We start from the raw sequence: 55,988 nt of genomic DNA, 5'->3' as shown, positions 1-55,988 counted from the left end.
GATCGCGTCCGAGGTTGTCGGCGCGCTGCAGTCCATCGCCAGCCGCAGCAGCCACCCGCTCGATTCGCTGGTGGTGTCGGTGACGCAGATCCACGGTGGCGACGCCTACAACGTGATCCCGCCGTCGGTGAAGCTGTGCGGCACCGTGCGCACCTACCGCGACGAGGTGACCGACTTGGCCGAGGCCCGGATGAAGCAGGTGGTCGACGGCGTGGCGGCGGCCCATGGCGGACGCGGCGAGGTCGACTTCCGGCGCGGCTATCCGGCCACCGTCAACCACGAGGCCGAGACCGAGATTGCGGCCAAGGTCGCTGTCGAGTTGGTCGGCGCCGACAAGGTCGACCGCAACCCGACGCCGAGCATGGGGGGCGAGGACTTCGCCTACATGCTGAACGCCAAGCCGGGCAGCTACATCTGGCTCGGTGCCGGCGAAGCGTCTGCCGGCGCGATGCTCCACAACCCGGGCTACGACTTCAACGACGAGGTCCTGCCGCTCGGCGCCAGCTACTGGTCGAAGCTGGTCGAGGCTGAACTGCCGCGCGCCGAGGGGTAAGGATATCGGGATCCGGTGACGCGCCGGCGAGCGGCGGTCAATGGCACGACACGTTGTACAGCCAGCTGTCGGCGCTGCGGTAGGCGAACACTTCGATGACCTGCTCCGTCGTGGTGTAGCAACTGAAGACGGGGATCGTGACGAAGCTGGTGAGTACGAACGACACGGTGTAGTTGCCGTAGGTGGTTCCCGACATGCACAGCCTGCGGGCTTCGTTGCGCGACAGCCGGAACGTCGCGCGTTCGCGCGACTTCATCACCACCCGGCCGGTGATGGTGAACGGCGCGCGGTTGCGCACCACCACGCAGACGTCGCCGGTGAATTCCGGCCCGGACGGCGGCTTGACTTCGCGCCGGTTGGTCGGCCCTTCCACTTGGGTCACCTGCTCCTCGCAGGCGGTGAGCAGCCCGAGTGCCAGGGCGGCGAGAGCGATCAGGCGGCGGGCATTCATCATGGCCGGACTTTGGCCGGTTCGGCCCGTTGCCGCAATCGTGGAACGCCGTTGGGCATCAGCCCCCGCTCGATCGCCGGCGCGAGCGCGGATCCAGGGCGTCGCGGAGGGCGTCGCCCAGCAGGTTGACGCTGACCACGGTGACGAAGATCAGCATGCCGGGCCAGATCGCCAGGCGGGGCGATTCCCAGATCAGCTCCTGCGCGCCGGTCAGCATGTTGCCCCAGGACGGTGTCGGCGGCCTGATGCCAAGGCCGAGAAAGCTCAGCACGCTCTCGAACAGCACCACATTGCCGACCGCCAGGGTTGTCGCCACCAGGATCGGCGCGGCGGCGTTGGGCAGTACGTGACGGGCAGCGATCCGCATCGGCGAATAGCCGAGCGCCTGGGCCGCCTGCACGAACTCGCGCCGGCGCAGGCTGAGGGTGGCGGCGCGCACCAGCCGAGCGGTGGTCGGCCAGCCGACCAGGGTCACCAGGACCACCAGCCGCCCCAGCAGCACTGTCGGTGAGTTTGCGGCATCGGCCGACAGCCCGAGCTTGGTCAGGTCGACCGCCGCCAGCACGATCAGCAGCGGCAGCAGCGGCAGGGCGATGACCCCGTCGGCGAGGCGCATCAGCAACGCGTCGATCCGGCCACCGAGATAGCCGGCCGCGAGGCCGATGGCGGTGCCGACCGCCGAGGCCGCGACCGCGGCGACCACGCCTACGGTCAGCGACACCCGTCCGCCGTACAGCAGGCGCAGCAGCAGATCGCGGCCCAACTCGTCGGTGCCGAGCGGATGTTCGGGCGACGGTGGCTGCAACCGGCCGAACAGGTCGACTGCCTCGGCGTCCAGTCCCATGAGGGCTTCGACCAGCGGCGCCCCGACGGCGGCGACGGCGAGTACGGCCAAAGCCGCAGCTGCGAACGTCGCACTCGGGCCCAGACGCCGGATCACACCGCATTCTCCGCCCGGTACACGATGCGCGGGTCGAGCCGTGCGTAGGCGAGGTCCGCGGCAAGGCTGCCGAGCAGGGTGGCGCCGGCGGCGACCAGCAGGCCAACCAGGGCGAGATTGTAGTCGTTGCCCATGACGGCGTCGTAGATCGTCTTGCCCATGCCGGGCTGCGCGAACATGGTCTCGGTCACCAGCGCGCCGGAGACCAGACTGCCCAGGTCGAGGCCGAGCAGGGTGACGACCGGCAGCAGGGCGTTGCGCAGGGCGTGGCGGGTGGTGACGGCGCGTTCGCTGAGGCCCTTGGCCCGGGCGGTGCGGACATAATCCTCGCCGAGTGCCTCGATCAGGGCGGCGCGCAGGTGGCGGGTGTAGGCGGCAATGCTGGCGGCGGCCAGCGTGACGACCGGCAGGACGAGATGCTGGACCCGGTCGAGGAATCCGCCGCCGCCGGTGCTGGCGGTTCCGCCGGCCGGCAGCCAGCCGAGGACCACGGCGAACAGCAGGATCAGCAGTAGCGCCAGCCAGAACGGCGGTACCGAGATGCCGGCGAAGCACAGCATGTTGACGCCGCGGTCGACGGCGCCGCCGGGATTGCGGGCGGCGACCAGGGCAGCCGGCAACGCAACGGCCAAGGCCAGCGCGAGCGCGAGGCCGATCAGCAGCAGCGTGCGCGGCATCCGCTCCGCCACGATGTCGAGCACCGGGCGGGTATACAGGCGCGAGTAGCCAAGATCGCCGGTGAGCGCCGAGGACAGCCAGGCGAGATAGCGCTCCCAGATCGGCCGGTCGAGCCCCTGCAGCGCTTTCAGGCGGGCGATGTCCTCGGAGGTGATGCGCGGATCGGCGCCGACCATCAGGTCGATCGGATCCCCCGGCATCAGCCCCAGCAGGACATAGGCCGCAGCCGACAGCAGGAGCAGGACGACCAATGCCTGGACCAGCCGGCCGGTGACGTAGGTCAGCATGCGGCGGTCGCGTCCGTCGCCTGGCGGATCCCCGCCGAAGCGCGGCGCCGGACCCGGATCGATCGGGTGACGAACAGCATCCCGATCACTCCGCCACCTTCCAGTCCTCGATCCAGTTGGTGGTGCTGTACTTGTGGCCGGTCGGGCGGACGCCGGTCAGCCATTTCGGCAGGACGTAGCTTTCGGCCCTGAAGTACAGCGGGATCGCCGGCAGTTCGGTGGCATAGATCCGCTGAATGCCGGTCCACAGCGCCTTGCGCTTGCCGCGATCGAGCTCGATCTGGGCGGCTTCGATCAGCCGGTCCATCTCGGCGTTGCGGAAGCCGGTATTGTTCTGGCCGGCCCAGTTGTTGGCGTCGGTCGGGATCGACTCCGAATGCAGGGTGGTGCGTGGCACAACTTCCGGGGCCGACAGCCAGGCGAACAGGGCCAGGCCGGTGAACTTGCGCTTGGAGACCGTCTCACCGAAGAAAACCCGCGCCGGCTCGTTGCGGATTCGGGTCTCGATGCCGACGCGCTTCCAGTAGTCGGCCAGAACCTGCTGGACCAGTTCGCGGGTGCGGTTGCCGGCGGTGGTCATCAAGTCGACGGTCAGGGATTCGCCCTGGGCGTTGACGCGCACGCCCTTGGCGCCGACCTTCCAGCCGGCGTCGTCCAGCAGGGTCTTGGCCCGCTCCGGCTCGTAGCCGTAGGTCGGCACTCCGTCGGTGGTGTTGACCCAGTCGAGCGGGTGGACGCTGGTGTTGGCCACCGGCTGCTTGCCGGCGAACAGCCGGTCGCTGATCGCCTGTCGGTCGATCGCCAGGATCAGCGCCTGCCGGACCCGCCGGTCGGCCAGGATCGGATTGTCGAGCATGACATCCATGTGTTCGTAGATCAGCCCGGGCTGGTACAGCACCATGAAGCGGTCGGCGTTGCGCTTCTCGAAGGCGATGGCCTGGTCGATGTCGAGTCCGAGTTCCCCGGCGATCATGTCGATCGATCCGGACAGCAGGTTCGCCTCCAGCGCCGAGGTGTTCTCGATCGCCCGGATCTCGATCCGCTCGAACGCCGGCCGGCCGCCCTTCCAGTGCGGGTTGCGGGCCAGCACCAGCTTCGAGCCGGTTTCGATCGCCGCGACCCGGTACGGCCCGTTCCACAGGCCTGGGTTGGTCGGATCGGTCTGATACAGGGTGCGGTGCCGGTACTCGCGCGGCACCTCGAAGCTCGGCTGTTCCAGGTGGGCGGGCAGAACCTGGAAGTCGCCCATCGACGGATAGCGGTAGTCGAGCTTGCGCTCGACCACGGTAAAGCGCTTCGGCCCGTGAACCTCGATGTCGAGTACGTCCTTGTACGCCCGGAAATTGGCAACCCCGGTGTCCGGATGGCGGCCGACCTTCCAGGCGAACACCACATCGTCGGTCGTCACCGGGGTGCCGTCGGCCCAGAACGCGTCGTCGCGCAGGGTGTACGACTTGCGCACGCCGTCGACCGGATCGCCGGCCTCGGTTGTCGACGGGAACCGCTCGGCGTCGCCGTCCTCCAGACTCGGCAGCTTTACGCAGAGCTGGCAGATCGTCGTCCAGTCGTGCCCCTCGATGGTGATCTGACGCTGGGCGGCTCCGTGCACGTAGGTTTTGGCCAGCATCGAATCGATCATCGGGTTGAGGGTCCCCGGATACTGGGTGATCCCGATGGTCAGGCTGTCGCGCGCCGCCAGCGCTGATGGCACCGGCGAGCCGCCGCACAGTGCAGCGATCAGCGACAAGGCGAACAGAACGCGGCGTCGGATCATCGGCGGGACCTCCTGGCTGTCAGGATACGGTCCGCCGGGCGTCCGTCAAAGCCGATGAGAGGTCAGCCTGCGTCAATCCGGCGGATGAACGATTCCAGCAATGTGCGGTACAGCCCGTCCTTCAGCACCTTGTCTTCGACCCCGGAGTCGATGTTCGGGTTGTCGTTGACCTCGACCACGAAGACGCCGCGATCGTTCTGCTTCAGGTCGACGCCGTACAGACCGAGGCCCATCAGTCGGGCGGCGGCGGTGGCGACGTCGAGCACCTGCTTCGGGGTATCCTCGACCGCCAGTGTGCGGAACCCGCCATGCTTGGCGTTGCCCGACGCGCCGTGGTTGTAGATCTGCCAGTGCTTGGGAGCCATCGTGTACTGCGAGACGAACAGCGGCTTGCCGTCCAGCACCCCGACCCGCCAGTCGAACTCCGTCGGCATGAATTCCTGGGCCAGGATCAGGTCGCTGTCGCTGAACAGCTCCTTGGACATCCGCTTCAGGGTGTCCAGGTTGTCGGCCTTCATCACACCCCGCGAGAACGAACCGTCGGGGATCTTCAGCACGATCGGGAACGACAACTCATCGGTGGCGCGTTTCAGGCTGCGGGAATCCAGCACCAGGGTCTTTGGCGCCGGGATCTTGCGGGCGATCAGCGTCTCGGCCAGGAACACCTTGTTGGTGCAGCGCAGGATCGACGTCGGGTCGTCCAGCACTGGCATGCCCTCGTCCTCGGCCTTGCGGGCGAACCGGTAGGTGGGATTGTCCAGGGCGGTGGTCATCCGGATGAACAGCGCGTCGAACTCGGCGAGCCGCGAGTAGTCCTTCGGCTGGATCAATTCCACCGACACACCCATCTGGGCGCCGACCCGTTCCAGAGTGGCGAGCGCCTTGGGGTCCGAGGGGGGCAGCGCCTCCTTGGGATCATGCAGAACGGCGAGCGTGTAGCGAACCCGCTTTGGCCCCTTCGGTGCCCGCCAGGTGCGGCGGGTATAGGCCTCCAGGGCGGCGGCGAACACCGGCTGTTCCGCGGCATGCAACTCATCGATCGTGCGGGGGCGGATGGCCTTCACGTAGAAGCCCCATTCCGGATCGCGGCGGATCTGGATGCGCAGGATCGGAGCGCGGAACCGGTCGAAGGCCTCACGGGCCACCCGCTCGTAGCGCGGGTCGGCGGTGCGTCCGAAATAGGCATCGATGGAGAACGAGGCTTCCGGAACTTCCTTGATCCGCGCCAGCGAGCGCAACAGCACCCGCTCGACCGCCCGCATCCCGGTCCAGGAGCGGCCACGCTCCTTCAGCGACAGGATTGCAGCCGCCGACGGAATGACGCGGTGACCGCGGGCTTCGGCAAGCAGGGACGCATAGTATCCCTGACCGAGATAGACCAGGTCGCGCGACAGGTTGACGATGCGCGGTGTCGCGTCGCCAAAGGTGTTCGGGTTGGTCAGGTAGTCGCGGGTACGCATGACCTGCAGTCCCTCGGGCGGGATCGGCAGATCCTCTGGTCGGTCCACCAGAACGACCAGCGTGCTCATTCGGCGGCCTCCCGCAGGCGTACGAACACCGCGGCCTGAAGGCGCGACCGGCCGAAGCGGGTCATGCTGTCGAAAGCGGAGCGGGGGATCGGAACGTGGACACAGTCCATGTCGGTCTTCATCAGATCGTCGTCCATATCGGGGTCGTGAACCAGGAGAAAGCGATCGTCGACCCCCGTGACGACGATCCAGTGCGGAACCTTCTCGGCATTGAACCGGTACGAACTGACCAGGAGGATCGGAATCCAGCCGGTGTTCAGTGCGGTGCCGAGGTTGGTGGGCGTGATCGGGCCGATCTCGACGTTCAGGTTGGCTGCCTTGAAGTCTTCTTCCATCGAGGTGTGGGCGCGTTCCATGATGCGCTTCTTCTCGGCGCTGCGCACGGTGTCGAGGAACAGCGGGCCGCTTTCGGTCACCACGACGCGCACCTGGAAGCCGCGGCGATGGGCGGCGAGGGCCAGCCCGTAGGGACCACAGCCGCCATGTCCCGAGGTCATGAAGATGGTGGTGGCCTCGCGCCAGATCCGGATCTCGTCATTGGGATCCATATGCCGCGATGGGTCGAGGGCCGCCATGGCCATCATCACGCTGGCGGGGCCGCAGGTAAAATCCGTAGTCTGATGATAGTACGGCACCTGCGGTACGGTTGGCGACGGGCTGAACCGGATCCGTTTCTCGTAACGCCAGCCATCGGCATCGTCGTCATAATATTGCGGCAGCGACATCAGGCGCCGGTATTTGCGGCTGTCGTACAGCGCGATCGCAACGGCGTTGTCGGCGCGTACTTCCAGGCGCAGGGCCACGCAGTCGTGTCGGCGCGTCTCCTCCTCGGCATACTCAAGCAACTGCACGCCGATACCCCGGCCGCGCGCCTCCGGGTGAACCGCAAGGGAGTACAGCCGGGCCAGTGCGGTGCCGAGGTGGAACAGTACGAGACCGTATCCCAGAAGCGGACCATCGGTCGCGGCCTCGGGGTCCTCCACCACGAACAGCGAGGCCTTTGCCTTGGTCAGCATGTGATGAAAGCTGCGGCGCGACAGGCGGTCGGAGCTGAAGCACGTTTCCTCGAGCTCCAGCAGGGCCGGAATATCGGTCACCTGGCCTGGCCGGACGACGGCGCCGGGCAATGCATGCCTCTGGCGCGTTGCGGCTTCCTGATCCAGAAGTGTATGAGGCAGCATCGTCAGGACGCCTTTCGCGTCGGGTGCGCGGACAGGGCGATCCGCGCGCCTCTAGATCGATGATCCTGGTTTCGTGTCAACCGCGTCAAGCGCATGCCAGATCGTCGATCGCCGCAACGATGTGACGGACCGAATGATCGGCGTCGATTTCACCGCGCGGCGCGATGTCCCAGATCCACGTTTCGCCGGTCTCGGGAAGCTCTGCGCCGTGCAGCGGATCGAGCCGGCTCATAACGATTCCGGTGGGCCCCAGGATCTCGATCGCGCGATCGAAGACCAGCGCCGTCGGGCACGGCAGCCGCCGCAGCCAGGCCAGGTGGGCCTCCACAAGGGCACGGCCAACCGCATCGGTTCGGGAATCGTCCATTCGTCGGGTTGCCACGACCGACAGCTGGGAGAGCAGGTTGACCGAAGCCACGAACCGTACTGTGGCATCATCCATGAGGAAGCGGGGTGCGGCGATGTCGGTCAGATCGTGCAGCGACTCGGTGACGTCGTGACGGACGCATGTCACGTTGCCCAGGGCGTGGGCGGCGCGATGTGTGGCCCGGGCAAAGGCAATGTCGACCAGGCGAACCGCTTCGAATCGTTCGGACAGGGCGGCCAAGGGCACGTCATTCAGGTGCCCGGCGCCGAGGATTACGGCGGCGCCGTTGGTGTCGGTGCGATCTGCCGCCCGAAGCACGGCCGCCTTGCTGTGATCCTCATGGGCTGCCCAGGCAGCAAGGTGGCGTCGTCGGCGCGCGGCGATTGCCACGAACTCTGACAGGTGCCCGGAACGTCGGGCGAACGGCAGGCTCGGTGTCGCGAGCCATTCGACGGCCTCTCGCAGCATGGCGGGAGTTTAGCGTGACGCGGTCGCCCGCGCCGGGGAAATCGGGCCGGCCCGACGCTGGGTCACCAATCGTCGGCGGAGTCGTAGAACAGGGGCCGGTTGGCGATATAGCCCCTGCGCACGCTGGCGATGGTTTCGGGATCGAGCTCGTGCTTCCAGCGATCCGCCATCGCCCGGGAGTCCCGGGCGGTGTCGGAGCCGCCCGGCTTGTAGCCGGCCGCCGATCGGCTCGTTCGTTCGATCTCCTCCTTCAGCGCCTCGGTCAGCGGCAGCTCGCAGAAGCTGAGCAACCGGGCAAAGGTTCCGACCGGGTCCAGGCACAAGTCCTCGTATCGAACGGTCGTGTGGTCCGGCCATGCGGCGAGCGCTGCCATTGCACGATGCTGGACGAGTGCCTGAAGCGCGCCGCTCTGCTCCCAGACGTCGCCGTCGTGCGGAAGATGGAACGCCGGTTCCAGTTCGGCGAGAGTCCCGGGAGAAAAGCGCTTACGGAACTGATCAGTGCCCGCCCACCCCAGCGCATGGTAGCTCCGGGCAACAGCTGCGGGGTGGCGCAACAGGTAGATGACACGCGGCTGGAACTCGGCAATGAGGGTGTCCAGGGCCAGCGGGTTGACCTCCTTGACGACCACCCGCTTGGCGTGCCGGTCGACCGATCGCCATTGCTCGGGAAACAGCACAACCGATTCGGCAAACCTGGGTACGCCCCGCAAGGCGTGACCGGCGGCACGCAGATAGTCGCGCGGCCGTCGGCAAACCTCGTACTCGAACTCCGAGACGCCCTTGCCGCCAAGCAGGCGCAGGTAGGACTGGGTCACCGGTTCATGGAGGTAAAGAGACTGCTCCGACGATCCGAGAATCCGTCCCGCCCAGCTCGAACCGCCGCGCGGCATCGACACCAGCAGGATCGGCGGGTGCTTTGGTGGGGCCAGCGCGGCCATCATCTCGCCGAGCGGCCGAAGCTGCGCCCAGGCCAAGCCGGGATGGGCCGAGTATCGCCGAAGTTGCCCGAGCGGCCGGCGGATCGCCTCCGGGATCATCTGCTTCGCCAAGGCACCACTCATGCCGGTCCCCGGAAACCTGTCCTTGCGTTCACGGCAGTACCTCCATGTCTGAGCGTGCCGGAAGTGGCACCGGCCACCGGAAGCGGGCCCGGTGAAAACGTCGTGAGGTTGCGCCGGTTCCGTCCGGCCGATCGCCAGGCGCCGACTGTCGGTTGACTCCGTCACGCCGATTCCGCACGCTCCGGCCCGTACGTGATGCTGGGGTGCCCGTCGCGGTACGGCGGGCTGAGATCACACCCATTGAACCTGAACCGGGTTGCGCCGGCGGAGGGAGTCGTCACGGTCTTGACCGATCCCCATCGCAAGGCCGCGCCGCCCTCGTCCTCCCGCCGCCGGGAGACCCGAGGAGCAAGACGGATGCGCCGCCTGTTACCAATCCTGATGTTGACTGCCGCCCTTCCTATGCTGGCCAGCGCTGCCGAACCGGTGGCGGTGTCGGTGCTGGTACCAATCACCGGGTTCCTGGCGCTTGAAGGTACGGCTCAGCGCAACGGCGCCGTGCTGGCGCTCGACAATCCGCCGGCGGGCGTGACCGTCGCCTATCAGGTCGCGGACACGGCCACCTCGCCGGAGGTAGCGGTCACCGCCCTGCAGCGCGCGCTCGACCGGGAGAAGCCGGTGGCGATCGCTGCGCCGATCTTCGGGACCCAGATGCTGGCAATGGCGCCGATCGCCGACCGGGCCGGGGTCCCGCTGATCACGGTTTCGGGTACTGCGAAGCTGACCGAGTTGGGCCACGACGTGGTGTTCCGGTTCTTCCCGACCGATGCGGTCGTGAAGGTTGCGCAGGCCCGCTACGCCGTGCAGGAACTGAAGCTCACCAAGCCGGCGATCCTGTACCAGACCACCTCGTACGGCCAGAGCGGGCACCAGCATCTGGTTCGCGCGCTGGGCGAACTCGGGGTGAAGCCGGTCCTGGAGGAGGCGATCGATCCGGGGATCAAGGATCTGGTACCAGCGCTGGAACGGGCGCGGTCGGCGGGCGCGGATTCCCTGCTTCTGCAACTCCATTCCGGGCCGACCGCCCTGACGGTGCGCCAGGCGCATGGCATCGGGCTCGGCCTGCCGATCGTCGCCGGTTCGGCAATGCATCAGCCGACCACGGCAGCGCTGGTCGAACCGGCGCAGCTCAAGGGTGTGTGCGCCGAGACGGCCTCGTCGCCGATGTCGGACCCAAGGCCCGAAGTTGCGGCGTTCGCGGACGCCTATCGCACGCGGTTCAAAGCGGAGCCGGATGCCTTCGCACTTGGCCAGTACGACGGGATGCGCATGGTGCTGGCGGCGGTTGCCGATGGCGCCCGCACGCCGGAGGCGGTCAAGGCTTGGCTGGCAAATCATCGGCATGACGGACTCGCCATGAGCTATGTTTCGGACGGCACCGGAAACATGGCGCATGACGCGGTCATCGTGTGCTACGACGGCAGCGGGCGGGGGCCGGCAATCATGAAGCGCTACGACGCCGTGGACGGAGTGAAGTGATCGAGGCGGCTGCGCAGCTCGCGGTGAACGCTGTTGCGCTCGGCGCTGTATATGCGCTGGTTGCTCTCGGATTCGTTCTGGTGATTGGCGCGGTCGGCGCCGTCAACTTCGCCCATGGTGAACTCGTGATGCTCGGCGGCATGGTGGCCGTCGGGGTCGCGGCTCTGTTGCCCGCCGACCTGCCGGTACCGGGGCTGGTGGCGCTGCCGGCAGTTCTGGCAATCATGGCGGTCGCAGGGCTGTTCGTTGCCGGCGTTGCATACGCTCCGCTGCGCCGCGCTCCGCCGACCTCGGTGTTCATCGCGACCATCGCGCTGGGCCTGATCATCCAGCATGGCGTGAACGCCGGCATCGGCCCGGAACCGCTTCTCGGTCCGCCGGTGGTCGATACCGGCATCTGGCAGATCGCCGGCATCGGGTTGGCGCGCCAGCAACTGGCTACCATCGCCACCGCGTTGGGGCTGATCGTCGGCGTCCACGTCCTGCTCCAGCGCACCCGCTTCGGCCGCCGGCTGCGCGCGGCAGCCCAGGATGCCGAGATGGCGCGCGCGATCGGCATCCGGGTGAACGTCACCGTCGCGGTCAGCTTCGCGTTGGCAGCCGCCCTGGCGGGAGCCGCCGGTCTGCTCTTGTCGAACCAGTATCTGGTCACGCCGACCGACGGCGCCATGCTGATGCTGAAGGCCTATATCGCGACGGTGATCGGCGGTTGGGGCCGAATCTGGGGGGCCGCTCTCGGCGCGTTCGCGATCGCGGTGTTCGAGACACTGGTCGCTGCCTGGACATCGTACCTGGTTGCCGAGGCGCTGCTGTACGTCGGCGTTCTTGCGGTCCTGGCGTTCCGGCCGAAAGGGTTGTTCGGCGAGGTCGAGGGGCGGCGGGCGTGACACGGTTCGATCGTCGCGACGGGATCTATCTGGCGGCTGCCGTGCTGGGGCTTGGCGGTGTCGTGGTTGCCGGCGATGCGTATGCGCTGCGTATCGCTTCGCTGGTCGGGATCTACGCAATAGCGGCGATCGGCTATCAGCTGGTGTTCGGGCGGCTTGGCCTGTTGTCCCTGGCGCAGGGGGCGTTCTTCGGGCTGGGGGCGTACGCGTCCGCTCTCCTGACGGTCTCGACCGGCTTGCCGGTTCCGCTCGGGCTGGCTGCTGCCGTTGTCGTGCCCGCATTGGCCGCGGCGGTGATAGCACTGCCGATCGCCCGCCTGGAATCGCACTATGTGGCACTCGCCACCCTGGGGCTCGCCCAGTTGGCGTTGCTGGCTGCAACCAACCTTGAGTTCACCGGCGGTGCCAACGGGCTCTACGGCGTTCCGCCGATCGTGACCGACCCGGTGGCATTCGGCCCGATCAGCGTCGGACCAATCGCGATCGGGGCCATGGTGGTTTCCACCGGCTGGGTGACGCTGATCTCGGTCTGGTTCGGCGTTCTGGTGGCGCTGTTGGTCGCCCATGCGGTGACCCGAGGAGGCAGGTCGGCCGTACTCGCAACGCTGGACAGCGCACCAAATGCAGCAGCCGCGCTGGGGTTGAGCGCCACTCGGGCGCGTCTGGCTCTGTTTGCCGTTGCCGGCGGTCTCGGCGGGCTGGCCGGCGGATTGCAGGCGCATGGCCTCGGGGTCGTCTCACCGGCGGTCGTTGGTTTCGAGATCATGGTCACCATACTGGCCATCGCCGTGATCGGCGGGCGCGGCAGCCCGGCCGGCGCCGTCCTCGGTGCCGCCCTGCTGATTCCGCTGCCGGAAGTGTTCCGGTTCCTGGAGGGCTCGTACCTCATCGCCTATGGCGTGGTGCTGCTGGCGGCGATCATCCTGATGCCGCGCGGACTCGACGGGTGGCTGCGCGACCGGTTTCCGCGTCGAGCGCCGATGGTGCCAACCCCGCGGCAATCGACGATGAAACGCCCAGGCAAACCGCTGGTGGTCCAGGGTCTGGTCAAGCGTTTCGGCGGATTGACGGCAGTTGACGGCGTGGCGTTCTCGGTGCCCGCCGGCACCGTGGTCGGGCTGATCGGGTCGAACGGATCCGGCAAGACCACGACACTCAACCTGATCAGCGGGCTGGAACGGCCGGATGCTGGCCAGATCCGGCTGGGAGGTGTGCCGCTTGTCGAGCGCCCGGCGCATCACCGTCGCGAACTGGGCCTGGCGCGCAGCTTCCAGCATCCGGAGTTCCCCACCGGGTTGTTCGTTATCGAGGCGGCGGAGGTCGCCGCCGGGGATCGGGCGATTGCGATGGCGGCACTCGGTCGGGTCGGGTTGGCTGATCGGGCGACCGCACTTGTCTCGGCGCTGGGCGCTGCCGACCTGCGTCGGCTCGACCTGGCGCGCGCCTTGGCGGCCGAACCGGGCGCGCTGATCCTGGATGAGCCGGCGGCCGGGCTGACGGCGGAGGAACGCATCGCGCTCTCGACTCTGCTGCGCGAGCTTGCGTCGGCCGGCCTGGCGGTGCTGGTGGTCGATCACGGCATGGATTTCCTGCTGCCGCTGGCTGACCGGATCGTCTGCCTGGAGGCCGGCAAGGTGATTGCCGCGGGACCGCCGGAAGTGGTGCGGCAGAATCCGGCGGTGATCGCGGCATACCTGGGATCCGGAGCGGCGGAATGACTGATGACGGGGTCCGCGCCGGATTGACGGTCGAAGGGGTTGATGTCCGCCAGGCCGGCGCAACGGTTCTCGGCCCGGTGTCGGTCAAGGTCGAGCCCGGCTCGGTGGTCGCGTTGCTGGGTGCCAATGGGGCCGGCAAGTCGACTTTGCTGCGGGCGATTGCCGGTGCCACGCCGGTGTCCAGCGGCCGGATCTATATCGGGGAGACGGAAATCTCCGACGTCGGGTCGGAACGCCGTGCGGCATTGGGCGTTGGCTGGTGTCCGGAGGGTCGCCGCCTGTTCCCGGGCCTGACCGTCGACGAGACGCTCGATATCGCGGTGCCGGGCGGACGGCGCGAGCGCGCGGAGCGGATCGCTGCTATCCTGGAGCTGTTTCCGGCGCTTGCCGACAAACGGCAGGAGACGGCGTGGCGGCTCTCGGGCGGCCAGCAGCAGATGCTGGCCATTGCCCGAGCCGTGATCGCCGAGCCATCGGTGGTGCTGCTGGACGAGCCATCGCTCGGCTTGGCGCCGGTGGCGCGCGACCAGGTGTTCGCGACGGTCCGTCGTCTGGCCACCTCGGGTGCGGCCGTGCTGTTGGCCGAACAGGATACCCCGCGCGCGTTGTCGATTGCCGACCGGGTGGTCGTGCTGGCGCGCGGACAACTGGTTCTCGACTGGCCGACGGCGATGGCGGTCGGCAACCCTCACTTCGAACAAGCATTGATGGGCGTCTGACTGCCCGTGCAATCCAACAAGGGAACCTCGATGGACGAGACCAAGATCGATCCGGCCGCCATGGGACGGCTGGCCAAAGCGCTGAGTTTTATCTGCGGCCCCGAGAACGCCACGACGGTCGCCATGAAGAAGGCGGCCGACAGCGGCAGCGATCAGGACGTCAAGCGCGCGCGGACGTTGTTCCTGAAGTTGAAGCCGGGCGACCGGCGCGCGGCGATGACCATGCTGTCGGACTGAGATTCGATCCGGATTCCGCCGATGACGGATCTGACCGTCCGCGCCGCCGCGTTCGCCGATCTTGAGGCGATGCTTGCGCTCTACGACCACCTCCATCCTCCGAACCCTCGGCCGGCGGATCCCGAGGCGATCTGGCGCGCGACGCTGGCTCATCCAGGTCTGACCGTCTTCGTCGGAGCGGCCCCGTCGGGCTCATTGGTTGCCAGTTGCACGCTCGTGGTGATTCCGCACCTGATGCGGTCCGGTGTGCCCTACGCGCTCATCGAGGACGTCGTCACCCATGCCGACCATCGCCGGCGCGGCTATGGCCGTGCCGTTCTGCACGCGGCGCTCGATGCCGCCTGGGCAGCCGGCTGCTACAAGATCATGCTGATGACCGGGTCAAAGGACCCGGCAGTCCACCGGTTCTACGCGGGCACCGGGTTTCAGCAGAACAAGACCGGCTACCAGATCCGCCGCTCCTTGAGCTGAATGCCCATCAGGTCTTGCAGTCGGGATTGCCGTAGTCCCGGATGCACTGGGACTGCGTGCACTGCAGGATGCGGCGGTTTCGCTCGGGCTCGTTGGCGTCGATGGTCTCGACGGCGGTGTACGGAACCCATTCCGTGCGCATGCCCTGCTTGCACTTGGTGGTGTTGCCGGATTTCGTGCATGTCGAGGTGCCGTCCGGCACCTCCACCGCCCGTTCCTTGTTCACGAACACCTGCTGGTAGGCAGGCGGGATCCTGGCCGCCCATTCCTGAAAGCATACCTGCCGGGTCTGCTGGTACTCCGGCGTCCCGCAGGCGGCGAGAAGGCCGCAGAGGGCGAACACCACGGGAAGTGGAACAGCGTGACGCATGACGGCTTCTCTGCCCTGACGTTCGGAAGGCTCCTCGCAACACCCGGGCGACGTCGGCGAAGAGGGAGCGTCGCTCGAAACGACCTGCGAGACGATGGCACGCCACCCCTATGGGATGCCAAGAGCAAAAATGTGAACCCCGCGCGCACTTCCGGTTGACCGTCGGAGCCGTGTCGGCTACTCACCGCGCCCTTTCCAAGTCCCGTTTCCGCCCCTCCGTGCCACGCGCATTGGGAGAACGACCATGGTCGCCTCGATCGGCATCGATTTCGGGACCACGAACACCGTGCTGGCCCTGGCGAGCGCCGACGGGACGGTGACCACCGCCAGCTTCCGCGCGGATGCGGACGGCAGCGCCGGCTGCCGCACGGTCCTGACCTTCGCTCAAGGCGAGGATGCCGGCTCGCCGCCGATCGAGGTCGAGATCGGTCCCTGGGCGATCCGGCGCTATCTGGCGGGACCGGCGGAGTGCCGGTTCATCCAGTCGCCGAAATCCTATCTGGGCAGCCGGTTGTTTCAGGAAACCCGGATCTACGGCCGATCCTACCGGCTGGAGGACATCGTATCGGTGTTCCTGGCCGAGTTGATCGAGCGCGCCGGGGAGGCCGACGGCGCCCCGTCCGCCGGATGTGTCGCGGGCCGGCCGGTGACGTTCTGGGGCAGCGATCCGGACGATGCGCTGGCGATGGAACGGCTCATCGCAGCCTATGGCGACGCCCGGCTGGGACGTCCGGGATTCGTCTACGAACCGGTGGCGGCGTCCTACTACTTCGCCACCCGACTGAAGCAGGATACGACGGTGCTGGTGGCCGATCTGGGCGGCGGCACCACCGACTATTCGGTCATCCGCTACGAAATCGGCGACGGTCCGCCCGGGGTGACGCCGCTGGCCCACCGGGGCGTCGGCATCGGCGGCGACCGCTTCGATTTCCGCATCGTGCAGAACGCGGTCGCCCCGTTGGTCGGCAAGGGCACCGGCTATCGCTCGTTCGGCAAACGGTTCGACATCCCGGCCGCCTATTTCAACCGGATCGCCAACTGGCATGAGTTTTCGTTTCTGCGCACGCCCGAGGTGCTGCGCGACCTGCGCCATCTGGCGCGCATGGCGGACGAGCCGGAACGACTCGATCGACTGCTCCAACTGGTCGACGGCAACCTCGGCTTCCACCTGAACCACCGGGTTTCGGCGGCCAAGGCCCATCTATCGGGTGAGCCGGTGGCCACCCTGTCGCTGGACGATCTCGGCGTCGATCTAGCCTGCGAGATCGCGCGCGCCGATTTCGACGACTGGATCGCCGAGGATCTGGCCGATCTCGATCGGCACCTCGATGCGGTGCTGGAGGACACCAGGCGCGCCGGCGGCGGTGACATCGACGTGGTGTTCATGACCGGCGGCAGCTCGCTGGTGCCGGCGGTGCGGCGGATGTTCGAGGCGCGGTTCGGCGCCGAGCGCATCCAGGCCGGCGACGAGTTCCAGTCGGTCGCCAAGGGGTTGGCGTTGATCGGGCTGCTGCCGGACCGCTCGGCCTGGACGTTCGACGGCTCCTAGCGGGGCGGTCAGTCCAGCGCCGGCACCCAGGGATGACGCCGTTCTTTCCAGACCGCCTGGGTGGGCGCCGGAAACGACGGGTCGGCGAAGCATCCGACGGCGACGGCAACTGAGCCGGGCTTGCGCTCCGGCTCCCAGAACACGGTCGAACCGCAGTCCGGGCAGAAATGGAAGGTGATTGGATGGCCGCTGTCCGATGAACGCTTGAACGAGCGGGTCCGGCCCTCCGGGTTCACCGAGTCGCGGCCAAAGAAGGCGGCGATACCAAATGCGGCGCCGGTCCGGCGCTAGCAGTCCAGGCAGTGGCAGAGCGACCCTTTCTCCGGCTCTCCGCGGCAGACGATCCGAAGCCGTCCGCAGGCGCAGGCCGCCATCCGATCGACCATCGGCCCCCTCCGGCTTGAGTTCGCATTCTACCACCGGTCGCCGATTGTTGCCGCCCGATGCTGCCGGGCGTATGACGTCGAAGCCGTATTTCCGAGGGAGACGACATGACCGGAGCGCTTACGCCGGCCCAATTGACGCCCGATTGGTACAAGACCCCGGCGGCCATCGCCGCCGATATCCTGCTGGAGATCCAGGCGGTGCACATCCGCCCGGAGGAGCCGTTCACCTTTACCTCCGGACGCCTGTCGCCGGTCTATGTCGATTGCCGCAAGATCATTGCGTTCCCGCGTGCCCGGCGCCGGCTGATGGAACTCGGCGTCGATCTGCTGGCGGCGCGTGCCGGGGTCGAGGCCTTCGACATCGTGGCGGGCGGCGAGACCGCGGGCATCCCGTTCGCCGCCTGGATGGCCGAATTGCTGGGCCTGCCGATGGCCTATATCCGCAAGAAGCCGAAGGGTTTCGGCCGCAACGCCCGGATCGAGGGGCAGGTGAAGGACGGCGCGCGGGTCCTGCTGGTCGAGGATCTGGCGACCGACGGCGGCAGCAAGCTGTCCTTCGTCGACGGTATCCGCGAGGCCGGGATGGAGTGCGCCCACTGCTTCGTGGTGTTCCACTACGGGGTGTTCCCGCAGAGCGTGACCGGCCTGAAGGAGCGCGGCGTCGATCTGCACGGGCTGTGCACGTGGTGGGACGTGCTGGCCGCTGCCCCGGCGCGCGGCTACACCGAGGCCCAGTTGAACGAGGTCCGCGCCTTCCTGGCCGACCCGGAGGCCTGGGACGCCAACCACCGCACCCTTACCGCCTGACCCGAAGGACAAATGCCATGCTGAAGATCTGGGGCCGTGCCAGTTCGGCCAACGTGATGAAGCCGCTATGGGCCTGCGAGGAGATGGGCGTCCCGTTCGAGCACGAGGAGGTCGGCGGATCGTTCGGCCGCACCAAGGACCCCGAGTACCTGTCGATGAACCCGAACAGCCGGGTTCCGACCATCGTCGACGACGGCTTCGTGCTGTGGGAATCCAACGCCATCGTGCGCTACCTCGCCACCAAGCACGGCAAGGGCACTCTGGCGCCGGCCGATCCGCGGGAATATGCCGATGCCGATCGGTGGATGGACTGGCAGCAGACCACCACCCTGCCGATCATGACGCCGATCTTCTGGGGGCTGGTGCGCACCCCGGTGGCCGATCGCAAGCTCGACGTCATCGAGGCCGCTCGCAAGGATGGCATCGCGGTCTGGAGCATCCTGGACCAGCGCCTCGAGGGCCGCGACTTCATCATGGGCGACCGGCTGACCATGGCCGACATCCCGCTCGGCCCGCAACTGCACCGCTGGCTGAACCTGATCGAGGACCGCCCGGCGATGCCGCATCTGGAGGCGTGGTACGGCCGCCTGATGGCCCGGCCGGCCTTCAAGAAGTGGTGCGGGGTGCTGCCGCTGACGTGAGGCTCGGTTGACGACGGTTCTCGCCATCGATCTCGGCGGTTCCGGCCTGCGGGCCGCCTTGGTGGACGCTCATGGGAGTATCGTTGCCCGATGGCCGCTGGAGCGACCGGCCGGAGAGATGTCGGGGAGTGCGGACCCGGCCCTTTGGTGGCGTGACCTGAACGTCGCGGCGTTGAGGCTGGCGGACGCAGAACCGGAAGCTTTCGCCGCCGTTCGCGGCATCTGCATTTGCGGCATGACCCGTACCCAGGTGTTCGTCGGCGCCGATGGGACATCCCTGCGTCAGGCGATCGGGTTTGGCGACACGCGGGCGGCATCGGAACTGAGCCAGGCGGTTGCGGGCTCTGACCTCGCTGGCCTGCCCGAGGCTGCCAACCTCAACCCGTATCACCCCGCTGCCCGGCTGTTGTGGCTGAAGCACGCCGAACCCGAAAACTACGCTGCCACAAAGGTGGTATTGGAGCCGAAGGACTGGCTGGCGTTCAAGTTGAGCGGAGTGGCCCGGTCTGACGCGATCTCGACGGTCCGCCTGCGGTCCGCCGCCGAGCGGCTTGCCGGCCGATCGCTGCTCGGCGTGCTCGGCCTTGACGCATCGATGCTGCCCGAGACTATCGAACCGACCGCTGAGGTTGGCCGCGTTCTGCCTGGGTTGCCGGCGCCGTTCGACCGGCTGGCCGGGGTCCCGGTGTTCTGCGGGTCGCACGATACCTGGGCCGGGGTGGTCGGTATCGGCGCCGTGGTGGCGGGTCGGGCCTACAACATCTCCGGCACGTCGGAGGTGCTCGGCCTGATCACTGATCGCCTGGTCGCCGCACCGGGCCTGATGACCGTCGATTGGGGCGGTGGGTGCTGGCAGGTCGGCGGGCCGAGCCAGACCGGCGGCGCCACCCTGCGCCACGCCCTGCGCATGCTCGGACGCGGTGACGAGGATCCGGCCGCCGCCGTCGCGTCGCTGGAAACGGCACCGCGCTGCGCTGCTCCGCCGCTGTTCCTGCCGTTCCTGGAGGGTGAGCGGGTACCGTACTGGGACCCGGACCTGCGCGGCGCCTTCATCGGCCTGTCGGCGGCGCACGGCCCGGCCGATCTGCTATGGGCGGTGCTGGAGGGCATCGCGCTCCTGAACCGGGAAGTGCTGGGCCGTGCCGAGGCGGCGGCCGGGTGCCGCGCCGAGGTGGTGCGGATGGCCGGCGGCGGCGCGCGCAGTGAACTCTGGGCACGCATCAAGGCGGACGTCCTGAACCGGCCGGTGGAGCTCTGCGATCAGCCGGAAGCCGGTCTGGTCGGCGCGGCGGCGGTCGCCTGGACCGGTCTCGGACGGTATCCGGATCTGGCGGCGGCCCAGGCAGCGATGGTCCGGGTGGGCCGGCGGTTCGAGCCGGATCCGGTTCGGGCTGAGGCGCATGCCGAACGGGCGGTGCTTTGGGCGGAGATCCAGGCGGCGACCGCATCGGTGGGCCGGCGGCACGGAGCGCCGGGCACCTCTGGGTGATGGGGCTTGGACAACAATACTCTGTCGTCCCGAGGCGCGTGGCGCTACGAAGGGCCGGTTGGCGTGCAAGGGTTCTGGGGCAGGGGATGCGGGGCTTCGTTCAGACGTACGGTACCGCGCTGGCGGGCGTCGCGGTCTTCCTGTTCTTCGTGGCCTTCGCGCCGAACTTCGCCAACCCGATCAACCTGCTGAACATCCTCAAGCAGGTCAGTTTCCTCGCCATCCTCGGCATCGGGTTTACCTTCGCGCTGACCACCGGCGAGTTGGACCTGTCGTTCGCCAACCTGGCCAGCCTGGCGGCGGTGGCGACCGGTGGGTTGATTCACTCCGGCTATCCGATCCCGATCGCGATTCTCGCGGGGCTGGCGATCGGCATCGCCGGCGGCGCGCTGAACGGGTTGCTGGTCACGCGGATCAAGGTGCCGTCGCTGATCGCCACCCTGGCCACCGCTTCGATCGCCAACGGGTTTGCGTTCTTCCTGACGGCGGGCGTCGCCTTTGTCGGCCGTTGGGACCCGAGCTTCGTGGCACTGGGCCGCGCCCATGTCGCCGGCATCCCGGTGCTGGTGCTGTGGATGGCCGGCGTGGCGCTGGTCGCGCTGTTCGTGCTGAAGAACACCCGTCTCGGCATTCACATGATCTGTACGGGAGAGGCAGAGGACTCGGCGCGCCTTGCCGGCATCAGCGTTCGGCTGATGAAGGGGCTGGGGCTGACCCTGTCAGGTGCGCTGGCCGGGGTGACGGCGGTGTTGCTGACCGCCAACCTGTCCTCGGCGGCACCGACCATGGCCGGCGACTACCTGCTGACCGCGATCGCCGCGGTGCTGCTCGGCATGACCATGTTCGAGCCCGGTCGGCCGAACGTGCTCGGGACCCTGGTCGGCGGCGTGGTGATCGGGGTTCTGTCAAACGGGCTGATCCTGATGGGAGCCGACTACTATGTGCAGGACATCGTGCTCGGCCTGATCATCATCGGATCGGTGGCATTGTCGGCCAGCACATTGAAGAAAGCCGCGTTCGGGGTTTGACTGTGGCAATGGGATTGTCTCGGCGCGTCCGGTGATGCGCCTTCACGGGAGGGTGGAATGAAGAAGTATCTGGCCGGATTGCTTGCCGGCGCGGCGTTGTCGGTGGCGACTGCCACTTCGGCACTGGCGTTCGATCTCGGGGTGGTGGCGTTCCAGATGTCGGCGGAGACCCACGCCCGGGTCGCCAACGCGGTGGAGGCGGCGGCCAAGGCACGCGGCTGGTCGGTCACGGTGCTGAACTCGTCCGGCACCATGCCGACCCACCTCGAGCAACTTGAGACCCTGGTGCAGAAGGGCGTCGACGGCATCGTGGTCGCCATGGGCAAGCCGGTCGAGGCCGATGCCCAGCTTGCCGCCGCCAAGGCCAAGGGCATTCCGGTGATCACGGTGATGAGCGGCACCAGCCCGCACACCCTGTTCGACATCCAGGTCAACGAATACAAGGTCGGCGCCGAGGCGGCCCTCTACCTGCTCGGCCAGTTGTCCTACGAGGGTGCGATCCTGACCCAGCGCTTCGAGGGCAATGTCGGGACCCGGATCCGCGGCAAGGTGCTGGACGTGGTGCTGTCGGAGAACACCGCCGTCACTATCGCCGGCACCCACACCATGGCGCGCACCAAGAGCTGGCGCGACGACGTGCGCAACGGCATGCAGGCGCTGCTGCTGCAAAATCAGGGCAAGATCAAGGGAATCTGGGCGTCGTTCGACGGCCAGGCCTTCATCATCGACGACCTGTTGCAGGCCCAGGGAATGAAGAAGGGCGACCTGACCCTGGTGTCGATCGACGGCGGGCCCGAGGCCTATCGCCGGATCGCCGACCCGGCGAGCCTGCTGTCGGCGACCGTCTCGATTCCGTTCGAGGAGCTGGGCAACGCCGCCGTTGACGCGATGCAGGTGATCGCGGTCTCCGGCAAGCCGAAGGCGTCGGTGGTGGCCGGACCGTACCTGTTCATGGACGCGGTGCTGGTCGACGCCAACAACGTGAAGAGCTTCCTGAAGTGACGATGCGGGGCGAGGTTGCGGCCGTGCTGTCGGTGCGCGGCCTCGCCAAGCGCTACGGCGCGGTGCAGGCGCTTGCCGGCGTGGACCTTGATGTCCATCCCGGTGAGGTGCTGGCAATCTGCGGCGACAACGGGGCCGGCAAGTCGACCCTGATCAAGATTGTCTCCGGCGCCGAGACCGCCTCAGGCGGCGAAATGCGGCTGCGCGGTGAAGCGGTGCGTTTCGCCTCGCCGCACGACGCGCTGCGCCGCGGGCTGGCGACGATCTACCAGGATCTGGCCTTGGCGCCGCGCCTGGCGATCTACCAGAACGTCTTCATGGGGGCGGAGTTGACCCGCGGTGTCGGCCCGCTGCGGGTGCTGGACAAGCCGGCGATGATCGAGCAGGCGCGCGGCTACCTCGCCCAGCTCGGCTCCGGCATAACCGACACCACCCGTGCGGTCGCCACCCTGTCCGGCGGCCAGCGTCAGTCGGTGGCAATCGCCCGCGCCCTGCGCTGGAATGCCGACATCGTGGTGATGGACGAGCCGACGGCGGCGCTGGGCGTGAAGGAAACCGCCCAGGTGCTGGACCTGATCCGTGCCCTGAACGCCACCGGGAAGACCGTGGTGCTGGTCAGCCACAACATGGCCGACGTGGTGGCCGTGGCGCACCGTGTGGCGATCCTGAAACAGGGACGCAAGGTGATCGACCGACCGGTCGCGGGCCTCGACGCCGACACCCTGAGCCACATGGTGATGGCGGGCCGCGAGGCGGCTTGATCGATGTCTAGGCCGATGCGTCACGTCGTGCTGCCGCGGTCCTAAACGCCGCGACGAACGCTTCCCGTGCCTCAGGCTCGAAGATGCCGCTTGGATCGTCGCGCGTCGGAAGCGTGGCGTAGTAGGGACGGCGCTCGACCCAGAACAAGTCGAAGACCCGCCGCAACTCGGCAGTTGGCGTAGCATGCTCGTCGACCCGCAGGTCGACCTCGGCGTGCGCCTCCGCGCCGACCACCAGGAGCGCGGCCGACTGCTGGCCGCGCTTGTCGCCACCGACCTTCTGCCCCGCTTCCAGTGCCGCCAACAGGCGGTCGGCGAACGGTCGATGATTGCCGTCAAGCCATGCCGACGCGGTAGCCTCCACGACTGCCGGACCGGCGAGCATGTTGCCGGCTACCGACACGGCGTCGCCGGTCCAATGGCCGCACCAGTCGACACAGGACGTGCCGGTGTAGGCATGCGCACGACCTTCGGTGTCAACGCCGTGGATCTGCCGCCAGTCACGTCCCCGGTCGTCCTGAAGGGCCTTGGCGATGGCAGCTTCGAAACCCAGCCCGCGCGCCAGCCCGGTGAGGGTGCGCTCGGCCGCTACGGGCGAGGTATAGGATTGGCTCGACAGCGCACCAACTCCGGCAGTGACCCAAGGGCATAGCGCTCCGACCGCAATCACCCGTGACGAGATGGCAACGCCGAACGCGCCACTCGCCGGATCACGCGCGACGATCGACCAGGTCATGGGGCTACTCCGCGGCGGCCGATGCCTGACCCTGCACGGTGAAGAACGAGGCGGATTTCGGTTGCTTCGGCAACTCCACCTCCAGCGGGATCATGCGCGCAGTCGGGCTTGCCACCCCGCGCACGATCCGGCCCTCGTTCGGATTCGGCATCGGGCTGCGGGCGATCGGGACGGCATCCGCGGCGGTGTATACGCAAATGTACAGGCCGCGCGGTCGCTGCGAGGCGTTGGCGGCCGAACCATGGGCCAGCCTGGTGTGCATCAGGCAGACCGATCCGGCCTTGCCGGTCACCGGGATCTGGCGCGCCAGCATGTCGGCCTCGATCTCGTCGGCCATGCGTCCGGTGAACACGCCGTTGCGGAACAGCGAGTGGATCGGCCCCTTGTGGGTGCCGGGCACCACCATCAGGCAGCCGTTATCCTGGGTCACGTCGTCGAGCATCAGCAGGGCGGTGATCACGTCGTCATTGGTGTGCGGGGTGTAGGCGAAGTCCTGGTGATAGGCGACCTCGGTCCGCGCCCCCGGCAGCTTCACGTTGATCTTACAGTGATGGAACTTGACGTTCGGCCCGATCAACTGGGCGATCATGTCGACCGTGCGTGCATTCGACATCACGTCGAAATAGTCGTCCGAGATGTCGGAGGGGTTATTGACGCGGCGCAGGGCTGGATGGTCGGCGCTGTGCTCGGCACCCATGTCGAAACGCGGCCGGTCGTCGACGGTTGGCGGGCCGAACGGCGCGGTGTGCGCCCGGCTCTCCTCCACCCAGCCGGCGAGGGCGGCGTTCAGACGGGACAGCTGTGCGGGCGTTACGGCATTCTCCACGGTGAGCACGCCATCGCGCCAGAACGCATCGACCTGGGCCTGGGACAATGCCTGCGACATGTTCGCCTCCTCGCCTCGCAACGCCGACTTGGGCGACTATATGCCGGTGGAGGCTAAGGAGAAACGGCCATGCGTCGCGCGGTTCCGAAATCCCTGGGAGCGGTCCTGCTCCTGCTTGCAGTGCTGGGTGGTGTTTTGGCGGTCGCCGTGGCGTTGGTTGTCAGCACGTGGTCGGGCGGGGCTGAGATCTCGGGACACGGTTACGCGGCGATGGCAATCGGGGTGCTGTTTACGGTGGCGCTCGGCGGCGGCCTGATGGCGCTGGTGTTCTACAGCCACCGTCACGGATATGACGACAGCGTCGCATCCGAGGACGGGTTCGACGATCGCCGTTGAGCCGCTACCGCGTGGGCGTCCCATAGGGATCGCTGCGGCGATACCGGTACGATCCTTCACCCATCGCCAGCAGGTTGCCGTCAGCGTCGAACACCTCGCACGAGGCGAAGAAGATGTTTCGGCCGCCGCCCTTCTTCAAGGCGACCGCGCGGATCGTGCCCTCGCGCACCTGGCCGACGAAGTTGGTGGTCAGCGTCAGGGTCACGGTCTTTCGGATCGGCTCGCCTTCCGGCATCCACACGCCGGCGTAGCCGCACGCGGCATCGATCAGGGTCGCCAGGATTCCGCCGTGCAGCGTGTTGGACCGGTTCAGATGGATCGGCTGGATCGGCAGTTCCATCACGGCGCTCTGCGCCGTCCATTCGACGAGCTTGAATCCAAGCACGGCGTTGAAGCCGACGGTGTCCTCGACGATCCGGTCGTCGGTGGCGGGCGAAGCGCTGTCGTTCATGAGGTCCGATTGCTGCGGTGCGGTAGGAGGGCGATCCTAGCGGCGCCGAACCAGTAGCGCCACTCTTTGTGCGTCAGAACTTTGCCCAGGCCGGGCGGCTGGCGATCACGGTGGACTCGCCGGCCATCAGCGGCAGGCCCGCCTGGAACGCCTCCTCCAGCCGGTTCAGCCGGATCATGGCCAGACCGGTGCCGTTGACGTCGCCGTCGGGGATCACCGTGCGGACCTCGCCGGCCTCACGGCCGTCCAGGGTGATCAACGTGCCGGGCGCCGGCAGGGGGCCATTGATGGTGATCGGCATCAGCCGGCGCTTGACGAGCCCGCGGTACTTGGTGCGGGCGGTCAACTCCTGGCCCATATAGCAGCCCTTGTCGAAGTCGACACCGCCCAGTTCCTCGAATCCGGCTTCCAGCAGCACGGTTTTCTCGACCGCCATGTCCCGGCTGCCGTCGGCCAGGCCGAGGGCGACCCGCTGGCGGTCGTAAGCCTCCAGATTGGTGGCCGGCGAGCCGACCACGTTCAGGACGCCGTCATCCGCGCTGGCCGGCAGCAAGACCCGGGCGCCCATCTCGGCATGGCGCGGGTCGACATAGGCAACCCCGCCGCCGAACGGGACGGCGGTGCCCCTCTCGGCGGGCAGGCCAAGCGTGGATACCGCCTCCTCGCCGAGCACGACGGCGGTGCGGTATCCACCCTGGCTGAGTTCGATCTTGGAACGCAGCTTGTACATCCGCAGGCGCTTGAAGAAGTCGTCAACCCGGTCGCCCTCGGTATCAAGGACGAGCGCGTCGCCATCGGCGACCAGGAAGAAATCGAACAGGAACTTGCCCTGCGCGGTCAGGAAGGCGCCATACCCGGCCCTGTCCATCGTGACCTTCGTCACGTCGTTCGACACAAGCCCCTGCAGGAACGCGACCCGGTCGGGGCCGTCGATCCTCAGAAACCCGCGCGATTGCACAAAATAGTACCAGCCCTTGGCCATTCCCGTTCCCCGTAAGGTTCCCGTTCAGGTATGTCGCGGGGAACGCCGTGGCAAGGGTGCTCGCATGGGCTGCGGGTTGCCCCTATAAGGCGGACCATGCGGATTCTGTTCATCTCGTCGACCCGGCTCGGCGACGCCATCCTGTCGTCCGGTGCGCTTGACTGGCTGCTGCGGCGCACATCCGACGCGCATGTGACCGTGGCCTGCGGACCGGTTGCGGCCGAACTGTTTCAGTCCGTTCCGGAAGTCAGGCGTGTCATTCCGATGCGCAAAGGGCCCTGGCAGGCGCAATGGCGCGGGTTGTGGCTCGAAACGGTCGGCACTCGATGGGATCTGGTGGTCGATCTGCGCGGTTCGGCGTTTGCCTGGACGGTCCGCAGTCGGGAACGTCGCGTGTTCCGGACACCGTCGGGCGCAGGGCATCGGGTCGACCAGATTCGCGACGGCCTGCGCCTTGACGGTGAGACAGAGCCGAGGTTGTGGATCGGGGATCCCGACAGGCGCCGTGCGCACGAGATCCTGGGAGACGAACGCAGTCCGGTCCTGGCTCTGGCGCCGACCGCCAACTGGCCGCCAAAGGCCTGGGCGGCGGAGCGCTTCGTCGCGTTGTTCGAGATGTTGACCGGCCCCGAGGGCGCATTGCCCGGTGCACGGATCCTGGTTGCCGGAGGACCCGGCGAGCGGGCGCTGGCGCAACCGGTCCTGGACGCGGTGCCCGCAGCACGACGGCTTGACCTGGTCGGCACCCAGCCGTTGATGACGCTAGCCGCCTGCCTGGAGCGGTGCCGTCTGGTGGTCGCGAACGACAGCGGGCTGATGCATCTGGCCGCATCGGCGGGCGCACCGGTTCTGGGCCTGTTCGGGCCGAGCGACGAGCGACACTATGCGCCGCGTGGCCCACGGGCCGCCTGGGTGCGTTCCGACGAGACCTCTGCTGCGTTGTTGTCACGATCTGGTCAGGTCAACGACGCACCGGCGGCACTGATGGCCGGATTGCCGGTCGGGCGTGTGGTCGACGCGGTGGGGGCGTTGCTGGCACGAACCGGGTGAGCGCAGGCGCTACGCGGTCGTATCCTCGGGTTGCGGCGTCAATTCCAACGGCTCGTAATACAGTCGCCCGATAAGGCTGTCGTCCGTGTAGGAGAATGACGACCCGCGAAGGATCATGCTGACCCGTTCGTCATCATCGACCAGGGGCAGTTCTATCGCCTCCATCACCAACCACTTCTGGCCGTTCCAGGTCAGCCGGGAGTGCCGGCGGAACGGGCGTTTCTCGACGGTGATGCGCACCAGCGTGTCGAACACCTCCTGTGTTGCCGGACCATACAGGTCTCCCTCGACGAACCGTCCGGTCGCGTCGCGACCCAGCGCATGCGTGACGGCCGTTCCGACGAGACGGTGACGGAAGCGCAGAGGCTCGTACAGAACATCAATCAGGTTGATGATCGGCAGCAGGCTCGGGATCTCGAGGGGGTCCAGGTCGCTGCGGTGCGGCGCCAGTCGATTGCCGCGTTTGGCGGTCCAGTAGGCCAGAAGGCGCTTCAGATTGGTGTCGGACAGGGTCGGCAAGAGCAGGCTCTTTCAGAAACCTTTAAAATGCACGGTCTACGAGCAATCGGCGGTCATCCTATCATCACTGTCCGATCGCTTGATCATCATTGTGTGCATGGTGATCTCAAACACGAGATCTACGGCGATCTCTACCATCCGATTGACCCGATACTCGGTCCCGCCGGCCGGCTGGATCGCCGTGAGGTTGGAATACTGCGTCAGCGGTAGAGAGCCACCGAACAGGCCTATCGTTGTGGCGTCGGTCGATGCGGCCAAATTGAGCAGGCCCGTATCGTTACCAATCACCGCGTCACACGCGCCAGCCAAGGCGGCGGCCTCGCCGAGCGGCAGGCCGAGTGCCGGGACGATCTCCGCTCCGTCGACCGCCCGGATCGCCTCGACCATGGCCCGTTCGGAAGGACCGCCGATCGCGAACACCGTCGCGCCGGTTGCCTGTCGCAGCCGAACGGTGAGTTCGGCGAACCGGTCGGCACCCCATTGCTTGAACGGCTCGCTGGAGCCGATGCCGAGGCCGATCCAGGGCCGTGGCAGGGTGCCAAAGGAGGCTGCAACTCGCTCGACCGCCGTTGGTGCCGGCAGGTAGTGCGGTGTCGGATCGATCTGGATGTCGTGCAGGGTCAACAGCGATGTCGCCTTCTCGACGGTCGGGCGGTGGCGGCCGCCTCGGTCGAGGATCCGGTGATCGCTCAGGTGCCAACGTTGCCGGCCGGTGCCGTATCCGATGCGGTTCGGAATACCCGCAAGTTGGGCCGCAAGGGCGTAACGAGCCGAGTCGTGGAGGATCCAGACGGTATCGAAGCCGTGAGTCCGAAGGTCAGATGCCAGTCGCCAGCCACCAAACGCGCCGTCGTGCCGGCGAGGAGGCTCGCCGCTCTGGGCACGTTCCAGCCACAGCACCCGCCGGACGAACGATGAACCATCGAACAACTCGTCGGCCCGCGACCGCCGTTTGGTCAGCACGGTGATCGTTTGGTCGGGGCTGGTCCGCGCGATCGCCTCGAGGTGCGGCAGATGCCAAACCATGTCGCCGATGCCGGGTAGTGGTTGGATGACGAGGGTGCCGCTCACCCGTGTGCTCCGTCGCTTGAACCAAGGTCCTCCCTACACCACAATCCGCGCCCCGTCATGGACTGGTCGAGGAGAACCCCGGTGAGCGACGCCTGCTTTCGCCTTTACATGGCGATCAGCCTGGACGGCATGATCGCCGATGCCGAGGGCGGTGTGGAGTGGCTGAACCGCTGGGACGATGTCGACTACGGCACCGCAACCTTCATGACCGAGGTCGACGTCCTGGTCATGGGCCGGGCGACCTATGATCAGGTTCTCGGTTTCGGCCAGTGGCCCTATGCCGGCAAGCGGGCGTTCGTGCTGACCTCCCGGCCGATCGGGGACGCGCCGGAGGGGGTCGAGGGAACCTCGGACATTGCAGGGCTGGTCGCCGAGTTGCGGGACGAGGGCGCGCAAGTGTGGATCGTCGGCGGCGCCGAGACCGTTTCGGCGTGCATCTCCATGGGGGCGATTGATACGGTCGAGCTCTTCGTCATGCCGGTGCTGCTCGGCGAGGGTGTTCCCTTGTTCGTCGGTGATGGCCCCGAATTGCCCCTGGTCCTGCGCGAGAATAAATCATGGCCGAACGGCGTGGTGGGGATGGTCTACGACGTCGCCTAGGTTGTGCCCCTTGCGGTCGGACGTATCGGGAGTAGGCTTTCGAGAAAGCGCCCCGGAGGACTCCCATGGATACGGCCGTTGAACATCGTCCTGCATCAGCCACTGACCGCCCGTTCGAGGTTCGGCCGCTGCATCCGGCGCTGGGTGCCGAGATCGTCGGGATCACGCTGGAAGAGGCGGTGGGCGAAGCGGTGTTCGCCAAGATCTACGACGTGTTCCTGGAGCGTGGCCTGATCCTGTTTCACGACGTCGATCTGCCGCCGGCCACCCAGGTGGCGTTCGCGCGCCGCTTCGGCGAGGTGCAGGTTCATGTGATGAACCAATACCACGGCTACGCCGACCATCCCGAGATCTACCGGCTGGCCAATCTGGACGCGGATGGCAACCCGAACGGCAAGCACCCCGACATGGGGACCTTGTACTGGCACACCGATGGGTCGTGGCGCCCGACCACCGGACACGCCACCATGATGTACTCCGAGATGGTGCCGTCCGAGGGCGGCGAGACGCATTTCGCGGACATGTACGGTGCCTACGAAGCGTTGAGCCCGCAGTGGAAGGAACGCCTGAGCGGGCTCAAGGCGTTCCACAACCTCGACTTCTCCCGGACCCGCCGTCATGGCCACGACCCGATGACGGAGGAGCAGAAGGCCAAGGTCCCGCCGGTCGCCCATCCGGTGGTGCGCACCCATCCTGAGACCGGCCGCAAGTCCTTGTTTCTGGGTGATCACGCCGAGTGGATCGAGGGAATGGACTATGCCGAAGGTCGGGCGCTGATCGAGGAGGTCAACGCGATGGCAACCCCGGACCATCTGGTCTACCGCCACCACTGGTCGCCGCGCCAGTGCATCGTCTGGGACAACCGCTGCCTGCTGCACCGGGCGACCGAATACGATCCGGCGACCGAGCGACGGGTGATGCGGCGCTGCACCGTCCTCGGCGACCGTCCTTACTGATCGGGCCGGTTCAGCGGCGGATCTGCTCGATTCGCGGAAGGAACACCGTCAGCAGGCCCATCACCGGCAGGTATGCGCAGATCTGGTAGACCGTCTCCAGGCTGGTCCAGTCGGCGATCTCGCCCAGTGCGGCGGCACCAATCCCGCCGAGGCCGAACGAGAACCCGAAGAACAGCCCGGCGACCAGCCCGACCTTTCCCGGCATCAGATCCTGGGCGTAGACCAGGATCGCCGAGAACGCCGACGCCATGATCAGTCCGATCACCACGGACAGCACGAGCGTCCAGGTCAGCCCGACATGCGGCAACGCCAGGGTGAACGGCAGCACGCCCAGGATCGAGAACCAGATCACCGGGATCCGGCCGATGCGGTCGCCGATCCAGCCGCCGGCCAACGTGCCGACCACCAGGGCGCCCAGGAAAGCGAACAGGGCGACCTGCGCGCTCTGCACCGACAGGCCGAACTTACCGATCAGGTAGAAGGTGTAGTAGGAGCTCAGACTGGCGCTGTAGACGTTCTTGGAGAACAGCAGCGCCACCAGGATGGCGATCGCGAACAGCACCTGTCCGCGCGACAGGACGATCGGTTCGCCCTTGGCACCCAGCCGCGGTTTCGGCTTCGGTTTCGCCAGATGACGGTTGCGGGTGTACCAACTGCCGACCGCGGTCAGCACGATCATCGCCACCAAGGCGGCGGCCGAGAACCAGACGATGCTGGACTGGCCGCGCGGCACAACGATGAAGGCGGCGAGCAGCGGCCCGATCGCCGATCCCGTGTTGCCGCCGACCTGGAACAGCGACTGGGCGAACCCGTGGCGCCCGCCCGACGCCATGCGCGCGACCCGCGACGCTTCGGGATGAAACACCGATGAGCCGACGCCGATCAGCGCCGCGGCCGTCAGGATCACCGGGTAGCTCGCCGCCATCGACATCAACACCAGGCCGACCAGCGTGAAGCCCATCCCGATGGCCAGCGAATACGGCATCGGCCGCTTGTCGGTGTACATCCCGACCAGCGGCTGCAGCATCGACGCCGTCACCTGGAACGTCAGCGTGATCAGGCCGATCTGCGCGAAGTCGAGGTGGTAGCTGTCCTTCAGGATCGGATAGATCGCCGGGACCATCGACTGCATCATGTCGTTCAGCAGATGGCAGAAGCTGAGCGACAGGATGATGCCGAAGGTCGCGACGTCGGCGCCGCTTGATGTGTCGGTCGGTTGACTTGGCGCAGGGGTGTCGGCCGCCATCGGGCCGGCGGTCGTGGCATTCTCGCTCACCGGATCAGTCCATCGGAAGGGCGACCGCCGATCGGCCGCGACCGTCGCAGTATGACGGCGGCGTGACACCCGGCAAGCCGCGGATGGCGATGGCTGTCATGCGCAACCGTGATGTGCAAAGGGTGCGTTGCCAGGGTCGGCCGTGCCGGTGCACCATCGCCGCCAACGTCGGCGCAGACCGTCGCAAATCTGAGGCAGGAGGGAACGATGCCGCCGCCGGCGATTCACGGAATCTATCCGATGCTCTACGCGCTGTTCGGTGCCGACGGACGCCTGGACCAGGGCATGCACGCGGCGCAGGTCGAGGCCTGCATCGCGGCCGGCGTCCATGGCCTCGCGGTCGGCGGGCTGGCAAGCGAGTGCAACAAGCTCACTGTCGAGGAACGGCATGATCTGGCGCGCTGGACGCTCGATGCCACGGCCGGTCGTGTGCCGGTCAGCGTCACGGTCTCCGACAACACCGTCGGCGGTCAGATCGACACCGTGAAGCGCGCCGCTGATGGAGGCGCTCAGTGGGCGGTGCTGCAGCCGCCGCCGGTGAAGTCCGCCAGCGAGGCCGCATTGATTGACTTCTTCGGCGCCGTCGGCGACGCGTCGCCGATCCCGATCGGCATCCAGAACGCGCCCGAATATATCGGTATCGGGTTGTCGAATGCCGGGCTGATCGAGTTGAACCGCCGGCACCCCAACGTCTCGATCCTGAAGGCGGAGGGGGCGGCGCTGACCATCGGCCGGTTGGCCGAGGACGCGGGCGGGGCGTTCACGTTGTTCAATGGTCGCAACGGCATTGAGCTTCTGGACAGCCTGCGCTCGGGCTGCGCCGGGCTGATCCCGGGGGTCGAGACCTGTGACGTGCAGAGCCGGATCTACGACCTGCACCGAGCCGGAAAAGACGACGAGGCCGATGCCGCGTTCAAGGAGGTGCTGCCGCTGCTGCACTTCCTGATGAGCACGATCGATCACTTGATGTGCTACGGAAAGCGGTTGGCGGCGCGGCGGATCGACCTCGGCGAGGTCTACGACCGAGGGCCGGCCCAGGCGCCGCATCCGGTAGGGATGCGAGTGCTCGATCACTGGTCCAAGGGTTTGGGGAGATTGCCGTCATGACGACCTATGTCCTGGTTCACGGCGCGTGGCGCGGTGGCTGGTGCTGGGTGCGGGTCGCCGACCGGCTGCGTGCTGCCGGCCACACGGTGTTCACACCGACCCTCAGCGGGCTTGCCGAGCACGCGCACACGCTGACGCCGACCATCAGCCTGCAGACCCACATCAAGGACGTTGCCCGCCTGCTGCAGTGGGAAGAACTGCGCGACGTCGTCCTGGTCGGGCACTCCTACGGCGGCATGGTGATCACCGGCGCTGCTGACCGGGTCGCCGACCGGGTCCGTACTCTGGCGTTCGTCGACGCGCTGCTGCCCAAGCATGGTCAGTCGGCCTTCGATCTGCGCACACCTGAAGCCAACGCCCAGATCCGGGAGCGGGCTCGCACCCAGGGCGGCGGGTGGAGGATTCCGCCGACCACCGCCGAGGCGTTCATGGTCAATCCGGCCGACCGGGCCTGGGTGGATGCAAAATGCACCGACCTGCCGATCGGATGCTTCAGCGAGAAGCTACACCTGTCAGGTGCCGGAGACCGGATCGCGGACCGTGTCTATGTCCGTGCCGGGTCCTATCCGAATCCGGCATTCGATGCGGCGCTGGAGATGGCACGGGCCGACAGCCGTTTCCGCTGCCACGTGGTCGATTGCGGCCATGACATCATGGTGGACGCGCCGGAGGAACTGACGCGCATCCTGTTGGAAAGCGCCTGATTTCCAGGTCGCCCGTGGCGGTGCCCTGCGCTGAGTAGCGGAACGCTGTCCCTGGTCGTGCGTTGGCTAGGCGAGGGTCACTGATGCCACGGGCATCGGCGGCTCGTCGTTCGCTTGAAGCCATCCGCACGGGAGCCGACCCTGAACACCATGCATCCCATCGCTGGCGATGCCGAGGCAGACTTGAGTCTCGAGCAGGCCGCTTGGCGCGTCTGCCGGGCGCGTCGGGCGCGGGTGCTGGTCGACGGTTCCGGATACTTCGGTGCCGTTCGTGAGGTGTTGAAACGCGCCCGGCACCGGATCGTCATCGTCGGGTGGGATATCGACAGTCGCACGCCGCTCGCCAGTGACCCGTCCGACACCGGCGACGACATGCCGCTGGAGCTTGGAGCGTTCCTGTGCGAACTGGCCGAGCGGCGGCCCGAGATCGAGATCCGGCTGCTGCTGTGGGACTACTCGCTGTTGTACGCCCTCGAGCGCGAACCGCTGCCGCGCCTGCAACTGGGCTGGACGTCGCCACCGCAAATCGTGCTGTGCGTGGACGGGTTGATTCCGGTAGGTGCATCGCACCACGAGAAGATGGTGATCGTCGACGACAGCGTGGCGTTCTGCGGCGGCCTGGATCTGACCGTCCGGCGCTGGGACACCCCGGATCACGACCCAGACGATTCCCGTCGGGTCGATCCGAAGGGAGAGGCCTATCCGCCGTTCCATGACCTGCAGATGCTGGTCGACGGCGAGGCGGCGGCGGCGCTGGCGGAAGTGGCCCGCTGCCGCTGGAGCGTGGCGACCGGGCGCGATCTGGGCACCGTCCAGGCGGATTCCGACCCATGGCCGCGCGACCTTGAGCCTGACCTGCGGGAAGTCGATGTCGCAATCGCCCGAACCCGGGCGCCGTGCGAGCCGGTCGAGATGGTGCGCGAGGTCGAGGCGACCTTTCGCGCCGCAATCGGCGAGGCCGAGCGGTTCATCTACATCGAGAACCAGTACCTGACGGCGGAGTCGGTGCGTGACGCCCTGATCGCCCGAATGAAACAGCGGCCCCAACTTGAGGTCCTGGCGGTCGTGCCCGGCGACCACAATGGCTGGCTTGAGAAGGGAGCGATGCAGGCTGGACGGATGCGCTTTGTCGCGCACCTGCGCCGGGCCGGGCTGGGCGACCGGTTCCGTCTGGTCTCGCCGGAGATCGACGGCAGGGGCGGTCCGGTCCGGACCAAGGTGCATGCCAAGATCATGGTCGTTGACGATCGAAGCCTGCGGATCGGGTCCTCGAACCTGAACAACCGTTCGATGGGCTTCGACACCGAGTGCGACGTGATCGTCCTGGCCCGCGACGAGGAGCGGCGCATCGCGGTCCGGCGAATCCGCGATTCGCTGATCGCCGAGCACACCGGCGCCGCCATCGACGAGGTCTCGGAAGCACTGGAAGAGCCTGGCGCTGTCCTGGAACGGTTGACGGCCCTGCACAGCGATACCCGCCGGTTCATCGTGGTGGAGGACGATCCGGAGCTGGAAAAGGCACTGCCGGACACCGTCGCGACCCTGGCAGACCCCGACCGGCCCTGGCCGGAGGTCATCTCGCTGGAGGGCCTGATCGATCGGCGGTCAAGGCGGCGGTGGATCTCGAAATGGCCGGTGGCCGCGGTGGCTCTGGCGGTTGTGGCCTTGGTCCTGCTGTGGCGATACTCGCCGCTGGAGGAGTGGACACGGCTGGACCATCTGGTCGGCCCGATGCGCATGGTGGCCGCGTCACAGTGGGCGCCGATCGCGACAATTGGCGTGTACCTCGCCGGCGGGTTGACGGTGTTCCCGATCACCGTGCTGATCGCGGTGACGGCCATGGTCTTCGGTCCCTGGGAAGGAGTGCTGTACTCGCTGCTCGGCTCGGTGGTGGCCGCCTTGGCGGGCTATGCGATCGGCCGGATCGCCTGGCGACGGTCACCGTCGATCTGGAAGGCGCGCGACGGGCGGGTCGGGCGTCTGATCCAGATGTTCGCTGGCAACGGCGTCATCGGCATCGCCAGCCTGCGGATGCTGCCGATCGCACCGTTCATGTTCATCAACGTGGCAGCCGGCGCGGCGCGCGTGCCGTTCCTCGACTTCGCGGTCGGCTCGGCGCTCGGCCTGGGCCCGGGCATCATCGCATTCAACCTGATGGGCGTGCAGTTGCAGACCGTCCTGACGGACGGTCGGCCGGAAGACGTCGGCATCCTGGTGCTTCTCCTGGCCGGATGGATCGGTGTCTCCGTGCTGCTGCAGAAGCTGATCAACCGCTACGCCGGACCCTTGCGGAAGCGGGCGAAGTGAATTCGGTTCGCGCGCTGACATGGAACATTCACGGATTTCTCGGCCAGGACGGGAGCTTCGATCCTGAGCGTGTATGCCGAACTATCGCTGGTCTGGCGCCTGACATCGCCGCGATCCAGGAGGTTGTCGGACCGGAGTGCGGGGTCGACGGGGCTGCTGTGCTGCGGGCATCCATGCCGGGCGCCGAGGCGATCGAGGCGAATGTCGAGCGCCGGATCGAAGGCATCTACGGCCAGATGCTTCTGAGCCGCTTGCCGGTGCGGCACTGGACGAAAGTCGACATCTCGGTCGAACGTCGCGAGCCGCGCCGGGCGATCGATGCCGTGGTGGATGCGCCGGGCGGAGCGATGCGGGTGATCTGCACCCATCTCGGGCTTGCGGGAGCGGAACGGCGTTTCCAGGTCGGTGCCCTGTGCCGTCTGCTCGATGCCGATCCAGGGATCGACACATTGGTCCTGGGGGACGTCAACGACTGGCGGCGCGGCGGCATGTCCGAGCGCTGTCTGGCGCCGGTGCTCGGCGCGGGTACCAGACACCGCACCTTCCCTGCCGCGTTTCCGCTGTTTCCGCTCGACCGGATTTGGTTCCGGCCGTCGGCACGTGTGATCCGGACCAGGGTCGTGCGCGAAGCCGGGCTGGCGTCCGATCACCTGCCGGTGATCGCGGACATTGGGACACCTCTCCGGGATCAGCGCGAGGCGGAGGAGATTGCCCGGTCGAGCCAGGTGTCGAGTGTGTCGGAACCGACGATGGCATCGGCCGGCAGGGTGTAGAACACGAGGCGCGATGGCCGGTCGAGGCTCATCTGGAACGGCCGGCATCCGGCCGCTACGAACAGCGGCCGGGTCGCGGCGTTTACCTTGAGGTAGAGCGCGCCGTGGAAGACGATTGCCACGAACCGGTCGTCGCACCACACGCCGTGGCCGCCGAACATCGCCTTTGTTCGTACCGGGCCGCGGGTCTCGAACCGGTCGATCACCGCGCGGATGTCGGGCGGGATTGGCGGCGTTTTCGGATCGCGCACCACCGTTCCGCCCTACAGCGCCTGTACGGCGGCCAGGACCTCGTCGACGTGGCCCTTCACCTTGACCTTGCGCCAAATGCTGCGAATCACGCCGGCGCCGTCGATCAGGTAGGTGGCCCGCTCGATGCCCATCGACTTGCGGCCATACATCGACTTCTCGACCCACACGCCGTAGGCCTCGGTGACCGCGCCGCTCTCGTCGGAACCCAGGGTGAACGGCAACTCGTACTTGGCCTTGAACTTGTCGTGCTTGGCGACAGTGTCGCGGCTGACTCCGACGATCGCGGCATCGACCTTGGAGAAATCGGGCAACGCGTCGCGGAAGCCGCAGGCTTCGGTGGTGCAGCCCGGCGTGTCGTCACGCGGGTAGAAGTACAGCACCACCGGGCGGCCCTTGAGGGACGCCAGCGATACCGTGCCGCCGCCGTCGGTCGGCATCGTGAAGTCGGGGGCCTTGTCGCCGATCTGCAAGGTCATCGGTCGGAATCTCCGGATTTGTTGGACTGCGAACGCGACGTGTACGTTCGGGCTCTGCGCCTGGATGTCAATCACGGTGGGCGCGCGCCCACGTGACTGGAAGCCCGCGCCCATTGCGCCTACCTTAATCGGGCAGGGAGCCGAGCCCACGCGCCGGACCACAGCGACCCCCGAGGATGCCATGACCGTTACCGATCGCCGCGGCCTGCCACTGACGAACGCCACGCCGGTTTGCGCACGGGCGCTTGATGACGCTCTGGAAGATGCCCTGGCTTTTCGCGGCGACCCGATCGGCCGCATCGATGCTGTACTGGCCGAACATCCGGACTTCGTGATGGGGCATGTGTTCAGGGCCGGGCTGCTGACCCAGGAGATGGAGACCCGGATCTACCGCACCATGGTCGGCAGCGTCGAGGCGGCCGAGGCGCTGTGGAGCCAGGCGAATGATCGAGAGCGAGCCCATATCTGCGCGGTCCGGGCCTGGATCGAGGGCGATTTCCACGGCGCCGTTCAGCACTGGGAGACCGGACTGGTCCATGAGCCGCACGATCTTCTGGCGCTGGCGCTGGTCCATCTGACCGACGTGCTGCTGGGCGATGTGGTGGGACAACGCGATTGCGTGGCACGGGTGTTCCCGATGTGGGACGAGTCGGTGCCCGGCTACGAGTTCGTCCTGGCGTTCTACGCCTTCGGGCTGGAGGAGAACCGGGATTTCAGCCGCGGCGAGGAAGCCGGTCGTCGGGCCCTGGCGATCCGGCCGGACCATCCCTACGCGATCCACGCGGTCGCCCACGTCATGGAGATGCAGGGCCGGCAGCTTGGCGGCGTGCACTTCATGACCGAGCGGCGCGACATCTGGGCGAACGGCAATTTCCGCAACCACCTGTGGTGGCACCTGTCGCTGTTCCTGCTCGACCTCGGTCGCAACGACGAGGTGATGTCGATCTACGATAACAACCTGCGCTCCGGCGCGGTCGGCGGCGAACGCTACGAGGAACTGGACTCGGCAGCACTGCTGTGGCGCCTCAATCTGGTCGGCATGGACGTTGGGTCGCGCTGGGCCGACCTGGCCGACAAATGGGAGCCGAGTGCCACCGACACGCTGTACGCCTTCAACGACGTCCACGCGATGATGGCGTTCGCCGGCGACGGCCGTACCGAGGCGCAGGCCCGGTTGCTGACCGCCAACGAGCGCTATCTGGAACACGCCGGCGATGCCAACGCGGCAATGAGCCGGGAGATCGGCTTGCCGTTCTGCCGGGCGCTTCAGGCGTTTGCCGCCAAGGATTACCGGACTTGCGTCGACCAGCTGCTGCCGGTGCGCTACATGAACCACCGGCTCGGTGGCAGCCACGCCCAGCGCGACATCATCGCCTGGACCCTGGTCGAAGCGGCGCTGCGGGCGGGCGACGGGGCACTGGCCCTGGCGCTCGCCAATGAGCGTTGTCAGCTCAAGCCATCCAGCCCGCTGAACTGGCGCCTCGTCGCCCGTGCCCACGAGTTGAAGGGTGACCGGGAACGGGCACGCCGCGCCTGGGCGCGGGCGGAATCGCCGCTGGCGGCGTGACAGCCGCGGCGACCGGCCGTTAAGCTCTCCCCGAACTGGCGATGGAGTGGGGGAGAGCAACGATGAGCGCGGGCGAAGGCGACATTCTGCTGACGGTGATGCTGAAGCATCAGAAGGACAAGAACCTGGCGGAGATCAACGCCAAGCTCGATGCCGCCGGATTCTGGAAGAAGTTCCCGCCGGAAGGCATCGAGGTGGTGTCCTGGTACGTGATGATGGGCATCGGCCAGGTTGTCACCCTCAAGGTTCCGGCGCACCGGCTGCGCGAAGTCAATCTGGCGATCGAACAGTCGGCCTGGGGCGCCTTCGACACCGAGTTCTACCCGACCTACGACTTCCGCGCGGTCTGGGAAGGAATCAAGGCCAAGCAGCAGGGCTGATCGAGCGTGCGCCGCTGTTCCATCTTCGACTTTGCATGAGCATGCTTCCCTGGGGCGCAGTTGCCCCGTTCCTCACTCGGCGCTAAGTGATCCGTCATGACCGATACGCTCACCATCACACTCGCGCAGCTCAATCCCCGGGTTGGCGATATCGCCGGCAACCTCGACAAGCTGCGGCGGGTTCGCGCCCAGGCGGCGGCCGAGGGGGCCGACGTCGTGCTGACGCCCGAGCTCTACCTGTGCGGCTACCCGCCGGAAGACCTGGTGCTGAAGCCGATGTTCGTCGCCGAGATCCGCGACGCGGTAGAGGCGCTGGCACGCGAGACCGGTGACGGCGGACCGGCCGTCCTGGTGGGAGCGCCGTGGCTGGACGACGGCAAGCTGTACAACGCCATGGTGCTGCTGGACGCCGGCCAGGTGGTGACGGCGCGCTACAAGGTCGACCTGCCGAACTACGGCGTGTTCGACGAGAAGCGGGTGTTCGTCGCCGGCCCGCCGCCGGGCCCGATCGACGTACGCGGTGTCCGCATCGGCGTGCCGATCTGCGAGGACATCTGGACTCCGGACGTGGTCGAGTGCGTGGCTGAGACCGGCGGCGAGATCCTGCTGATCCCGAACGGCTCGCCGTTCGAACTGGGCAAGTCGGACGTCCGGGTCCAACTGGCGGTCGCCCGGGTGGTCGAGAGCGGGCTGCCGCTGGTCTACCTCAACCAGATCGGCGGCCAGGACGAGCTGGTGTTCGACGGCGCATCCTTCGTTCTCAATCCCGACCGGTCGCTGGCGCTGCAGATGCCGGCCTGGGACGAGGCGGTGGTCACCACCCGCTGGCGGCGCACTGCAGATGGCTGGGCCTGCGATACCGGCGCGTGCACCAAGCAGCCGGAAGGGCTGGAATCGCTGTACTGCGCCCTGATGACCGGTTTGCGCGACTACGTGACCAAGAACGGCTTTCCCGGCGTGATCCTTGGCATGTCCGGCGGCATCGACTCCGCGATCAGCGCTGCCATCGCGGTCGACGCGCTGGGACCGGACAAGGTGCGCTGCGTAATGATGCCGTCGCCCTATACCTCCGAGCACAGCCTGGAGGATGCGGCGGCGGCGGCGGAGATGATGGGGGTGCAGTACTCCAGCATCAACATCGGTCCCGCCATGCAGGCGTTCGGCGGCATGCTCTCCGAGGCGTTCGCCGGTACAACGCCCGACATCACCGAGGAGAATTTGCAGGCGCGGTCGCGTGGCATCACGCTGATGGCCCTGTCCAACAAGTTCGGCCACATGGTGCTGTCCACCGGCAACAAGTCGGAAATGTCCGTCGGATACGCCACGCTGTACGGCGACATGTGTGGCGGCTATTCGGTGCTGAAGGACGTCTACAAGATGACGGTCTTCGCGCTGTCGACCTGGCGCAACGCGAACAAGCCGGCCGGCGCCCTCGGCCCCGACGGGCCGATGATGCCGGAGCGGATCATCACCAAGCCGCCGTCGGCCGAGCTGCGCCCCGACCAGAAGGACGAGGACAGCCTGCCGCCGTACCCGGTGCTAGACGCCATCCTGGCCGAACTGATCGAAAACGAATCCCCGATCGCCAGCATTGTCGACAAAGGGTTCGACGCGGACACCGTGCTGCGGATCTGGCGGATGCTGGATCGTGCCGAGTACAAGCGCCGCCAGGCCCCGCCGGGAGTAAAAGTGACGGCCCGGTCGTTCGGCCGAGACCGCCGATATCCTCTGACCAACGCGTTCCAGGGCGTCTACCGGCCGGCCCTGCGCCCGGCGGCCGAATAGCGGCGTGGACCGCAACCCGGCGATCTGCTAACCATCGGCTCAGTTGGCGGCCGTGCCGCCTGACAGGAGTACTCGATCCATGTTCGCACGCCGCACGATCGCCACGCTTGGCATCGCGCTGTACCCGACGGCCGACATCTGTCGCTGACGGTTCGCGCACCCGTGTGCGCAGCTGTCCGATGAAGCGACCTGATGCCTGGAGCCGAGACCATGGATCCCCAGCCTGAACTCAAGATCACCAATACGCTGACGCGCGCGAAGGAAGCCTTCCGCCCGATCGACCCGTCGCATGTCCGCATGTATGTGTGCGGGCCCACCGTCTATGACTTCGCCCATGTCGGCAACGCAAGGCCGGTGGTGGTGTTCGACGTGCTGGCCCGGCTGTTGCGCCAGCGCTATCCCAAGGTCACGTACGTTCGGAACATCACCGACGTCGAAGACAAGATCAACGCCCGCGCCAAGGAGAACGGCGAGCCGATCGAGGCGCTGACCGCCCGCACGGCGGCCCAGTACGACGCCGACATGGCCGCCCTGGGCGCGCTGCCGCCGGACGTCGCGCCACGGGCGACCCACCACATCGCCCAGATGATCACCCTGATCGAGCGTCTGATCGCCAAGGGGCACGCCTACGCCGCCGACGGCCATGTGCTGTTCGCGGTCCCGTCGATGCCGGACTACGGCGGTCTGTCGCGACGCGACCGCGACGACATGATCGCCGGCGCCCGGGTCGAGGTGGCGCCGTACAAGCAGGACCCTGCCGACTTCGTGCTGTGGAAGCCGTCGAGCGACGACATCCCCGGCTGGGACAGCCCGTGGGGTCGCGGCCGGCCCGGCTGGCACATCGAGTGCTCGGCAATGTCGTGGGAGCATCTCGGCGAGACCTTCGATATCCACGGCGGCGGGCTCGACCTGATCTTCCCGCACCACGAGAACGAGATCGCCCAGTCGCGCTGCGCCTTCGGCACCCACACCATGGCCAACTACTGGATGCACAACGGCTTCGTGACGGTCGAGGGCGAGAAGATGTCGAAGTCGCTCGGCAACTTCTACACCGTCCACGACGTGCTGAAGGAATGGCCCGGCGAGGCGATCCGCCTGCTGCTGCTGTCCTCCCACTACCGGGCGCCGCTGGATTTCAGCAAATCGGGGCTGAAGGAGGCCAAGGCCCAGCTTGATCGGCTGTATCAGGCGCTGCGGAACGCCAAGGATGTGGAATCCGACGGTGCCGCTGCGACCGCCGATCTGATGGAAGCCCTGCTGGACGACCTGAATGTCCCGCTGGCGATCGCGAAGCTGCACGAAGCAGCCGGCCGCCTGAACAAGGCGACCGACCCGACGGAGCGCTCGGCGGCCAAGGCGGCCTTGCTTGGCGGTGGCGCGCTGCTGGGATTGTTGCAGGCTGATCCCGAGGCCTGGTTCCAGGGCGGAGGCACCGACGATCTGGATCCGGCCGAGATCGACCGGCTGATCCAGGCCCGGGTGGACGCCCGCAAGGGTCGCGATTTCGCCGAGGCCGATCGCATCCGCGACGCCTTGAAGGCGCAGGGCGTTGAGCTCGAGGACGGCCCGCAAGGCACGACCTGGAAGCGGGCGGGGTAGGGATAGGCCGATCGTCGGCCTTGGCAGGGGGATCCCGGATCGACGCGCGTTGCGCGACCCTGGATCCTCCCGCTGCTCAATGGACCATCAGGCGGCGCGGCAGTGGGCGGTTGCCCAACACCGGCTTTGCGCCAATACGCCAGCCCACGCGCTTGTCGCGCCGGGTCGCCGCTGGTAGAGACCGGCACCGCTGATATTCGGCGCCTGGAGATGTGCGATGGCCGGCGACGACCGCGTCTACCTGTTCGATACCACCCTGCGCGACGGGCAGCAGACCCGCGGCGTCGACTTTACGGTTGCCGACAAGGTGGCGATTGCCCGCGCGCTGGACGCGCTTGGCGTGGACTATGTCGAGGGTGGCTGGCCTGGAGCGAACCCGACCGACGATCGGTTCTTCGCCGAACCGCCGACCCTGAAGCAGGCGAAGATCGTGGCGTTCGGCATGACCCGGCGGCCCGGCCGCAGTGCCGAGAACGACCCCGGCCTGGCCGCGATCCTGGATGCGCGGGTGCCGGCGGTCTGTCTGGTCGGCAAGACCTGGGACTTCCACGTCGATGTGGCCCTGGAGATCGATCGGGACGAGAACGTCACGATGATCCGGGATTCGATGGTCCGGTCGCGGGCCGTCGGCCGCGAGGCGATGTTCGACTGCGAGCACTTCTTCGATGGCTTCAAGGCTAACCCGGCCTATGCGCTGGAATGTGCGTCGGCCGCCTACGAGTCGGGCGCGCGGTGGGTGGTGCTGTGCGACACCAACGGCGGGACCCTGCCGCATGAGATCGCGGCAATCGTCGCCGAGGTCGCCAAGACCGTGCCCGGGACCCATCTCGGCATCCACTGCCACAACGATACCGGCAACGCCGTCGCCAACTCGCTGGCCGCAATCCAGGCCGGCGCACGGCAGGTCCAGGGAACAATCAACGGCTTGGGCGAGCGCTGCGGCAACGCCGACCTGATGGTCATCATCCCGAACCTCGTGCTGAAGATGGGCGTCGACTGCGGTGTGACGCCGGAGAAGCTGACCCACCTGACCGCCGTGTCGCGCATGCTGGACGAGCGGCTGAACCGGCCGTCCGACCCGCACCGTGCCTATGTCGGCGCCGCCGCCTTCGCCCACAAGGGCGGCCTCCATGTCTCGGCAGTGCAGAAGGATCCCAAGACCTACGAGCACATCGATCCGCCGCTGGTCGGCAACGAGCGGCATATCCTGGTGTCGGACCAGGCCGGACGCTCGAACATCCTGGCGCGGTTCGCCGAGATCGGCGTTGAGATCGATCCCAAGCACCCGAAGGTGCAGCGGCTGGTCGAGGAGGTTAAGGAGAAGGAGTTCCAGGGCTACGCGTTCGACAGCGCCGAGGCGACATTCGAGTTGCTGGCCCGCCGGCTGATCCACGGGACCCCGGACTACTTCAGCATCGAGCGCTGGCGGGTGATGGACGAGCGGCGCTTCAACGCCCGCGGTACGCTGATCGTGGAGTCCGAGGCAACGGCCACCCTGACCGTCGGCGAGGCGGCGTTCCATGAGGTCGCGGTCGGCAACGGACCGGTCAACGCCCTCGATACGGCGATCCGCAAGGCGCTGGTGCCGCACTATCCGACGATCGAGGGCATGCGCCTGATAGACTACAAGGTGCGCATCCTGCCGCCGTCGCGCGACGGCGACGGTACCGACGCGGTGACGCGGGTGATGATCGAGAGCGCCGACGCGGCCGGGCTGACATGGCGTACCGTCGGGGTGAGCCCGAACATCATCGACGCCTCGATCGAGGCCCTGACCGACGCGCTGATCTGGAAACTGCTGAAGGACGGCGTGTCGGCGCCGGCGGGCTGAACAATGGCCGGTACCGATCGGTCCCGCGGCATGATCGACGGCGCGGTCGGACCCGCCGTCGTGCTGGTTCAGCCGCAGCTGGGCGACAACATCGGGTCGTGCGCCCGGGCCATGCTCAACTGCGGTCTGTTCGACATGCGGCTGGTGAGTCCGCGTGATGGCTGGCCGAACCCGCGTGCCATAGCGATGGCGTCCGGCGCAACGGCGGTCCTGGATCGCGCCCGGGTGTTCGAGACCACGGCCGAAGCGTGCGCCGACCTGAACTATGTCCTGGCAACCACGACCCGCTCCCGGGACATGAAGAAGCCAGCGCTCACTCCGCGGACAGCGGCGGTTGAACTGCGCAAGCGGGTTGCGCTTGGTCAGGGGGTCGGCCTGCTGTTCGGGCCGGAACGCGCCGGGCTGGTGAACGAGGACGTGACGCTGGCCGACGCGGTGTTGTCGGTGCCGCTGAACCCTGGGTTCTCGTCATTGAACCTGGCGCAGGCGGTGCTGCTGATCGGCTACGAGTGGTATCAGGCCGAGGATGCCACGCCGCCGTTGACGATGATGGACGAGGACTCCCCGCCGGTAACCGTCAAGGCCAGGGAGTTCTTCTTCACCAGACTGGAAACGCTGCTGGACGAGGCCGGGTTCTTCTACCCCGACCACCTCGCGCCGACTATCAAGCGCAATCTGCGCACGCTGTTCACCCGTGCCGACATGTCGGAACAGGAAGTGCAGACCCTTCACGGTGTTTTGAAAGCGTTGACCGAAGGGCCACGTCGGCGCTCACGTCGGGATCGCGGGACTTCCTGATTTCTCCGCTCGACCACGTTCGCGACCCTGACCAGAATGCCGCAACGGGTGCCGGACAGCGGAGGCGACGGGCGCATGTTGGGCCATCTTTCCTTTGGCGTGAATGACCTGGACAGGGCCGCCTCGTTCTACGACGCGATCCTGGCGCCGCTTGGTTACGTCCGGGTCTGGACATCGGCGCATGCGGTCGGATTCGGGGCGCCTGGGGGTGGCGACAAGCTGGCCTTGTTCGCCAAGCCGGGCGAGGTGATCGCGCCCGGTCCTGGGTTCCATCTGGCTTTCACCGCACCGAATCGGGCGGCGGTCGATGCCTTCCATGCCGCCGCTTTGACCGCCGGCGGAGCAGACGATGGCGGACCCGGATTGCGGCCCCGGTACGGCCCATCCTACTACGCGGCATTCGTGCGTGATCCCGATGGATACAAGCTCGAAGCGGTCCATCAGTCGCTGTAATCATTTTATAATGATGGTGTTGTTTCTGCCGACGTAATGGTCTTACCATCCGTGCCAATCGGGGATGGCTGACGAGGGGCGTCAGTGTCACGACCCCGAAATTCATCGCCGATAACGGGAAGGAGAAATCCCGATGAACGAACAGGAACTTCGAGGTCTGATCGCGGATGTAAAAGGGGGCAGCCTGTCCCGTCGCGCGTTTGTGCGGCGGATGGTTGCGGTCGGCCTGACCGCGCCGCTTGCTGCGCAGATGCTGGCGCATAGCGGTGTCGCGATGGCGGCGAGCACGCCGAAATACAAGCCGACGAAGGCCGGCGGTGGCGGTGTGCTGAAGATGCTGTGGTGGCAGGGTCCGACCCTGCTGAACCCGCACTTCGCGGTCGGCACCAAGGACCAGGACGGCTCGCGCATCTTCTACGAGCCGCTTGCGGCTTGGGACGATGACGGCATGCTGATGCCGGTCCTGGCGGCTGAAGTCCCGACCCTGGAGAACGGCGGCGTCGCGAAGGATGGCCTGTCGGTCACCTGGAAGCTGAAAAAGGGCGTGCAATGGCACGACGGCAAGCCGTTCACCGCGGACGACTGCCTGTTTAACTGGAAGTACGCGTCCGATCCGGCCGCCGCGGCTGTGACGATCTCGAGCTACAAGGACGTCGAGGTCCAGAAGATCGACGATCACACCATCAAGGTTTTGTTCTCCAAGCCGACCCCGTTCTGGGCCGACGCCTTTGTCGGCGCCCGTGGCTGCCAGATTCCGAAGCACGTCTTCGAGCCCTATATGGGCGACAAGTCGCGCGACGCACCGGCCAATCTGGCCCCGATCGGCACCGGCGCCTACGTGTTCGAGGAGTTCAAGCCGGGCGATCTGGTCCGCGGCAAGCGGAACACGAACTACCACGAAGCCAACAAGCCGTATTTCGACAGCGTCGAGATGAAGGGTGGCGGTGACGCGGTGTCCGCGGCGCGCGCAGTGCTGCAGACCGGCGAGTACGACTTCGCCTGGAACATGCAGGTCGAGGACGCGATCCTGAAGCGGCTTGAAGAAGGCGGGAAGGGTCGTGTTGACATCACGCTGGGTGGCAGCATCGAGCACATCCAGTTGAACAACACCGACCCTTGGACCGAGGTTGACGGCGAGCGTTCGGTTGTGACGTCCAAGCACCCGTCGCTGACCGATCCGGCCGTGCGGCAGGCGCTGAATGTGCTGGTCGACCGCCAGGCGGTTGAGGACCACATCTACGGCCGTACCGGCAAGGCGACGCCGAACTTCCTGAACAATCCGGAGCGGTTCGCGTCGAAGAAGACCTCGTTCGAGTTGAACATCGACAAGGCGATCAAGCTGCTCGACGGTGCGGGCTGGAAGCCGGGTGCGGATGGCATTCGCGAGAAGAACGGCGTCAAGCTGAAGTACGTCTACCAGACGTCGATCAATCAGCCGCGCCAGAAGACCCAGGCGATCATCAAACAGGCCTGTCAGAAGGCCGGTATTGATATCGAAGTGAAGGCCGTCACCGCGTCGGTGTACTTCTCCTCCGATGTCGGCAATCCGGACACCTACACGAAGTTCTATACCGACCTGCAGATATACACGACCACCCAGACCCAGCCGGATCCGGGGATCTTCATGAACCAGTTCGTTTCGTCGGAGGCTTCCACGAAGGCGAACAAGTGGCAGGGTCGGAACATCACCCGCTGGCAGAATGCCGAGTACGACAAGCTCTTCCTGCAGGGTGAAGGCGAACTCGACCCGGTCAAGCGGGCGGCGCTCTACGTCCGGATGAACGAGTTGCTGATTGAGAACGTGGTCGTCATTCCGGTGGTCTGGCGAGGCGGTGTTGCCGCCGTGTCCAACAAGCTCAGCGCACCGCTGAGCGGTTGGGACAACAATACCTGGAACCTGAAGGACTGGTTCCGCGAGGCTTGATGCCGTGATGTTCGGGAGCCGGCCATCAAGGCCGGCTCCCATCATCCCTACGAAGGTTGCGACATCGTGAGCCAATATCTTCTGCGCCGCATTCTATTGGCGATTCCCAGTCTGTTGGGCATCAGCCTAGTGCTGTTCACCGTCCTGGCCATGGCGCCCGGTGATCCGTTCGGCGAGCTTGCCCAGAATCCGGCCGTACCTCCCGAGGTTGCGGCGTCTCTGCGCGAAAAGTTCGGAATGGATGACCCGATCTGGGAGCGCTACGTAAAGTGGCTGACCCAGATGCTGCAGGGCAACTGGGGCTTCTCATTCGTCAGCCGGGTCGACGTCGATATCCTGATCATGCAGCGCCTGCCGGCCACGCTTATCGTGATCGGCGCGTCGCAGCTTCTGGCTTTGCTGGTGGCGATGCCGGTTGGCGTCTATGCGGCGATGCGCCCCTATTCGCTGTTCGACCAGATCGCGACGACCCTGGCGTTCGTCGGCTTCTCGCTTCCGACATTCTTCACCGGCCTGACGTTGATCCTGATTTTCAGCATCACGCTTGATTGGCTGCCGTTCGTGTACCAATCGAACGTCAATGCGACCGGGTGGCAGTATTACTGGGAGCATATTCGCCAGGCGATCATGCCGGTTACGGTGCTTGGATTGTTCCAGGCGGGTGTGCTGACCCGCTTCGTCCGCTCGGCCGTTCTTGACGTTGTGCGCCTGGACTTCGTGACGACCGCCCGGGCCAAGGGCCTGCGGGAGCGGGTCGTGATCGTGAAGCACATCGTTCGCAACGCCATGATCCCGGTGGTCACGCTGCTTGCGCTGCAGATGCCGGCGGTGTTCGGCGGTGCGATCGTCACTGAACAGATCTTCCGGATACCCGGGATCGGATCGCTGCTGATCGCGGCGATCCTCGCGAACGATACGCCGGTGATCATGGCGGTGACCTTCGTGTTTGCGTGCCTAGTGATCCTCTTCAACCTGATTGCGGACCTCCTCTATGGCTGGCTCGACCCTCGCATCTCCTACCGCTAACGCCCCGGTTCCGGGCGTGGCGAAGCGAAAGCATGTTTCGCCGGGCATGGAGTCGTGGTTGCGATTCCGAAGGCATCGTCTGGCCGTGGCCGGTACGATCGTGCTCGGCCTGCTGGTGCTTTCGGTCCTGCTTGGCCCGATCCTGTGGCCGGTGGCAATCAATGAGATCGACTTCAGCGCGATGCTGCAGGGACCGTCCTGGGCGCATCCGCTGGGCACCGACGATCTGGGACAGGATGTGCTGGCGCGCATGCTCTATGGCGGCCGCATCTCGCTCGCCGTCGGATTATGCGCGATGTTCGTGGCGATCGGCGTCGGTGTGCTGATTGGTGCGATCGCGGGCATGGCCAGGGGGAGTGTCGATACAGCCCTGATGTGGGTGACCGACCTGTTCCTGTCGCTGCCGCAGCTGCCGCTGCTGCTGGTCCTGATCTACCTGTTCCGCGATGTGCTGAAGGAGATCGCCGGACCCGAGATCGGCGTCCTGGTGCTGATTATCGTCGTGATCGGCGGATTGCGCTGGATGCCGGTGGCGCGGTTGGTGCGCGCGCAGTTCTTCTCGCTGCGCGAGAAGGAGTTCGTGGAAGCGGCGCGGGCGTTGGGCGCCTCGACGTCACGCCAGGTGGTGCGCCATATTCTGCCGAACGCGCTCGGGCCGGTGATTGTCGCCGCCACGATCGACGTGGCGGTGGCGATCATCGCGGAGTCGACCTTGTCGTTCCTCGGCCTGGGTGTGCCACCGGACATTCCGACGTGGGGACGCATCCTGTTCGACGCGAAGGACTATCTGGATTTTGCGCCGCACTGGGCGTTCTTCCCGGGCGCCGCAATCTTTCTCACGGTGCTTTGCATCAACTACATCGGCGACGGATTGCGCGATGCACTCGATCCTCGCCGCGTGATCTAGGCGCGGGAAGTACGTTCGACCGCAGCAGTCGCCGCGTATACAGGGCCGGGGGAGCCTTTCTGGCAATGGACGATGTCATGGCAGCAATCCGCGTGGGTGTCGGGGGAGTGAAGTCCGTCCGTGCCCAGTTCATCTCTCCGGGAGCGTAACGTGGCGGAACCGCTGCTCGAAATCCGTGGACTGAAGACACACTTCTCGACTGATGACGGAATGGTGAGGGCCGTCGACGGCGTCGACGTCACCATTGGACGCGGCGAGACCGTCGGGGTGGTCGGGGAGTCGGGTTGCGGCAAGACCGTCACCGCGATGACGGTCCTGAAGCTCATCGCAATGCCGCCGGGCAAGATCGTCGAAGGACAGATCCTCTGGCGCGGCCGGGACCTCGTTCCGCTCGGCCCGGAGGAGATGCGCAAGGTACGCAGCAAGGAGATCGGCATCGTCTTTCAGGAGCCAATGACGTCGCTCAACCCAGTGTATACGGTCGGCGCGCAGATTGCCGAGGTCATCCGGCTGCACGATGGTCTGAACCGTCGCGATGCGATGGACAAGGCCGTCGAGATGCTGCGGCTGGTGAATATTCCGGAACCGGAGCGCCGGGTCCGCGACTACCCGCACCAGTTTTCGGGCGGCATGCGCCAGCGCGTGATGATCGCCATGGCGCTGTCGTGCGACCCGCAGCTGCTGATCGCGGACGAGCCGACTACCGCGCTCGATGTGACGATCCAGGCGCAGATTCTCGACCTGCTCGCCGAGATGCGCTCGCGGCTCGGCATGGCGATGATGCTGATCACCCATGACATGGGCGTCGTGGCCGAGACCGCGCAGCGGGTCGTGGTGATGTACGCCGGCCGGGTCGTCGAGGAGGCAACGGCGGATCGGCTGTTCGCCGAGCCGAAGCACCCCTACACCCAGGGACTGATCCGCTCGATCCCGCGGATCGATACGGCGGCGGTCCAGAAATCGCGCCTCGAGGCGATCGGCGGGGTCGTGCCGAGCCTGATCACGCCACCGCCGGGATGCCGGTTCGCACCCCGGTGCAAGTTCGCCACGGCGGCCTGCACCGAAGCCATGCCGCCGTTGCGGGAAATCGAGCCGGGCCACAAGGTGGCCTGCGTTCTGTACGATGCCTGAGGACAGCCGCGCGATGACCGAACCTCTGCTCCGCGTCAAAGACCTGAAGAAGCACTTCTCGATCAAGGGAGGGGTGTTCAACCGGGAGGTCGATCGCGTGTACGCGGTCGATGGCGTCAGTTTTGATCTCAAGGCCGGCGAGACCCTCGGCGTCGTCGGCGAGTCGGGATGCGGAAAGTCGACGACCGGACGGTGCATCCTGCGGCTGATCGAGCCGAGCGGTGGCGAGGTGTGGTTCGAGGGGAAGGACGTCAATGCCCTGAACGGCCAGGACCTGATGGCCCTGCGCCGCGACATGCAGATCATCTTCCAGGACCCCTTCGCCTCGTTGAACCCGCGGATGACGGTCGCCGGCATCATCGGCGAGGCGCTGATCATCCATAAGCTGGCGAACTCCCAGCAGGAGTTCGAGGACCGGATCGTCGAGCTTCTGGAGACCGTCGGTCTCAACGCCGATCACATGCGGCGCTATCCGCACGAGTTCTCCGGCGGCCAGCGCCAGCGTATCGGCATTGCCCGCGCGTTGGCAGTGTCGCCGAAGCTGATCGTCTGCGACGAGCCGGTCTCGGCCCTCGACGTCTCGATCCAGGCTCAGGTCATCAACCTGCTGGAGGACCTGCAGGAGAAGTTCAGCCTGACCTACATGTTCATCGCCCACGATCTGTCGGTGGTGGAGCATATCAGCGACCGGGTGGCGGTGATGTATCTGGGGCGGATCGTGGAGATCGCCTCGGCCCATGACCTCTATACATCGCCGTTGCACCCGTATACCGAAGCCCTGTTGTCGGCGGTGCCGATCCCGGACCCGTCTCTCCGGCGGGAGCGGATCCGCTTGCAGGGCGATGTGCCGAGCCCGATCCATCCGCCTTCGGGGTGCCACTTCCACACCCGCTGTCCGATCCGCCAGCTGCCGCTCTGCAGCACGGAGTCGCCGACTCTGAAGCAGGGCGAAGACGGACACTGGGTGGCCTGCCACCTGCGCGGTTGACGGTCGCTTGCCGGTTTGAGCGTCGGGGTTTGACTTTCCGGCGACGATCCGTATAAAGCCCGCTCGATTTCCGAGAACGTGGGGTGCGCGTTATTCGTCGCGTGTCCCCGGCCCGGGCCTTGGCCCGCAAGCCCTATCGGGACAATGAAAGCCGACCTTGGAACAAGGCGGCGCAGCAATAGGAGACCGCTTCATGGCGAAGCGCGAACAAGCCAAGCATAAAATCGACCGGCGCCTTGGCGTCAATCTGTGGGGTCGGCCGAAGTCGCCGCTGAACAACCGCGAGTACGGGCCGGGCCAGCATGGCCAGCGCCGCCGCAAGCCGTCCGACTACGGCATCCAGCTGATGGCCAAGCAGAAGCTCAAGGGCTATTACGGCAACATCGGTGAGAAGCAGTTCCGCAAGTACTACGCTGAGGCGGTCCGCCGCCGCGGCGACACCGGCGAGAATCTGGTCGGCATTCTGGAATCCCGCCTGGACGCGGTGATCTACCGGATGAAGTTCGTTCCGACCGTGTTCGCCGCCCGCCAGTTCGTCAGCCACGGCCACGTCAAGGTCAATGGTCGCCGTGTGAACGTGCCGTCGTTCATGGTGAAGGACGGCGACGTGATCGAGGTAAAGGAAAAGAGCCGCGAGCTGCCGATGGTGCTCGAGGCGGTCCAGTCCTCGGAGCGCGACCTGCCGGACTACATGGAAGTCGACCACAGCGCGATGAAGGGTACGTTCCTGCGCCTTCCGAAGCTGGAAGACGTGCCGTATCCGGTCCAGATGGAACCGAATCTGGTCATCGAGTACTACTCGCGCTGATCGAAGAGTTTGGTGGCGCCGGCACTGCCGGCAGCCATACGAACGGCCGACCCTCGGGTCGGCCGTTTTCGTTTGCGACTAAACCGTTTGTTCACGTCTTTCAGGCACGCTATCCTTGAGGCCGTGGGGACGTGTGACAGTAGAATACCGGTCATAGCTCCGCCCTCCAGAAGGGAGAGGCGAAATGTCGACGGCTATCGCAGCCGCACCAGTCCTGGTTCACCAGGCGATTCGGGAGCATCGTAGCGGTCGTATTGACGCGGCATCCGCGTTGTACGCCCGGGCTCTGCAGGTTGACCCAACCGATGCCGATGCGCTCCACCTGTTGGGGGCGTTGCACATCCAGCGCGGCGATGCCGTTGCCGCCGTGCCGTACGCTGCCAAGGCGGTTCTGGTCGAGCCGATGGCGCATCTCGCCTACAACAACCTCGGCCTGATCCTCAAGGGGGCGGGACAGCCGGGGGCTGCCGCCCGATGCTACCGGCAGGCAACAACGATCGCGCCGGACTTTGCGGACGGGCACTCCAACCTTGGCGTGGTCGTCAAGATCGACGGCCAGATGGCCTTGGCCGTGAAGCACTTCCGGCGGGCGATCGAGATCGATCCGTCGCTTGGCGAAGCATGGAACAATCTGGGCAACGCCCTGCAAGAGCTGGGCGAGACCGAGGAGGCCATTGAGGCCTACCTGACGGCGGCGGACTGCCTGCCCGACAACGATACCGTACACTACAATGTCGGCCTTCTGCTCATCGGCGTCGGCTGCCGAGACGATGCCCTGGTGCATCTGCGACGCGCCCTGGAACTGGATCCGGACCGGGAGGGCGCTGCCCACCTCGTTGCCGCGCTCGAAGGCAAGACGACGGTAACCGCACCCCGTTCCTATGTTCGGCAACTGTTCGACTTCTATGCCGCGCGGTTCGACGCACATCTGGTCGGCGACCTGCGCTACCAGGCGCACCGTGGGGTGGTGGATCTCGTCAACGTCGTTGCCGGGTCGGATCGACGGTTCGCGCTCGGCTATGACCTGGGCTGCGGAACCGGGCTGGCGGGGGCTTTGGTGCGTGAGCGCACCGGTGTTCTGATCGGCGTTGACCTGTCGGAGCGGATGCTGCTGCAGGCGGAAACCAAGCGGGTCTACGACACGCTGATCTGTGCCGACATCGATGCGATGCTGGATACGTATGAGGCGGCCCCCGATCTGGTGCTCGCCAGTGACGTGTTCATCTACATCGGTGAACTTGACGGTACGATCGAACGCATCGCCCGCCGAATGGCGCCGGGCGGCATGTTTTCCTTTTCCATCGAGTTCGCGGCGGAGGGGGTGCCCTGGTTCCTGCGCTCGTCAGGGCGTTACGCCCACGGCGACCGGTATGTCACACGGTGTCTCACTGAGAACGGTCTGAGGCTGTTGGCGACCCGGCCGATCATCGTCCGGCATGAACGGGGCGAGCCGCTGGACGGCGCGGTCTACCTGGCGGTCAAACCGATGGATGATGGAACACCGGTCTGACCGATCCGGTGATCAGGTGTCGTCGGGTTCCTGCGGCGGGTTGCGCCACCGGCGGACCGCAACGCCAAGGGTGACAACGGCAAACAGCAGGATCCACACCGGACTCAGCCAGCGGTCGCGAACGTCCAGCAACCGCACATCGTCAATGTTCTGCGGATCGAAGCCAACAACCAGGCGCTCCCCGGCTTCGGTCGGCCGGTAGGTCTCCGCAGCCGCCCGTTCGATGGTTTCACCGGGAGTCGGCGAGAACCTGACCGTGGGGCGGTACAGATCAAAGGTTTCCGACGCACCGAGGGTCTCGACACTGACAACCTCGGCATCGACCTGGACAACGCGACTCAGGAAACCGATCTCGCCCCACAGACCCACGCTGCCGGCGACCAGGGAGACGAGGCCGACCGCAACCAGCGCTCGGGCCCGCAGGAACGGTTTGCGGCGACGCAGCAGCGCGGTCATGCCGGTAGAACCTTGCCGGGGTTCAGGATGCCGGTCGGATCGAGCGCGTGCTTGATCGACCGCATGACTGCGACGGCACTACCGTGTTCGGCTTCCATGAAGTGGATCTTGCCGCGGCCAACGCCATGCTCGCCGGTGCAGGTGCCTTCCATCGCGATTGCCCGCAGAACCATGCGTTCGTTGTGGTCGTGCGCCCGGTCGATCTCGTCGGCGTCGTTGGGGTCAACCACGTAGCCGATGTGGAAATTGCCGTCGCCGACATGGCCGACGATGACGCCGAGCAGATTGGACGCTTCCAGGTCGGCTTTGCTCTCCGCGATGCACTCGGCCAGGCGGGAAAGCGGCACGCAGACGTCGGAGGACATGACCTGGCAGCCGGAGCGCAGCGCACGGGTGGCGTAGTGGGCATTGTGCCGGGCCTCCCACAGGCGGTTGCGGTCCTCGGCCTTGGTCGCCCATTGGAAGTTACCACCGCCGAACTCCCTGGCGATGGCTTCGACGGTTTCTGCCTGCTCCTTGACCCCGGCCTCGGTGCCGTGGAACTCAAAGAACAACGTCGGCACGGCCTCGAAACCCTCGAGCTTCGAATAGGCGATGCAGGCCCGCATCTGTATGTCGTCCAGCAGTTCGACACGGGCGACCGGCACTCCGGTCTGGATCGTGGCGATCGCGGTGTTGACCGCGCTGTCCAGGTCCGGGAACGGGCAGACCGCCGCCGACATCGCCTCAGGGATGCCGTGCAGCTTGAGCTGTATCTCGGTGATGACGCCCAGCGTGCCCTCCGAGCCGACGAACAGGCGTGTCAGGTCGTAGCCGGCCGCCGACTTCCGGGCCCGCCGCGCGGTCCGCACGATCCGTCCGTCGGCCATTACGACGGTGAGGCTGAGGACGTTCTCGCGCATCGTGCCGTAGCGCACGGCGTTGGTCCCGGAGGCGCGGGTGGCGGTCATCCCACCGATTGACGCGTCGGCGCCCGGATCGATCGGGAAGAACAGTCCCTGGTCGCGCAGATGCTCGTTCAGCTGCTTGCGGGTGACACCGGCCTGTACTCGGCAGTCTAGGTCCTCTGCGTTGACTTCAAGGACTTGGTTCATGGCGGACAGGTCGACGGCAACGCCGCCGGCGACCGCCCCGACATGGCCCTCCAGGGAAGTGCCTGCACCGAACGGAATGACCGGGACGCGATGGGACAGGCAGATCTCCAGGACGGCTGAGACCTCCTCGGTGGACTCCACGAAGGCAACGGCGTCGGGCGCCAGGGTGGCGTGGTAGCTCTCGTCGCGACCGTGCTGGTCGCGCACTGACTGGGCGATCGACAGGCGGTCCCCTAGGCGTTGGCGGATCGCGGCCAGAGCGGTCTCGAGCGCCGAGGCGTCGGGACGGGCGGGTACGGCGACGGCTGACGTCATGAGGCGCTCCGGGCAGGCGATCGGTCGATGCGGGACCATAGGGCGCCGCCTGTTCGGATGCCACGCAAAACCGACTGGAGCGGTCGCATTGCTTCGGT

Annotated in this window: 56 protein-coding genes, 1 pseudogene and 1 riboswitch (1 of these 58 only partly in view); of the genes and pseudogenes, 36 read left to right on the top strand and 21 right to left on the bottom strand. The window is 66.7% G+C overall.

The annotated features are described in order from the left end of the window. Positions 1 to 553 carry the final stretch of a M20 aminoacylase family protein gene (locus tag RIC54_RS22595; RefSeq protein WP_350096845.1) on the top strand. Its footprint begins 626 nt before the window's first position, so only the last 553 of its 1,179 coding nucleotides appear in the window; its start codon lies beyond the left edge, outside the window; its stop codon occupies positions 551 to 553. 37 nt (positions 554 to 590) lie between these two features. Here the strand turns inward: RIC54_RS22595 and RIC54_RS22590 are convergent, their stop codons facing one another. From RIC54_RS22590 to RIC54_RS22555, 8 genes are all read right to left on the bottom strand, one after another. Continuing rightward, positions 591 to 1,007 (bottom strand): hypothetical protein, encoded by a 417-nt coding sequence (locus tag RIC54_RS22590; protein WP_350096843.1) that lies wholly within the window; start codon positions 1,005 to 1,007, stop codon positions 591 to 593. A 55-nt stretch (positions 1,008 to 1,062) separates the two neighbouring features. Beyond that, positions 1,063 to 1,944, bottom strand: a complete 882-nt coding sequence (locus RIC54_RS22585; RefSeq protein ID WP_350096841.1) for an ABC transporter permease — start codon at positions 1,942 to 1,944, stop codon at positions 1,063 to 1,065. Further along, positions 1,941 to 2,909 carry an ABC transporter permease gene (locus RIC54_RS22580; protein ID WP_350096839.1) on the bottom strand — a complete coding sequence of 323 codons (969 nt, stop codon included), beginning with the start codon at positions 2,907 to 2,909 and terminating at the stop codon, positions 1,941 to 1,943. The genes RIC54_RS22585 and RIC54_RS22580 overlap by 4 nt, the downstream gene beginning before the upstream one ends. Before the next feature lie 85 nt (positions 2,910 to 2,994). Continuing rightward, on the bottom strand, positions 2,995 to 4,683 hold the full coding sequence (locus tag RIC54_RS22575; protein WP_350096837.1) for a peptide ABC transporter substrate-binding protein: 1,689 nt from the start codon (positions 4,681 to 4,683) through the stop codon (positions 2,995 to 2,997). 62 nt (positions 4,684 to 4,745) lie between these two features. Next, positions 4,746 to 6,212, bottom strand: coding sequence for a RimK family ATP-grasp domain-containing protein (locus RIC54_RS22570; RefSeq protein WP_350096835.1), 1,467 nt, complete (start codon positions 6,210 to 6,212; stop codon positions 4,746 to 4,748). Continuing rightward, positions 6,209 to 7,309 carry a GNAT family N-acetyltransferase/peptidase C39 family protein gene (locus RIC54_RS22565; protein WP_350096833.1) on the bottom strand — a complete coding sequence of 367 codons (1,101 nt, stop codon included), beginning with the start codon at positions 7,307 to 7,309 and terminating at the stop codon, positions 6,209 to 6,211. The genes RIC54_RS22570 and RIC54_RS22565 overlap by 4 nt, the downstream gene beginning before the upstream one ends. A gap of 169 nt (positions 7,310 to 7,478) precedes the next feature. Then, the gene (locus RIC54_RS22560; RefSeq protein WP_350096831.1) at positions 7,479 to 8,228 is read right to left on the bottom strand and encodes a hypothetical protein; all 750 of its coding nucleotides are present in this window, start codon (positions 8,226 to 8,228) and stop codon (positions 7,479 to 7,481) included. Between the two features lie 62 nt (positions 8,229 to 8,290). Then, on the bottom strand, positions 8,291 to 9,292 hold the full coding sequence (locus tag RIC54_RS22555) for a sulfotransferase family protein (RefSeq protein WP_350096829.1): 1,002 nt from the start codon (positions 9,290 to 9,292) through the stop codon (positions 8,291 to 8,293). A gap of 189 nt (positions 9,293 to 9,481) precedes the next feature. Then, a riboswitch (TPP riboswitch) is annotated at positions 9,482 to 9,583 on the top strand. Positions 9,584 to 9,649: 66 nt separating this feature from the next. On the opposite strand from RIC54_RS22555, the gene RIC54_RS22550 reads away from it, so the two are divergent. Genes RIC54_RS22550 through RIC54_RS22525 form a run of 6 tightly spaced genes read left to right on the top strand, consistent with a single transcriptional unit; the run spans position 9,650 to position 14,803 of the window. Next, a complete protein-coding gene (locus tag RIC54_RS22550) occupies positions 9,650 to 10,771 on the top strand; it encodes an ABC transporter substrate-binding protein (protein WP_350096827.1) in 1,122 nt (373 codons plus the stop codon). Beyond that, positions 10,768 to 11,658: a branched-chain amino acid ABC transporter permease gene (locus RIC54_RS22545; RefSeq protein ID WP_350096825.1), complete on the top strand. Its 891-nt coding sequence runs from the start codon at positions 10,768 to 10,770 to the stop codon at positions 11,656 to 11,658. Before RIC54_RS22550 ends, RIC54_RS22545 begins: the two co-directional genes overlap by 4 nt. After that, a complete protein-coding gene (locus RIC54_RS22540) occupies positions 11,655 to 13,376 on the top strand; it encodes a branched-chain amino acid ABC transporter ATP-binding protein/permease (protein ID WP_350096823.1) in 1,722 nt (573 codons plus the stop codon). The genes RIC54_RS22545 and RIC54_RS22540 overlap by 4 nt, the downstream gene beginning before the upstream one ends. After that, positions 13,373 to 14,095, top strand: coding sequence for an ABC transporter ATP-binding protein (locus RIC54_RS22535; RefSeq protein WP_350096821.1), 723 nt, complete (start codon positions 13,373 to 13,375; stop codon positions 14,093 to 14,095). Before RIC54_RS22540 ends, RIC54_RS22535 begins: the two co-directional genes overlap by 4 nt. A gap of 30 nt (positions 14,096 to 14,125) precedes the next feature. Beyond that, positions 14,126 to 14,332: a hypothetical protein gene (locus RIC54_RS22530; RefSeq protein WP_350096819.1), complete on the top strand. Its 207-nt coding sequence runs from the start codon at positions 14,126 to 14,128 to the stop codon at positions 14,330 to 14,332. A gap of 21 nt (positions 14,333 to 14,353) precedes the next feature. Beyond that, the gene (locus RIC54_RS22525; RefSeq protein ID WP_350096817.1) at positions 14,354 to 14,803 is read left to right on the top strand and encodes a GNAT family N-acetyltransferase; all 450 of its coding nucleotides are present in this window, start codon (positions 14,354 to 14,356) and stop codon (positions 14,801 to 14,803) included. A 7-nt stretch (positions 14,804 to 14,810) separates the two neighbouring features. Here the strand turns inward: RIC54_RS22525 and RIC54_RS22520 are convergent, their stop codons facing one another. After that, positions 14,811 to 15,173, bottom strand: coding sequence for a hypothetical protein (locus RIC54_RS22520; RefSeq protein WP_350096815.1), 363 nt, complete (start codon positions 15,171 to 15,173; stop codon positions 14,811 to 14,813). A 244-nt stretch (positions 15,174 to 15,417) separates the two neighbouring features. Between RIC54_RS22520 and RIC54_RS22515 the strand changes: the two genes are divergently transcribed. After that, a complete protein-coding gene (locus tag RIC54_RS22515; protein WP_350096813.1) occupies positions 15,418 to 16,722 on the top strand; it encodes an Hsp70 family protein in 1,305 nt (434 codons plus the stop codon). A gap of 8 nt (positions 16,723 to 16,730) precedes the next feature. Here RIC54_RS22515 and RIC54_RS22510 read toward each other — a convergent pair. Next, a pseudogene (locus RIC54_RS22510) lies at positions 16,731 to 16,997 on the bottom strand (GFA family protein); the annotation flags it as partial. A gap of 216 nt (positions 16,998 to 17,213) precedes the next feature. Between RIC54_RS22510 and RIC54_RS22505 the strand changes: the two are divergent. The 6 genes from RIC54_RS22505 (at position 17,214) to RIC54_RS22480 (ending at position 22,836) form a co-directional block, all read left to right on the top strand. Continuing rightward, a complete protein-coding gene (locus RIC54_RS22505; protein ID WP_350096811.1) occupies positions 17,214 to 17,915 on the top strand; it encodes an orotate phosphoribosyltransferase in 702 nt (233 codons plus the stop codon). Positions 17,916 to 17,932: 17 nt separating this feature from the next. Then, positions 17,933 to 18,556, top strand: coding sequence for a glutathione S-transferase family protein (locus tag RIC54_RS22500; RefSeq protein ID WP_350096809.1), 624 nt, complete (start codon positions 17,933 to 17,935; stop codon positions 18,554 to 18,556). A 7-nt stretch (positions 18,557 to 18,563) separates the two neighbouring features. Then, positions 18,564 to 20,045: a xylulokinase gene (locus RIC54_RS22495; RefSeq protein ID WP_350096807.1), complete on the top strand. Its 1,482-nt coding sequence runs from the start codon at positions 18,564 to 18,566 to the stop codon at positions 20,043 to 20,045. A gap of 86 nt (positions 20,046 to 20,131) precedes the next feature. Then, positions 20,132 to 21,073: an ABC transporter permease gene (locus tag RIC54_RS22490; protein WP_350151433.1), complete on the top strand. Its 942-nt coding sequence runs from the start codon at positions 20,132 to 20,134 to the stop codon at positions 21,071 to 21,073. Positions 21,074 to 21,130: 57 nt separating this feature from the next. Further along, positions 21,131 to 22,075, top strand: a complete 945-nt coding sequence (locus RIC54_RS22485; RefSeq protein WP_350096803.1) for a sugar ABC transporter substrate-binding protein — start codon at positions 21,131 to 21,133, stop codon at positions 22,073 to 22,075. Between the two features lie 2 nt (positions 22,076 to 22,077). Then, the gene (locus RIC54_RS22480; RefSeq protein WP_350096801.1) at positions 22,078 to 22,836 is read left to right on the top strand and encodes an ATP-binding cassette domain-containing protein; all 759 of its coding nucleotides are present in this window, start codon (positions 22,078 to 22,080) and stop codon (positions 22,834 to 22,836) included. 7 nt (positions 22,837 to 22,843) lie between these two features. Here the strand turns inward: RIC54_RS22480 and RIC54_RS22475 are convergent, their stop codons facing one another. Both RIC54_RS22475 and RIC54_RS22470 read right to left on the bottom strand, forming a co-directional pair. Next, the gene (locus RIC54_RS22475; protein WP_350096799.1) at positions 22,844 to 23,572 is read right to left on the bottom strand and encodes a DUF1028 domain-containing protein; all 729 of its coding nucleotides are present in this window, start codon (positions 23,570 to 23,572) and stop codon (positions 22,844 to 22,846) included. Positions 23,573 to 23,576: 4 nt separating this feature from the next. Next, entirely contained in the window at positions 23,577 to 24,458 is an 882-nt protein-coding gene (locus RIC54_RS22470; protein WP_350096797.1) for a phytanoyl-CoA dioxygenase family protein, read from the bottom strand. 69 nt (positions 24,459 to 24,527) lie between these two features. Between RIC54_RS22470 and RIC54_RS22465 the strand changes: the two genes are divergently transcribed. Next, positions 24,528 to 24,794, top strand: coding sequence for a hypothetical protein (locus tag RIC54_RS22465; RefSeq protein WP_350096795.1), 267 nt, complete (start codon positions 24,528 to 24,530; stop codon positions 24,792 to 24,794). Between the two features lie 4 nt (positions 24,795 to 24,798). Here the strand turns inward: RIC54_RS22465 and RIC54_RS22460 are convergent, their stop codons facing one another. Together RIC54_RS22460 and ygfZ are read right to left on the bottom strand one after the other, a co-directional pair. Next, a complete protein-coding gene (locus tag RIC54_RS22460) occupies positions 24,799 to 25,245 on the bottom strand; it encodes a PaaI family thioesterase (protein ID WP_350096793.1) in 447 nt (148 codons plus the stop codon). A gap of 73 nt (positions 25,246 to 25,318) precedes the next feature. Then, complete coding sequence (gene ygfZ, locus RIC54_RS22455; RefSeq protein ID WP_350096791.1) at positions 25,319 to 26,227, bottom strand: CAF17-like 4Fe-4S cluster assembly/insertion protein YgfZ; 909 nt, start codon at positions 26,225 to 26,227, stop codon at positions 25,319 to 25,321. Positions 26,228 to 26,323: 96 nt separating this feature from the next. Between ygfZ and RIC54_RS22450 the strand changes: the two genes are divergently transcribed. After that, positions 26,324 to 27,277 carry a glycosyltransferase family 9 protein gene (locus tag RIC54_RS22450; RefSeq protein ID WP_350096789.1) on the top strand — a complete coding sequence of 318 codons (954 nt, stop codon included), beginning with the start codon at positions 26,324 to 26,326 and terminating at the stop codon, positions 27,275 to 27,277. Positions 27,278 to 27,286: 9 nt separating this feature from the next. Here the strand turns inward: RIC54_RS22450 and RIC54_RS22445 are convergent, their stop codons facing one another. Beyond that, entirely contained in the window at positions 27,287 to 27,796 is a 510-nt protein-coding gene (locus RIC54_RS22445) for a PAS domain-containing protein (RefSeq protein ID WP_350096787.1), read from the bottom strand. Positions 27,797 to 27,832: 36 nt separating this feature from the next. Then, positions 27,833 to 28,867, bottom strand: coding sequence for a glycosyltransferase family 9 protein (locus RIC54_RS22440; RefSeq protein WP_350096785.1), 1,035 nt, complete (start codon positions 28,865 to 28,867; stop codon positions 27,833 to 27,835). An 81-nt stretch (positions 28,868 to 28,948) separates the two neighbouring features. Between RIC54_RS22440 and RIC54_RS22435 the strand changes: the two genes are divergently transcribed. Together RIC54_RS22435 and RIC54_RS22430 are read left to right on the top strand one after the other, a co-directional pair. Continuing rightward, on the top strand, positions 28,949 to 29,467 hold the full coding sequence (locus RIC54_RS22435; RefSeq protein WP_350096783.1) for a dihydrofolate reductase family protein: 519 nt from the start codon (positions 28,949 to 28,951) through the stop codon (positions 29,465 to 29,467). A gap of 65 nt (positions 29,468 to 29,532) precedes the next feature. Beyond that, positions 29,533 to 30,423: a TauD/TfdA dioxygenase family protein gene (locus RIC54_RS22430; protein ID WP_350096781.1), complete on the top strand. Its 891-nt coding sequence runs from the start codon at positions 29,533 to 29,535 to the stop codon at positions 30,421 to 30,423. Between the two features lie 10 nt (positions 30,424 to 30,433). On the opposite strand, the gene RIC54_RS22425 is transcribed toward RIC54_RS22430, so the two are convergent. Beyond that, complete coding sequence (locus RIC54_RS22425) at positions 30,434 to 31,699, bottom strand: MFS transporter (RefSeq protein ID WP_350096779.1); 1,266 nt, start codon at positions 31,697 to 31,699, stop codon at positions 30,434 to 30,436. A gap of 207 nt (positions 31,700 to 31,906) precedes the next feature. Here RIC54_RS22425 and RIC54_RS22420 point away from each other — a divergent pair, with 207 nt between their 5' ends. From RIC54_RS22420 to RIC54_RS22405, 4 genes are all read left to right on the top strand, one after another. Next, positions 31,907 to 32,806, top strand: coding sequence for a dihydrodipicolinate synthase family protein (locus tag RIC54_RS22420; protein ID WP_350096777.1), 900 nt, complete (start codon positions 31,907 to 31,909; stop codon positions 32,804 to 32,806). Beyond that, a complete protein-coding gene (locus RIC54_RS22415) occupies positions 32,803 to 33,510 on the top strand; it encodes an alpha/beta fold hydrolase (protein ID WP_350096775.1) in 708 nt (235 codons plus the stop codon). Before RIC54_RS22420 ends, RIC54_RS22415 begins: the two co-directional genes overlap by 4 nt. A gap of 183 nt (positions 33,511 to 33,693) precedes the next feature. Continuing rightward, complete coding sequence (locus tag RIC54_RS22410) at positions 33,694 to 35,817, top strand: VTT domain-containing protein (protein WP_350096773.1); 2,124 nt, start codon at positions 33,694 to 33,696, stop codon at positions 35,815 to 35,817. Continuing rightward, on the top strand, positions 35,814 to 36,590 hold the full coding sequence (locus RIC54_RS22405; protein WP_350096771.1) for an endonuclease/exonuclease/phosphatase family protein: 777 nt from the start codon (positions 35,814 to 35,816) through the stop codon (positions 36,588 to 36,590). Before RIC54_RS22410 ends, RIC54_RS22405 begins: the two co-directional genes overlap by 4 nt. Here the strand turns inward: RIC54_RS22405 and RIC54_RS22400 are convergent. Continuing rightward, a complete protein-coding gene (locus RIC54_RS22400) occupies positions 36,506 to 36,841 on the bottom strand; it encodes a TfoX/Sxy family protein (RefSeq protein ID WP_350096769.1) in 336 nt (111 codons plus the stop codon). The genes RIC54_RS22405 and RIC54_RS22400 overlap by 85 nt on opposite strands. A gap of 12 nt (positions 36,842 to 36,853) precedes the next feature. Then, a complete protein-coding gene (bcp, locus tag RIC54_RS22395) occupies positions 36,854 to 37,318 on the bottom strand; it encodes a thioredoxin-dependent thiol peroxidase (RefSeq protein ID WP_350096767.1) in 465 nt (154 codons plus the stop codon). 181 nt (positions 37,319 to 37,499) lie between these two features. Here bcp and RIC54_RS22390 point away from each other — a divergent pair, with 181 nt between their 5' ends. The 14 genes from RIC54_RS22390 (at position 37,500) to RIC54_RS22325 (ending at position 54,025) form a co-directional block, all read left to right on the top strand. Then, positions 37,500 to 38,885, top strand: coding sequence for a tetratricopeptide repeat protein (locus tag RIC54_RS22390; RefSeq protein ID WP_350096765.1), 1,386 nt, complete (start codon positions 37,500 to 37,502; stop codon positions 38,883 to 38,885). A gap of 62 nt (positions 38,886 to 38,947) precedes the next feature. Further along, positions 38,948 to 39,265 (top strand): hypothetical protein, encoded by a 318-nt coding sequence (locus RIC54_RS22385; protein WP_350096763.1) that lies wholly within the window; start codon positions 38,948 to 38,950, stop codon positions 39,263 to 39,265. Between the two features lie 96 nt (positions 39,266 to 39,361). Beyond that, on the top strand, positions 39,362 to 41,050 hold the full coding sequence (locus RIC54_RS22380) for an NAD+ synthase (RefSeq protein ID WP_350151430.1): 1,689 nt from the start codon (positions 39,362 to 39,364) through the stop codon (positions 41,048 to 41,050). 210 nt (positions 41,051 to 41,260) lie between these two features. Beyond that, entirely contained in the window at positions 41,261 to 42,649 is a 1,389-nt protein-coding gene (cysS, locus tag RIC54_RS22375) for a cysteine--tRNA ligase (RefSeq protein ID WP_350096761.1), read from the top strand. Between the two features lie 217 nt (positions 42,650 to 42,866). After that, positions 42,867 to 44,480: a citramalate synthase gene (gene cimA, locus RIC54_RS22370; protein WP_350096759.1), complete on the top strand. Its 1,614-nt coding sequence runs from the start codon at positions 42,867 to 42,869 to the stop codon at positions 44,478 to 44,480. 3 nt (positions 44,481 to 44,483) lie between these two features. After that, positions 44,484 to 45,278 (top strand): RNA methyltransferase, encoded by a 795-nt coding sequence (locus tag RIC54_RS22365; protein ID WP_350096757.1) that lies wholly within the window; start codon positions 44,484 to 44,486, stop codon positions 45,276 to 45,278. A 75-nt stretch (positions 45,279 to 45,353) separates the two neighbouring features. Next, a complete protein-coding gene (locus tag RIC54_RS22360) occupies positions 45,354 to 45,731 on the top strand; it encodes a VOC family protein (RefSeq protein ID WP_350096755.1) in 378 nt (125 codons plus the stop codon). 133 nt (positions 45,732 to 45,864) lie between these two features. Further along, positions 45,865 to 47,655 (top strand): peptide ABC transporter substrate-binding protein, encoded by a 1,791-nt coding sequence (locus RIC54_RS22355; protein ID WP_350151428.1) that lies wholly within the window; start codon positions 45,865 to 45,867, stop codon positions 47,653 to 47,655. Between the two features lie 66 nt (positions 47,656 to 47,721). Then, positions 47,722 to 48,681: an ABC transporter permease gene (locus tag RIC54_RS22350; protein WP_350096751.1), complete on the top strand. Its 960-nt coding sequence runs from the start codon at positions 47,722 to 47,724 to the stop codon at positions 48,679 to 48,681. Then, positions 48,647 to 49,588: an ABC transporter permease gene (locus RIC54_RS22345; protein ID WP_350096749.1), complete on the top strand. Its 942-nt coding sequence runs from the start codon at positions 48,647 to 48,649 to the stop codon at positions 49,586 to 49,588. The genes RIC54_RS22350 and RIC54_RS22345 overlap by 35 nt, the downstream gene beginning before the upstream one ends. A gap of 150 nt (positions 49,589 to 49,738) precedes the next feature. After that, positions 49,739 to 50,719 (top strand): ABC transporter ATP-binding protein, encoded by a 981-nt coding sequence (locus RIC54_RS22340; RefSeq protein WP_502989705.1) that lies wholly within the window; start codon positions 49,739 to 49,741, stop codon positions 50,717 to 50,719. Between the two features lie 13 nt (positions 50,720 to 50,732). After that, a complete protein-coding gene (locus RIC54_RS22335) occupies positions 50,733 to 51,707 on the top strand; it encodes an ABC transporter ATP-binding protein (protein WP_350096747.1) in 975 nt (324 codons plus the stop codon). Between the two features lie 193 nt (positions 51,708 to 51,900). Continuing rightward, entirely contained in the window at positions 51,901 to 52,515 is a 615-nt protein-coding gene (rpsD, locus tag RIC54_RS22330; protein ID WP_007671112.1) for a 30S ribosomal protein S4, read from the top strand. A gap of 184 nt (positions 52,516 to 52,699) precedes the next feature. Further along, positions 52,700 to 54,025: a tetratricopeptide repeat protein gene (locus tag RIC54_RS22325; RefSeq protein WP_350096744.1), complete on the top strand. Its 1,326-nt coding sequence runs from the start codon at positions 52,700 to 52,702 to the stop codon at positions 54,023 to 54,025. Positions 54,026 to 54,037: 12 nt separating this feature from the next. Here RIC54_RS22325 and RIC54_RS22320 read toward each other — a convergent pair whose 3' ends face one another. Continuing rightward, positions 54,038 to 54,481 (bottom strand): DUF3592 domain-containing protein, encoded by a 444-nt coding sequence (locus tag RIC54_RS22320; protein ID WP_350096742.1) that lies wholly within the window; start codon positions 54,479 to 54,481, stop codon positions 54,038 to 54,040. Continuing rightward, positions 54,478 to 55,890 (bottom strand): FAD-binding oxidoreductase, encoded by a 1,413-nt coding sequence (locus tag RIC54_RS22315; RefSeq protein ID WP_350096740.1) that lies wholly within the window; start codon positions 55,888 to 55,890, stop codon positions 54,478 to 54,480. Before RIC54_RS22315 ends, RIC54_RS22320 begins: the two co-directional genes overlap by 4 nt. Positions 55,891 to 55,988: the final 98 nt, after the last annotated feature.

It is taken from the genome of Thalassobaculum sp. (genome assembly GCF_040219215.1).
Lineage (GTDB): Bacteria > Pseudomonadota > Alphaproteobacteria > Thalassobaculales > Thalassobaculaceae > Thalassobaculum_A.
Note: the sequence above shows the minus strand (reverse complement) of the source record. Positions and strands in the feature narration are given on the sequence as shown.

What these genes read in the sequence shown, in the direction of transcription:
- RIC54_RS22390 (WP_350096765.1), top strand. Translation starts at nt 37,500, where the DNA reads ATGACCGTTACCGATCGCCGCGGCCTGCCACTGACGAACGCCACGCCG.
- RIC54_RS22535 (WP_350096821.1), top strand. Translation starts at nt 13,373, where the DNA reads ATGACTGATGACGGGGTCCGCGCCGGATTGACGGTCGAAGGGGTTGAT.
- RIC54_RS22320 (WP_350096742.1), bottom strand. Translation starts at nt 54,481, where the DNA reads ATGACCGCGCTGCTGCGTCGCCGCAAACCGTTCCTGCGGGCCCGAGCG.
- RIC54_RS22460 (WP_350096793.1), bottom strand. Translation starts at nt 25,245, where the DNA reads ATGAACGACAGCGCTTCGCCCGCCACCGACGACCGGATCGTCGAGGAC.
- RIC54_RS22590 (WP_350096843.1), bottom strand. Translation starts at nt 1,007, where the DNA reads ATGATGAATGCCCGCCGCCTGATCGCTCTCGCCGCCCTGGCACTCGGG.
- RIC54_RS22385 (WP_350096763.1), top strand. Translation starts at nt 38,948, where the DNA reads ATGAGCGCGGGCGAAGGCGACATTCTGCTGACGGTGATGCTGAAGCAT.
- ygfZ (WP_350096791.1), bottom strand. Translation starts at nt 26,227, where the DNA reads ATGGCCAAGGGCTGGTACTATTTTGTGCAATCGCGCGGGTTTCTGAGG.
- RIC54_RS22335 (WP_350096747.1), top strand. Translation starts at nt 50,733, where the DNA reads ATGACCGAACCTCTGCTCCGCGTCAAAGACCTGAAGAAGCACTTCTCG.
- RIC54_RS22315 (WP_350096740.1), bottom strand. Translation starts at nt 55,890, where the DNA reads ATGACGTCAGCCGTCGCCGTACCCGCCCGTCCCGACGCCTCGGCGCTC.
- RIC54_RS22325 (WP_350096744.1), top strand. Translation starts at nt 52,700, where the DNA reads ATGTCGACGGCTATCGCAGCCGCACCAGTCCTGGTTCACCAGGCGATT.
- RIC54_RS22550 (WP_350096827.1), top strand. Translation starts at nt 9,650, where the DNA reads ATGCGCCGCCTGTTACCAATCCTGATGTTGACTGCCGCCCTTCCTATG.
- RIC54_RS22365 (WP_350096757.1), top strand. Translation starts at nt 44,484, where the DNA reads ATGGCCGGTACCGATCGGTCCCGCGGCATGATCGACGGCGCGGTCGGA.
- RIC54_RS22470 (WP_350096797.1), bottom strand. Translation starts at nt 24,458, where the DNA reads ATGTCGCAGGCATTGTCCCAGGCCCAGGTCGATGCGTTCTGGCGCGAT.
- RIC54_RS22530 (WP_350096819.1), top strand. Translation starts at nt 14,126, where the DNA reads ATGGACGAGACCAAGATCGATCCGGCCGCCATGGGACGGCTGGCCAAA.
- RIC54_RS22515 (WP_350096813.1), top strand. Translation starts at nt 15,418, where the DNA reads ATGGTCGCCTCGATCGGCATCGATTTCGGGACCACGAACACCGTGCTG.
- RIC54_RS22380 (WP_350151430.1), top strand. Translation starts at nt 39,362, where the DNA reads ATGACCGATACGCTCACCATCACACTCGCGCAGCTCAATCCCCGGGTT.
- cysS (WP_350096761.1), top strand. Translation starts at nt 41,261, where the DNA reads ATGGATCCCCAGCCTGAACTCAAGATCACCAATACGCTGACGCGCGCG.
- RIC54_RS22485 (WP_350096803.1), top strand. Translation starts at nt 21,131, where the DNA reads ATGAAGAAGTATCTGGCCGGATTGCTTGCCGGCGCGGCGTTGTCGGTG.
- RIC54_RS22505 (WP_350096811.1), top strand. Translation starts at nt 17,214, where the DNA reads ATGACCGGAGCGCTTACGCCGGCCCAATTGACGCCCGATTGGTACAAG.
- RIC54_RS22420 (WP_350096777.1), top strand. Translation starts at nt 31,907, where the DNA reads ATGCCGCCGCCGGCGATTCACGGAATCTATCCGATGCTCTACGCGCTG.
- RIC54_RS22415 (WP_350096775.1), top strand. Translation starts at nt 32,803, where the DNA reads ATGACGACCTATGTCCTGGTTCACGGCGCGTGGCGCGGTGGCTGGTGC.
- RIC54_RS22555 (WP_350096829.1), bottom strand. Translation starts at nt 9,292, where the DNA reads ATGAGTGGTGCCTTGGCGAAGCAGATGATCCCGGAGGCGATCCGCCGG.
- RIC54_RS22465 (WP_350096795.1), top strand. Translation starts at nt 24,528, where the DNA reads ATGCGTCGCGCGGTTCCGAAATCCCTGGGAGCGGTCCTGCTCCTGCTT.
- RIC54_RS22430 (WP_350096781.1), top strand. Translation starts at nt 29,533, where the DNA reads ATGGATACGGCCGTTGAACATCGTCCTGCATCAGCCACTGACCGCCCG.
- RIC54_RS22520 (WP_350096815.1), bottom strand. Translation starts at nt 15,173, where the DNA reads ATGCGTCACGCTGTTCCACTTCCCGTGGTGTTCGCCCTCTGCGGCCTT.
- RIC54_RS22525 (WP_350096817.1), top strand. Translation starts at nt 14,354, where the DNA reads ATGACGGATCTGACCGTCCGCGCCGCCGCGTTCGCCGATCTTGAGGCG.
- RIC54_RS22490 (WP_350151433.1), top strand. Translation starts at nt 20,132, where the DNA reads ATGCGGGGCTTCGTTCAGACGTACGGTACCGCGCTGGCGGGCGTCGCG.
- RIC54_RS22570 (WP_350096835.1), bottom strand. Translation starts at nt 6,212, where the DNA reads ATGAGCACGCTGGTCGTTCTGGTGGACCGACCAGAGGATCTGCCGATC.
- rpsD (WP_007671112.1), top strand. Translation starts at nt 51,901, where the DNA reads ATGGCGAAGCGCGAACAAGCCAAGCATAAAATCGACCGGCGCCTTGGC.
- RIC54_RS22480 (WP_350096801.1), top strand. Translation starts at nt 22,078, where the DNA reads ATGCGGGGCGAGGTTGCGGCCGTGCTGTCGGTGCGCGGCCTCGCCAAG.
- cimA (WP_350096759.1), top strand. Translation starts at nt 42,867, where the DNA reads ATGGCCGGCGACGACCGCGTCTACCTGTTCGATACCACCCTGCGCGAC.
- RIC54_RS22580 (WP_350096839.1), bottom strand. Translation starts at nt 2,909, where the DNA reads ATGCTGACCTACGTCACCGGCCGGCTGGTCCAGGCATTGGTCGTCCTG.
- bcp (WP_350096767.1), bottom strand. Translation starts at nt 37,318, where the DNA reads ATGACCTTGCAGATCGGCGACAAGGCCCCCGACTTCACGATGCCGACC.
- RIC54_RS22360 (WP_350096755.1), top strand. Translation starts at nt 45,354, where the DNA reads ATGTTGGGCCATCTTTCCTTTGGCGTGAATGACCTGGACAGGGCCGCC.
- RIC54_RS22500 (WP_350096809.1), top strand. Translation starts at nt 17,933, where the DNA reads ATGCTGAAGATCTGGGGCCGTGCCAGTTCGGCCAACGTGATGAAGCCG.
- RIC54_RS22345 (WP_350096749.1), top strand. Translation starts at nt 48,647, where the DNA reads ATGGCTGGCTCGACCCTCGCATCTCCTACCGCTAACGCCCCGGTTCCG.
- RIC54_RS22575 (WP_350096837.1), bottom strand. Translation starts at nt 4,683, where the DNA reads ATGATCCGACGCCGCGTTCTGTTCGCCTTGTCGCTGATCGCTGCACTG.
- RIC54_RS22450 (WP_350096789.1), top strand. Translation starts at nt 26,324, where the DNA reads ATGCGGATTCTGTTCATCTCGTCGACCCGGCTCGGCGACGCCATCCTG.
- RIC54_RS22475 (WP_350096799.1), bottom strand. Translation starts at nt 23,572, where the DNA reads ATGACCTGGTCGATCGTCGCGCGTGATCCGGCGAGTGGCGCGTTCGGC.
- RIC54_RS22355 (WP_350151428.1), top strand. Translation starts at nt 45,865, where the DNA reads ATGAACGAACAGGAACTTCGAGGTCTGATCGCGGATGTAAAAGGGGGC.
- RIC54_RS22560 (WP_350096831.1), bottom strand. Translation starts at nt 8,228, where the DNA reads ATGCTGCGAGAGGCCGTCGAATGGCTCGCGACACCGAGCCTGCCGTTC.